A 54055-nucleotide genomic window follows, 5' to 3' on the forward strand; every position below is an offset into this window, starting at 1 on the left:
TGACGCCAAGCTGATCATGATCGACCCGAAGATGTTGGAATTGTCGATCTACGAGGGCATCCCGCACCTGCTGTGCCCTGTGGTCACTGACATGAAGGACGCCGCCAACGCGTTGCGTTGGAGCGTTGCCGAGATGGAGCGCCGCTACAAGTTGATGGCGAAGATGGGCGTACGTAACCTGTCGGGCTTCAACGCCAAGGTCAAGGAAGCCCAGGACGCCGGCACACCGCTGGCCGACCCGCTGTACAAGCGCGAAAGCATCCACGACGAAGCGCCGCTGCTGACCAAGCTGCCGACCATCGTGGTGGTGGTCGACGAATTTGCCGACATGATGATGATCGTCGGCAAGAAGGTCGAAGAACTCATCGCACGTATCGCCCAGAAAGCTCGGGCGGCCGGTATCCACTTGATCCTCGCGACCCAGCGTCCGTCGGTGGACGTGATCACCGGCCTGATCAAGGCCAACATCCCGACGCGCATGGCGTTCCAGGTGTCGAGCAAGATCGACTCGCGGACCATCATCGACCAGGGCGGCGCCGAGCAACTGCTGGGCCACGGTGACATGCTCTACATGCCGCCAGGCACCAGCCTGCCGATCCGGGTGCACGGCGCGTTTGTTTCCGACGATGAAGTACACCGCGTGGTGGAAGCCTGGAAACTGCGCGGCGCGCCGGAATACAACGACGACATCCTCGCAGGCGTTGAAGAAGCCGGCAGTGGCTTCGACGGCGGCAGCAGTGGCGACGATGATGCCGAGACCGACGCGCTGTACGACGAAGCCGTGGCCTTCGTGCTGGAAAGCCGTCGCGCGTCGATTTCTGCCGTGCAACGCAAACTCAAGATTGGCTACAACCGCGCCGCCCGCATGATCGAATCCATGGAAAATGCCGGCGTCGTCACCGCAATGAACACCAACGGCTCGCGCGAAGTCATTGCCCCCGGGCAGATGCGCGACTGACCCCGTGCCGCGTGGCAGCACGCGGCGCGCCCTGACTACTCAATGAGGACTCCCATGCGTCTTATCCGCATGCTGTTGTTGCCGGCACTGGCCCTGACCGCTGTTTCGGCTCACGCTGACCCGGCTTCCGTCGCCAGCCTGAAGAACCTGTTGGACAAATCCCAAACGCTGACTGCGCGCTTTTCCCAGCTGACCCTGGATGCCGGCGGCACCCAGTTGCAGGAAACTGCAGGCGAAATGGCCGTGCAGCGCCCGGGCCTGTTCTACTGGCATACGGAAGGCAAGGCTGAGCAGACCATCGTGTCCGATGGCCAGAAGGTCACCCTGTGGGACCCGGACCTGGAACAGGCGACCATCAAGAAGCTCGACCCGCGCCTGAACCAGACCCCGGCGCTGTTGCTGTCGGGCGATGTGTCGAAAATCAACGACAGCTTCGACATCACGTCCAAGCAAACCAGCAACGTCATTGAGTTCACCCTCAAGCCGAAATCCAAGGACACCCTGTTTGACACACTGTCCCTGTCGTTTGGCAACGGCGTGATCAATAACATGCGCCTGGTCGACAGCGTCGGCCAACGCACCGATATCCTGTTCTCCGGGGTCAAGGCCAACCAGCCGGTGCCGGCGTCCAAGTTCAAGTTCGACATCCCCAAGGGTGCCGATGTGATCCAGGAATAAATCCCCCAGAGGTTTCAAACGCTGCCCATGGACCTGTTTCGAAGTGACCCGATTGCCCAGCCCCTGGCCGCGCGCTTGCGCTCGACCAATCTGGATGAGTACGTCGGTCAGGAACACCTGCTCGCGCGCGGCAAGCCCCTGCGCGAAGCCTTGGAGCAGGGCGCACTGCATTCGATGATCTTCTGGGGGCCGCCGGGCGTGGGTAAAACCACCCTGGCGCGGCTGCTGGCGAAGGTCTCGGATGCACACTTCGAAACGGTCTCGGCGGTGCTCGCCGGGGTTAAGGAGATCCGCCAGGCGGTGGAAGTCGCCAAGCAGCAGGCCGGGCAATACGGCAAGCGCACCATCCTGTTTGTCGATGAAGTGCATCGCTTCAACAAATCGCAGCAGGATGCGTTCCTGCCCTATGTGGAAGACGGCACGCTGATCTTTATCGGTGCCACCACCGAGAACCCTTCTTTTGAATTGAACAACGCCTTGCTTTCGCGGGCGCGCGTCTATGTGCTGAAAAGCCTGGACGAGGCGGCGATGCGAAAGCTGTTGCAGCGTGCGTTAAGCGAAGACAAGGGCCTGGGCAAGCGCCAGCTGAGTCTCAGCGATGAAGGCTTCAAGATACTGATGAGCGCCGCCGACGGTGACGGGCGCCGCTTTCTCAACCTGCTGGAAAACGCCTCGGACCTCGCCGAAGACGGCAATGAAATTGGCGTCGACCTCCTGCAAAGCCTGCTCGGCGATACGCGTCGGCGCTTCGACAAGGGCGGCGAAGCCTTCTACGACCAGATATCGGCGCTGCACAAATCCGTACGCGGTTCCAACCCGGACGGCGCGCTGTACTGGTTCGCGCGCATGATCGACGGCGGCTGCGACCCGCTTTACCTTGCCCGCCGCGTGGTGCGCATGGCCAGCGAAGACATCGGCAACGCCGACCCGCGTGCGCTGAGCCTGTGCCTGGCGGCGTGGGAAGTTCAGGAGCGCCTGGGCAGCCCGGAAGGCGAATTGGCAGTGGCCCAGGCCATTACCTATTTGGCCTGCGCACCTAAAAGCAACGCGGTGTACATGGGCTTCAAGTCCGCGCTGCGCGCCGCGGCCGAACACGGTTCCCTGGAAGTGCCGCTGCACCTGCGCAACGCGCCGACCAAGCTGATGAAACAACTGGGTTACGGCGATGAATACCGTTATGCCCACGATGAACCGGACGCCTATGCTGCCGGTGAAGATTACTTCCCCGACGACCTTGAGCCACAACCGTTCTACCAGCCGGTGCCCCGTGGCCTGGAGCTGAAGATCGGTGAAAAGCTCAATCACCTCGCCCAACTCGATCGACTCAGCCCAAAACAGCGGAGAAAGTAGTGCTCAAGACGATTCTTGCCGTGTCCGCAGCCGGCATCGCTGGTACATTATTGCGTTTCGCCACTAGCACCTGGGTCAGCGCCAACTGGCCGAAGCATTTTTATGCGGCGACCCTGGCGGTCAACCTGGTGGGCTGTTTGATCATCGGGCTGTTGTACGGCTGGTTCCTGCTGCGCCCGGAAGTACCGATTGAAATTCGGGCTGGCTTGATTGTCGGCTTTGTAGGCGGTCTGACGACCTTTTCATCCTTTTCACTGGATACGCTGCGCCTGCTGGAAAGCGGGCAGGCCCTGGTCGCCTTCGGGTACCTGGGCATCAGCGTGTTCGGCGGGCTGCTCGCCACCTGGGCTGGCCTGTCCTTGACCAAACTTTGATAAACGAGAGACCGACATGCTCGATTCCAAACTGTTACGTAGCAACCTTCAGGACGTAGCGGACCGCCTGGCATCCCGTGGCTTTGCCTTGGATGTCGCGCGCATCGAAGCGCTGGAAGAACAGCGCAAGACCGTCCAGACCCGCACCGAAGCACTGCAGGCTGAGCGTAATTCGCGTTCCAAATCCATCGGTCAGGCCAAGCAGCGCGGCGAAGACATCGCGCCGCTGATGGCGGATGTCGAGCGCATGGGCACCGAGCTGTCCGACGGCAAAGTCGAGCTGGACAAGATTCAGACCGAGCTGGATTCGATCCTGCTGGGCATCCCTAACGTGCCGCATGAGTCTGTGCCGATTGGCGAAGACGAAGACGGCAACGTCGAAGTGCGCCGTTGGGGCACGCCAAAAGCCTTTGATTTCGAGATCAAGGACCACGTTGCCCTGGGCGAGTTGACCGGCGGCCTGGATTTTGAAACTGCCGCCAAGATGTCCGGCGCACGCTTTGCCTTGCTGCGCGGCCCGATCGCGCGCATGCACCGTGCCCTGGCGCAGTTCATGATCAACCTGCACACCGCCGAGCATGGTTACGAAGAAGCCTACACCCCTTACCTGGTGCAGGCGCCGGCGCTGATGGGCACCAGCCAGCTGCCGAAGTTCGAGGAAGAGCTGTTCAAGATCAGCCGCGACGGTGACGCCGATCTGTACCTGATCCCGACCGCCGAAGTGTCGCTGACCAACATCGTGGCGGGCGAGATCCTCGACGCCAAGCAACTGCCGTTGAAGTTCGTGGCTCACAGCCCGTGCTTCCGCAGCGAAGCCGGTGCATCGGGTCGTGACACTCGCGGCATGATCCGCCAGCACCAGTTCGACAAGGTCGAGATGGTGCAGGTCGTCGAGCCGTCGACGTCCATGGAAGCCCTGGAAGGCCTGACCGCCAACGCCGAACGCGTCCTGCAACTGCTGGAGCTGCCGTATCGCGTGCTGGCGCTGTGCACGGGCGACATGGGTTTCAGCGCCGTGAAGACCTACGACCTCGAAGTGTGGGTGCCGAGCCAGGATAAATACCGCGAGATTTCGTCGTGCTCCAACTGCGGTGATTTCCAGGCGCGTCGTATGCAAGCGCGTTTCCGTAACCCGGAAACCGGCAAGCCGGAGCTGGTCCACACCCTCAACGGTTCGGGCCTGGCCGTAGGCCGTACGCTGGTGGCGGTGCTGGAAAACTACCAACAGGCTGACGGTTCGATCCGCGTGCCTGAAGTGCTCAAGCCTTACATGGCTGGCGTCGAGGTCATCCGCTAAATGGAATTTCTGCCGCTGTTTCATAACCTGCGCGGCAGTCGTGTGTTGGTCGTCGGTGGTGGGGAGATTGCCTTGCGCAAATCCCGGCTGCTGGCCGACGCCGGTGCGGTGTTGCGGGTGGTTGCTCCCCAGATCGAAGACCAGTTGCGTGAGCTGGTGCAGGGCAGTGGCGGGGAACTGATGTTGCGCGGTTATCAGGAGGCCGACCTCGACGGTTGCACCCTGATCATCGCGGCAACGGACGACGAGCCGCTGAACGCGCAAGTGTCCAGCGATGCCAAGCGTCGTTGCGTGCCGGTCAATGTGGTGGATGCGCCGGCCTTGTGCAGCGTGATCTTTCCGGCGATTGTCGACCGTTCGCCTTTGGTGATCGCGGTGTCCAGCGGCGGCGATGCGCCGGTGCTAGCGCGCCTGATCCGCGCCAAGCTGGAAACCTGGATTCCTTCCACCTACGGTCAGTTGGCCGGGTTGGCGGCGCGTTTTCGTGCCCAGGTCAAAGGCTTGTACCCGGATGTGCAGCAACGTCGCGCGTTCTGGGAAGAGGTGTTTCAAGGCCCGATTGCCGATCGCCAGCTGGCCGGGCAGGGGGCTGAAGCCGAGCGTTTACTGATCGAAAAGGTCAACGGAGCGCCGCCTTATGCGCCGGGTGAGGTTTACCTGGTGGGCGCAGGACCGGGTGATCCTGACCTGCTGACCTTCCGCGCCCTGCGCCTGATGCAGCAAGCCGATGTGGTGCTGTACGACCGCTTGGTAGCGCCGGCAATTCTCGAGCTGTGCCGCCGTGATGCCGAGCGCGTGTACGTCGGCAAGCGTCGCGCCGACCATGCTGTGCCGCAAGATCAGATCAACCAGCAACTGGTTGACCTGGCCAAGCAAGGCAAACGCGTGCTGCGCCTCAAAGGTGGCGATCCATTCATCTTTGGGCGAGGTGGTGAAGAGATTGAGGAACTGGCAGCCCACGGCATCCCGTTCCAAGTGGTGCCGGGGATCACGGCGGCCAGCGGTTGCGCAGCGTATGCGGGTATTCCGCTGACCCACCGCGACTATGCGCAGTCAGTGCGATTTATCACCGGGCATTTGAAGAACGGGACGTCTGACCTGCCTTGGCAGGATCTGGTCGGGCCATCGCAAACCCTGGTGTTCTACATGGGCTTGATTGGTTTGCCGATCATCTGCGAACAGCTGATCAAGCATGGGCGGGCAGCGGATACCCCCGCAGCCTTGATCCAGCAGGGCACCACGTCCAACCAGCGTGTGTTTACTGGCACGCTGGCCGACTTGCCGCGCATGGTGGCGGAGCATGAAGTGCATGCGCCGACACTGGTGATCGTCGGTGAAGTGGTGATGTTGCGTGAGAAGCTGAAGTGGTTTGAAGGCGCCCAGGCACAGGTTTAAGCCTTAAAAGCATCGCGGGCAAGCCCGCTCCCACAGGGGATTGCATTCCAATGTGGGAGCGGGCTTGCCCGCGATGGTGCTTCAAAGCCAGCTCATAATTCGGATCAGTTCCGGACACCTTTGCCGCTCAAACGCAGCCGATCATGCTGTGCATCAAACACCTGCAACGGCCCCTTCGGCACAACCCCTGTCGGATTGATCGTCCGGTGGCTGGCGTAGTAATGCCCCTTGATATGCTCAAAATCCACCGTCTCAGCCACACCTGGCCACTGATACATCTCCCTCAGCCAATTCGACAGATTCGAATAATCCGCAATCCTGCGCAAATTGCATTTGAAGTGGCTGTAATAGACCGCATCAAAGCGAATCAGCGTGGTGAACAGGCGCACATCGGCTTCGGTCAGGTGCTCACCGGCCAGGTAGCGATGATTGCCTAGATGCTGTTCCAGGTGATCCAGTTCGGCAAACACATCATCAAACGCACTTTCATACGCCCGCTGCGAAGTGGCAAAGCCTGCGCGGTACACGCCGTTGTTCACGGCGGGATAAATGCGCTCGTTCAGCGCGTCAATGGCAGGGCGCAGCGCTTCGGGGTAAAAATCCAGGGTGTTGCCGGTCATCCCGTTGAACGCGCTGTTGAACATGCGGATGATTTCCGCCGATTCATTGTTCACGATGCGCTTCAGCTTTTTGTCCCACAGCACCGGCACGGTGACGCGCCCGGTGTAGTCGGCGGTGTCGGCCGTGTAGCGTTGGTGCATGAAGGCGAAATCGTCGAGCGCGTCGCCGGTCGAGCCGTGGGCCTTGTCGAACGTCCAGCCGTTTTCCAGCATCAACCAACTGACCACGGACACGTCGATCAAGCGTTCGAGGCCCTTGAGCTTGCGCAGGATCAGGGTGCGATGGGCCCACGGGCAGGCGAGGGACACGTAGAGGTGGTAGCGACCGGCCTCGGCCTTGAAGCCGCCTTCGCCGCTCGGGCCTGGCGAACCGTCGGCGGTCACCCAGTTGCGGCGTTGCGCCTGTTCCCGTTGGAATGCGCCGTCTGCGCTACTTTCGTACCACTGGTCTTTCCAGCGTCCTTCAATCAGCAAACCCATGACTGGCTCCTCTGCTATTAAGCGTTGGAGGCCAGTCTAAAGGGCTGAGTTCGATTTAAAAGCGCAAAGACTGCAGGTGAATGATCGATTAAATCGATTTATCCCGCGCGTCCCAGTATTGCTGGGCCACCACGAACGCCTGTTCACGTGAGTGACCCAAGCCGCGCAAGGCCAGGGCCATGGTGGCGATCAGGGCCAGTTGTGGGTAGCTGTCTTCGACATCCCCGCGCCACACGGCCTTCAGGTGTTCGGGTTCCAACGTGGCAGGTTTGACGTGGCGTTGGGCGGAGAGGGCGGGCCATTCCTCGTCCCAGCTTTCGCCACCGGTGGTGCCGTACAAATGGCTGGCCGAGTCGGGGTTGATCTCGATTTCGCCGCCATCGCCCTTCACGACAATCACATTGTCGCCGAGCAAGCCGCTGGCATCGCGGTGCACGCCCTGGTAGCCGGGGTGGAAAATGCTTTGCAGGCCAAGCCGCGCATTCAGCGGGTTGAGCAGGCGCGCCAGGGAATGGATCGGTGAGCGCAGGCCCAGGGTGTTGCGCAGGTCGATCATGCGCTGCAACTGCGGCGCCCAATCGCCCAGTGGGATAAATGCCAGGTTGCCTCGCTCATAGGCGGTCTCCACCTGCTGCCAGTTACGGCACAGCGGAATCTCCAACGCTTCCACTAATTGCTCGGTGTACAGCCGCCCCGCCGTATGCGCGCCGCCGCCGTGCATCAGGATGCGCACGCCATTTTGTGCCAGGCACTTGGCGGCAAGCAGGTACCACGGCAGGTGACGCTTCTTGCCGGCGTAGGTGGGCCAGTCGACATCCACGTTCAGCGCCGGGGCGTTGAGGCGTTCGCGCACGGCTTCGGTGAAGCCGGCGAGTTCTTCCGGGCTTTCTTCCTTGTGGCGCAACAGCATCAAGAAGGCGCCGAGCTGGGTGTCTTCGACTTTTTCGTCGAGCAGCATGCCCATGGCTTCGCGGGCTTCCTCGCGGGTGAGGTTGCGCGCGCCGCGCTTGCCTTTGCCCAGGATGCGCACGAACGGCGCAAACGGGTGCTCGGCAGGGGTTTCAAGGGTCAGCGGGGCAAAGTCGGTCATAAGCAATTCGTCGGCCTGGGCAGGCCCGCCAGCTTGGCGGCGAGTTTGGCGGGAGTGCCGTTGAACAGTTTGTTGAGGTGCAGGCTGTTGCCCTTTTCCGGGCCCAGCTTCAAGGCGGTGTACTTGATCAGCGGGCGGGTGGCGGGCGACAGCTGGAATTCGGCGTAGAACTGGCGCAGCAGCTGGAGGATTTCCCAATGGTCCGGGGTCAGCTCCAGCGTCTCAGTGGCGGCCAGGGCGATTGCCACCTCATCGGACCACTCGTTCAGGTCAACGAGGTAGCCGTCCTTGTCCAGTTCCAGGGTGCGTGCGCCGACGGTCAGGGTGTTCATAGCCAGGTGTTGACCTTGTCGTAGTCGATCGACAACTGCACGAAACCTGGGTAGTCCACGCTGTCGGCCCAGTCCGGCAGAGGCAAATGGCGCGCCTGCATGTCTTCGGCCAGCACAAAGACCTTCACGCCCTTGGTTTGCAGCGCCGGGTTGTGCAGCGCGTAGGCGCCATCGCCGCAGAGCAGGATGGCGTCCTTGGCGCCACAGATGCGCAGGCAGCTGTCGAGGCGGCTATCGGTAAACGGGGAGTGGGAAACCACATGCAGAGTCGACATCAGAGGGTCATCACCTGGTCGTAACGGTCAATCAACTGGGAGATCGCTTCGCTGTCCAGCGGCTGGGCGCTGGCGGGCGGCGCGAGGCCGCGCTCGGCCAGGCTATGGCGGCAGGCAAATACGTCATCGATGCCAAAAAGGCCCAATGCCTGCAAGTTGGCGCTGAGGTCTTTTTGCTGCACGGCCTTGGCATCCTGGTGCGGCGCCAGTTGGAACACGCCGTCATCAAGGAACAGCAGGCCGATCGGTAGATCGAAGGCGCCACCGGCCAGGACGATATCCAAGGCTTCCCGGGCACTCGGCCCGGACCATGGCGCCTGACGGCTGATCACCAACAAGGATTTGGACATGTCACGGCCCTCCAAAGCAGATCAGGCGGTCAGCGGCCTGGGCGGCGTCATGCAACTGACCCAGGCCCGACAGCGCCCACGGTGCATCCAGGTTCACCGCGCTGCGTTGATAGCGCGCGGCTTCCTCCTGGTTAAGCACGCCACGGCGCAAGGCGGCAGCGATGCACACCACACCGTCGAGTTGGTGCTGGCTGACAAACTCACGCCATTGGCGGGCAATGTCTTGCTCATCCTGGGGCGCAACGATGTTATTGGACGCGCTATACACGCCGTCCTGGTAGAAAAACAGCCGCACAATCTCATGCCCGCCGGCCAACGCCGCTTGGGCGAACAGCAGGGCACGGCGCGAAGAGGGCGCGTGGGCGGCGGAAAACAGTGCAATCGCGAACTTCATGGAACACTCTGCAAGCAAACGTGGGGCAATGATAAAGCCGCTGCCACGAAAAAGCCCGCCGTGATCAAAACGGTCACTGTTGGTGACCGTTCCGGCGATTGCCGGTAAGCGCAAGGCTGCCTAGTCTGTGTGCATTCAAAACAAAAATGGAGTGCCCATGTCAGGTCCCTTGGCGTCCCTCAAAGTGTTGGATTTTTCCACCTTGCTGCCGGGCCCGTTTGCATCGTTGATGCTGGCGGACATGGGCGCCGAGGTGCTGCGTATCGAATCGCCCACGCGCCCGGACCTGCTGCGGGTATTACCGCCCCATGATCAGGGTGTTTCGGCGAGCCATGCCTACCTCAATCGCAATAAGCGCAGCCTGGCGCTTGACCTCAAGCAGCCTGAAGCGCTGGAGATCGTGCGGGCGTTGGTCAAGGCGTACGACATCGTGCTCGAACAGTTCCGGCCAGGGGTGATGGAACGTCTGGGCTTGGGGTATGAGGCGTTGAAGGCGATCAACCCAAAGCTGATTTACGTGTCTATCACCGGTTACGGCCAGACCGGGCCCTATAAGGACCGCGCCGGGCACGATATCAATTACCTGGCACTGGCCGGCGTGGCCAGCTACACCGGTCGTGCCGACAGCGGGCCGCTGCCGTTGGGCGTGCAACTGGCGGACGTGGGAGGAGGGTCGCTGCATGCGGTGGTGGGGTTGTTAGCGGCTGTTATCGCCCGACAGCAGAGCGGGGTCGGCCAATACCTGGATGTGAGCATGACCGACTGCTCGTTCAGCCTGAATGCCATGGCCGGCGCGGGTTACCTGGCGTGTGGGGTGGAGCCGGAGTGGGAGAGCCATGTGCTTAACGGCGGGAGTTTCTACGACTATTACCGCTCGCGGGAGGGGCGCTGGATGGCGGTGGGCAGTTTGGAGCCAGGGTTCATGCAACAACTCTGTGACACGCTGGGACGGCCGGAGTTGGCGGCACAAGGCTTGTCGCCCAGGCCGGAGCAGCAAAAAGCCCTTAAGCAGGCGCTGAAAGTCGAGTTTGAAAAGCGTAGCTTCGAAGAGTTGTGTGAGTTGTTTGCTGGGGTCGACGCCTGTGTCGAACCGGTGCTCAGCCTGAGCGAGGCAGTGGAGCATCCGCAGTTAAAAGCGCGCGAACTGATCAGCCAGGTGCCTCGGGGTGACGGTTCGACCCAGGCGCAACTGGCCTGCCCGTTGAAGTTTTCCGAGGGGGTGCCAGCGCCTCGGCATATCGGAGCTGCAGTGGGGGCGCACAGTGATGAGGTATTGGCGGAGTTGGGGCTTAGTGCTCAGCGGATAAGCGAGCTGCGACAGGCTAAGGTGGTTGGGTAGCCTGAGCTGACGCTATCGCAGGCAAGCCAGCGCCCACATTTGATAGGCGGCGCGGTCAAAGTGTGGGAGCTGGCTTGCCTGCGATGAGGCCCTCACTCCACCCGAGTTTCCCCGGTAAACACCAACGTCTGCCGACACCGCCGACACAAATACCGCCGCCCCTGCGCCACCATACCATGTCGCTGCGACGAAAACGGAAAGTCGCTATCGGCACACGGGCATCGGTAAATATAGCGAGTCACCTGGCGACGCTTCACCTCATACGTGTGGCAACGGTCAGGCGGCAGTTCGTAAACCCCGCGCATGATCAATTGCCATTCCTCGCCATGGGGCTGAATGCGCTCGCCGAACAATTGGTGGGCGATCAGGTGCGCCACTTCGTGGGCCACGGTCTGTTTCAGGAAATGCTGGCTGTTTTCACGGTACAACTGTGGGTTGAAGCGCAGCAGGTTCTCGTGCAAATGCGCGACACCGGCCTTCTGGCCCCGCAGCTTGAGGCTGACCTGGGGGCGTTTGAAGCTTCGTTTGAAAAAGGATTCGGCTTGTTGGAAACAATCTTCGACGCGGGTATTGAGTTGCTCGGGCATGCTGTACATATCTCCAGAGACCCCCAGTATGCCGCAAAGCTGAGTGTTTCCGAATCTGTCAGGCGCCGAATGGTCATGCATAACGCACAAAGCCACCTTGCGGTGGCCTTTCCTACGGTTTAATCGGATCAGTTGGTATAGATCGGCCCTACGCCGAGGCCCCAGACAATCACGGTAAACGCCATGATCGCCACCAGTACCACTAGGCCTACGGCCAGCACCGAGCTGGAAAACAGGAAACCCTCATCCGGGTCGATGTTCATGAAGGTCGGCAGCCCCACGTACAGCAGGTACACCGTGTAGCAAATCGCCGCCGTGCCCACGACCATGCCCAGCCACATATGTGGGTAGAGCGCCGCCAGCCCGCCGATAAACAGCGGCGTGGCGGTGTAGGTGGCAAACGCCACGCAGCGCGCCATGCTGGGGTTGGCGTCGTAGGTACGCGCCATCCAGTGGATGAACGCGCCCATCACCGCCACACCGCCAAGCATGGCGGCGTAGGACATGAGCGTCATCCACAGGGCGCTTTCCTGGGTCAGCATCACTGGCGAGCGGTTGCCGATGACCCAGCCAACCTGGGTGGTACCGATAAAGGCTGATACGGCGGGGATCGCCGCGAGAATCAGTGTGTGAGTGAGGTACATGTGGCTGATGCTTTCTTCTTTATCGCCACGAATTTCCCGCCATTCCTGGTCGGGATGGGTAAAAAGCCCCACGACGTGATGGATCATGCCGGTCACTCCTGTCGTTATTGCCATCGCCCCCCATCGGAGCGCCCACGGGCCAAATGGCCTCAAAGGTCCCGGATAGCTGTGCGACCTCTAGTCGCAGTATAGGAAGAGATGCCCGGAATAACTGTAGGGCCTTTAGAGCAAATTGCGCTGTAAACATTGGGCTTAATCGCGGTGAGGTCTGTCAGGCGCCACTCGGTCGACTGTGGGAGCTGGCTTGCCTGCGATGGCGACCTGTCAGAAACCGATACGTTAACTGGCCCACCGCTATCGCAGGCAAGCCAGCTCCCACATTGGAACTCGGTCGCTCATAACGGTAAAATACCCGGCTTTTCGTCACACACCTCCAGCGGATCCAAGCGCCATGGGCACTCTTACGGTCAACCAGAACAAACTGCAAAAACGCCTGCGTCGCCTGGCCGGTGAAGCGGTCGCCGATTTCAACATGATCGAGGACGGCGACAAGGTCATGGTCTGCCTCTCCGGCGGCAAAGACAGCTACACCTTGCTTGATGTGCTGCTGCACCTGCAAAAGGTCGCGCCGATCACGTTTGAGATCGTTGCCGTCAACATGGACCAGAAACAACCGGGCTTCCCCGAGCATGTGCTGCCGGCCTACCTCAAGGCGTTGGGCGTCGATTACCACATCGTCGAAAAAGACACCTATTCGGTGGTCAAGGAACTGATCCCGGAAGGCAAGACCACCTGCTCGCTGTGCTCGCGCCTGCGCCGTGGCACGCTGTACACCTTCGCCGATGAGATCGGCGCGACCAAGATGGCCCTGGGTCATCATCGCGATGACATCGTCGAAACCTTCTTCCTCAATATGTTCTTCAATGGCTCGCTCAAAGCCATGCCACCCAAGCTGCGCGCCGATGACGGGCGCAACGTGGTAATCCGCCCGCTGGCGTATTGCAACGAGAAGGACATCCAGGCCTACTCCGACCTCAAGCAATTCCCGATCATCCCGTGCAACCTGTGTGGCTCCCAGGAAAACCTGCAGCGCCAGGTGGTCAAGGAGATGCTGCTGGACTGGGAGCGCAAGACGCCCGGTCGCACCGAAAGTATCTTCCGCAGCCTGCAGAACGTGCAGCCGTCGCAGTTGGCCGACCGCAGCCTGTTCGACTTCACCAGCCTGAAAATTGATGAGAGCGCCGCTTCGCGCTTCGTTAATGTTGTGAACCTCTGAGCCTGTTCAATGCTCTGACACACGGCGCTCGCGGGCGCCGTTTTCAATTCGAATCCCAGGAGAGGGCATGCGCGATTACAAGTGGCTGCACGAATATTGTCTGAACCGCTTCGGTTCGGCGGCCGAGCTGGAAGCCCACCTGCCTGTACCCAAGACCCCGGCGCAGTTACGCAAGATCAGTGATGACCGCTACCTGTCGACATTGGCGCTGCGGGTATTTCGCGCGGGTTTGAAGCACAGCGTGGTAGACGCCAAGTGGCCGGCGTTCGAGCAAGTGTTCTTCGGCTTCGATCCGGAAAAAGTCGTGCTGATGGGCGCCGAACACCTGGAGCGGTTGATGCAGGACACGCGAATCATCCGCCACCTGGGCAAGCTCAAGAGCGTGCCGCGCAATGCGCAGATGATCCTCGACATTGAGCAGGAGAAAGGCAGCTTTGGTGCGTTTGTCGCCGATTGGCCGGTGACCGATATCGTTGGGCTGTGGAAGTACCTGAGCAAGCACGGCCACCAACTGGGCGGGCTGTCAGCGCCGCGCTTTTTGCGCATGGTGGGCAAGGACACGTTTGTGCCGAGTTATGACGTGGTCGCGGCGTTGAACGCGCAGAAAATCGTCGACAAGGCGCCGACCAGCCTGCGCGACCTGGCGGCGGTGCAGGGGGCGTTCAACCAGTGGCATGCCGAGAGCGGGCGGCCGATGTGTCAGTTGTCGATGATGTTGGCCTATACGGTGAATCATTGAGACCGAGGTGAGGCCATCGCAGGCAAGCCAGCTCCCACAGGGGAATGCATTCCAAATGTGGGAGCTGGCTTGCCTGCGATAGCGGACGTCAGGCCGGCAAAGGACCTGCCGCCAACCGCCGATTCAACTGATGCCGCCACCGCACGTACAACAACGCCGTACAAAACACCGCCAGGCTCGCCAGCATCTCCAACACCCCGAACCACTGCCGGTTCGGGTCGTACGCCGCCAGCGCGCCTTTGATGAAATACAGGTTCACCACAAAACACATCCACGAATGCCCGCGCGCGCTGCCTTGCAGCATGCCGGGCGCCAGCACCAGCAGCGGCACCAGTTCGATCAGCAGGATCACCCACGGCCGCGCGCCGTGCAGGTCGGCGACGAACAGGTAGTAAACGCAGAGCAACCCCACCAAGCCCAAAAACGCCAACAGGCTCAGCGTGCGCGCCACCTTGACCCGTGGCGCCAGCCACGCCTGGGAGGGCAGGACCTTAGGCTTCCTGGCCACGGCCGTTCTCCAGCAACCTAGCGGTTTTAGCCAGGCGCAGGCCCAAGGCGCGGCACAGCGTGATTTCGTGTTGATCGAGCATGCGCTTGCCGTCAGGCCCGGCATGGTGGCTGGCGCCATACGGCGTGCCGCCGCCTTGGGTGTCGAGCAATGCCTGTTCGCTGTAGGGCAGGCCGGTGATCAACATGCCGTGGTGCAACAGCGGCAACAGCATCGACATCAGCGTGGTTTCCTGGCCGCCATGCAGGCTGGCGGTGGAGGTAAACACCCCGGCCGGCTTGCCGACGAGGGCGCCGGTGAGCCACAGGTTGCTGGTGCCGTCGATAAAGTACTTGAGCGGCGCGGCCATGTTGCCGAAGCGGGTCGGGCTGCCCAGGGCCAGGCCCGAGCAGTTTTTCAGGTCATCGAGGCTGGCATACAGTGCGCCTTCGTCCGGAATGCTCGGCGCGACGGCTTCGCACTCGGTGGAGATCGCCGGCACGGTGCGCAGTCGGGCCTCCATTGCGCCTTGTTCGATGCCCCGGGCAATGTGCCGGGCCATTTCGCTGACCGAGCCGTTACGGCTGTAGTACAAGACCAGCACATACGGGGCACTCACGGCAGGATCTCCAGCACGTTCTCTGGCGGACGGCCAATGATGGCTTTATTGGTGGTCTCGAGGATCGGGCGTTCCATCAGCTTCGGATGCTCGGCGATGGCGGCGATCAATTGCGCTTCGCTGAGGCTGGCGTCGGCCAGGTTGAGGGTCTTGTATTCGTCTTCGCCGGTGCGCAGCAGTTGGCGCGCGCTGATGCCCAGCTTGCCGAGCAATGCTTTCAGCTGCGCGGCGTTCAGCGGGGTTTCGAGGTAGCGCACCACGGTCGGGGTGAGGCCGCGGGCTTCGAGCAATTCCAGCGCACCGCGGGATTTCGAGCAGCGCGGGTTGTGATAAAGCGTCAGATCGGTCATGTGCGGGTCGCATCTTGCGTAAGGTGGCGGGTATTCTACCCGCGCTGCGGCCCGTCCTTAAACCGTAAGAGGCGATAGGTCGCAGTCAACGTTCATTTTTGCGAAGGATTACCCCATGACTAGGCGACTGATCGGTGCATTGGCGATCATCACAACCCTGCTGCTCAGCGGCTGCGGTAATGACTACGGCGTTGACCAGTATGGCCAGAAAGTGGCGGCCGAACGCTTGGACAAACAGTGGCTGGTGGTCAATTACTGGGCCGAATGGTGTGGCCCGTGCCGCACGGAAATTCCTGAACTCAATGCCTTGGCCGAACAGCTGAAGGCTCAGAACGTGGGGGTGTTCGGGGTCAATTTCGACAACGTGCAGGGTGAAGAGCTGAAAGCCGCCAGTGACAAGCTGGGCATCAAGTTCACCGTGCTGGCGCAGAACCCGGAGGGGATTTTTGATATCCCGCGCAGCGAGGCGTTGCCGGTGACCTACATCATTGATGACAAGGGCAAGGTGCGCGAGCAGCTGATGGGTGAGCAGACGGCGGAAGGGGTGTTGGCTAAGCTCAAGGCTTTACGCGGCTGATTTGGTAGGCGCTGGCTTGCCTGCGATACAGGCGACTCAATGTGTCTGTGGTACCGAGTCGATGTGATCGCAGGCAAGCCAGCTCCCACAGAAAAGCCAATCCGCAGTGAAATCAGCCTTCTTCCAGCCACAGGCGAATCGGCTTGCCCTCGGCCGGCCAGAAGCGCGTTTGTTCAATCGGTGAGATATCCCAGCGCTGCACCCCCTGCAGGGCCTGGAAGAAGCGGTGTTCCTGCTCCATCAAGGCTTCGGCGCACAGCTTGCGGGTGCTGCCGATCTTGCCGAAGCTGATCTTGTCGCCTTCGACGGTGTACGGCGCAAACCAGTGGTTGCAACCGCCATTGCCGTAGGCGCGGCCATCGGTGCCGAGGGTGACGGTCAGGTGCGCGTAATCCATCAACGGCCGCTCACCAATCCATTCCACCACGTAGCTATGATCCCGCTTGAGCTTGACCGCGTCCCCGGCGCAACCCGTCAGGGCCGCCCCGAGGGCGGCGAGCAAGAGCAGGCCTCTCATTGCGCGGCCTTTTGGCATTTCGGGCAGCGGTGCTTGTCGCCTTCGCTGGCCCAGCCCAACTCGGCAATGCGCGCGTTGGCGGCCGGTTGCAGGGGTTCTTTGGTCAGCTTGGTTTCCACCGCAAACTCGAACTCCAGCACCGCATCGCAGCTGTCGCAGTTGACCTTCCAGGTGTGAATCTCCAACTCGCCGAATTTCGGCCCCTGGGCCATGGCGACCCATTGGCCGGCCGGGCGGATGGAGTAGCGTGCGTCACCTTCGACGGTAAGGCGCATCGACAGGGTTTTACTGCCACGCAGGGTGACGATCAGCACGTCGCCATGCTTGATCGAACCACCGTTGCCAGTCACCTGGTAACGGCCCGGCACCAGGGCGCGGCATTCGATCAGGGTGTGTTGCGGGCTCAGCAAGCTGAAGCGGAAATCGTGTTCGGCCATGGATCCTCCAAATAGGCGCGGCATCCTATCACGGGTGCTGGCCTATCATGAGCCTGGTATGTGACCGCTGATCATCCTTCGACAAGGTTCTGCGCCCGGCCATCGGCCCATGCGGCAATGTTGGCCAAGGTGGTGCCGGCGATGGCCGCCAGGGCTTCGCGGGTGAGAAACGCCTGGTGCGCGGTGATGATCACATTGGGAAAGGTCAGCAGGCGTGCGAGTACGTCGTCCTGCAAGGGCAGGTCGGAGCGGTCCTCGAAAAACAGCTGCGCTTCTTCCTCATACACATCCAGCCCGAGGTAGCCGAGTTGGCCCTCCTTGAGTGCCTCGATCAGCGCCGGGGTGTCGACCAACCCGCCACGACCGGTGTTGATCAGCATCGCACCCGGCTGCATCTGGGCCAGGGAGCTGGCGTTGATCAAGTGTTTGCTGTCGGCGGTCAGCGGGCAGTGCAGGCTGATGATCTGCGCATGGGCCAGCAACTCAGGCAGGCTCACGTAGCGCGCCCCCAAGGCCAGGACCTGCGGGTTGGGGAAGGGGTCGTAGGCGAGCAGTTGGCAACTGAAGCCGGCCATGATCTTGGCAAAGGTCGCGCCGATCTGCCCGGTGCCGACCACGCCGACGGTCTTGCCCACCAGGTCGAAACCGGTGAGGCCATGCAGGCTGAAATCGCCGTCGCGGGTGCGATTGTAGGCGCGGTGCAGGCGGCGGTTGAGGGCGAGGATCAGTGCGACCGCATGTTCGGCCACCGCGTGGGGCGAATAGGCCGGCACGCGCACGATGGTCAGGCCCAGGCGCTTGGCGGCGGCCAGGTCAACATGGTTGTAGCCCGCCGAGCGCAGGGCGATCAGCCGCGTGCCGCCCTTGGCCAAGTGCTCCAGCACCGGGGCGCTGAGGTCGTCATTGATAAAGGCGCACACCACTTCGTGATGCTCGGCCAGGGCCACGGTGTCGAGGTTGAGCCGTGCAGGCTGGAATTGCAGCTCCAGGCCGGGTGGCAGCGGTTCGCCGAGAAAACTGTCGCGGTCGTAGGTCTGGCTACTGAAAAGAATGACGCGCATTGGAATGCTCTCTGCACTAACTGACTGACTGAATAAATACATAAACCCTGTGGGAGCTGGCTTGCCTGCGATTACGGCCTGTCAGGCGACGGGGGTTTGGAAAGACCCAAAAGTAAGCGGCCAGCGTGGTTGACGGGGCGCCTGAGATTAAGATCAAAAGCAGATCCAAAGCGGAGCATTAGGCATTGACCCTTGCTTCACTCGCCAGCCGGGCAATCGCCATGTCCAGTTCGTCCAGCGCGTGCAGGGCCTTGGCGTCGTCCTGTTTGAGCAGGGTCTCGGCGCGGTGGCAGGCGGCACGCAGTTGCGGTACGCCGCAGTAACGGGTTGCGCCGTGCAGGCGGTGCACACGTTCGATCAGGGCGTTGTTGTCATTGGCTTCGCGGGCGATGGTGATGGCCAGGCGGTCGGCTTCCAGGGAGGCCAGCAACATGGCGAGCATGTCCGCCGCCAGGTCAGCCTTGCCGGCGGCCAGGCGCAGGCCCTCTTCATGGTCGAGCACCGGCAATTTCACGCCAGGGCCGAGGCCGTCCGTTGGGCGTTCCGGGCCTTGGTTACGCAGGGCCAGGCCGGTCCATTTCAACACCACTTGGGCCAGTTGCCGTTCGCTGATGGGTTTGGTCAGGTAGTCGTCCATGCCGCTTTGCAGCAAGGCGCGCTTTTCGTTGGCCATGGCGTGGGCGGTGAGGGCGACCACCGGCAATGGCGTGCCGCTGCGCTCGCTTTCCCACTGGCGGATCGCCTCGGTGCTTTGGCGGCCGTCCATGCCAGGCATTTGCACGTCCATCAGCACCAGGTCGAAAGTGTCCTGTTTCACGGCGTCGACGGCCGCATACCCGCTTTCCACTGCACGCACCCGCGCGCCCATGTCTTCCAGCAGGGTTTGGACCAGCAGCAGGTTCGCCGGGTTGTCATCCACGCACAATACGCGCGGCGCCCGGCTGGACAGCGGCTCGCCCGGTTCGCTGCGCGATGGTCGCGGGCTGATCAGGTCGGACAGCGCGCGGCGCAGCTTGCGCGTACACGCCGGCTTGGCCTGCAATTGGCTATTGGGGTTGGGTACGGACTGGTTGAACAGCATCTGTTCAGTGGTGGGGCACAGCACCAGCACCTTGCAGCCCAGGTGCTCAAGGTCCCATAGATGCTGGTTGAGGCGCTCGGGCGGGATGTCATTGGCGGTTACGCCAAGTACCGCCAGGTCAATCGCCTGATCGGTCTGATGGGCACTGGTGATGCCGTTGGTCAGGCTTTCCAGACTGTTGAACGGGGTAACTTCCAGGCCGCAGTCTTCCAACTGATGTTGCAGCGCCTGGCGCGCCAGTTCATGGTTTTCCAGCACCGCCACGCGACGGCCGAGCAGCGGCGCGCAAGGCAAATCCTCGACATCGTCACGGGTCTTGGGCAGGTTCAGGCTGATCCAGAACTCCGAACCTTCGCCCGGCGTACTGTCGACGCCGATTTCACCGCCCATCTGCTCGATCAGGCGCTTGGAAATCACCAGGCCCAACCCGGTGCCGCCGGGCTGGCGCGACAGTGAGTTATCGGCCTGGCTGAACGCCTGGAACAACGCGCGCACGTCCTGGCTGGACAGGCCGATGCCGGTGTCCTGCACGCTGATGCGCAGTTGCACGCTGTCTTCCTGCTCGTCCTCGATCATCGCCCTGGCCACGATGGTGCCTTCACGGGTGAACTTGATCGCGTTGCTGATCAGGTTGGTCAGGATCTGCTTCAGGCGCAGCGGGTCGCCGACCAGCGCCAGCGGCGTGTCGCGGTAGACGAGGCTGACCAGCTCCAGCTGTTTGGCATGGGCGGCGGGAGCGAGGATGGTCAGGGTGTCCTGCAGCAAATCGCGCAGGTTGAACGGGATGCTGTCGAGCACCAGCTTGCCGGCTTCGATTTTCGAAAAATCGAGGATCTCGTTGATGATGCCCAGCAGGTTGTCGGCGGACTTTTCGATGGTGCCCAGGTAATCGAGCTGGCGTGGGGTCAGTTCGCTTTTTTGCAGCAGGTGAGTAAAGCCGAGGATACCGTTGAGCGGCGTGCGGATCTCATGGCTCATGTTGGCCAGGAACTCCGACTTGATGCGGCTGGCCTCCAGGGCTTCCTTACGCGCCAGGTCCAGCTCGATGTTCTGGATCTCGATGGTTTCCAGGTTCTGGCGCACGTCTTCGGTGGCCTGGTCGATGCTGTGTTGCAGTTCTTCCTGGGCGTTCTGCAGGGTCTCGGCCATGCGGTTGATGCCCGACGCGAGCTGGTCCAGCTCCTGGCTGCCCAACGCAGGCAAGCGGGTTTGCAGGTTGCCGTCCTTGAGTTGGGCCACCGCCTGCTTGATCTGGCCGATTGGCGAGTTGATCGTGCGGCTGATGCGCAAAGCCAATGCCGCGGTGCAGATCAAGCCGATGGCGATCAGCAGCAGGCTGGCGAACAGGCTGCGGTAGCCGCGCAGCAACATGCCGTTGTGGGAGAGTTCCACCTCGACCCAGCCCAGCAGGCGGTCGGCTTCATCCGGGATCAGGTCGCCCGCAAGGTTGCGATGACGACCAAACACCGGCAGCAGGTAGCGGGTGGCGTCATTGCCGGTGCGCTGCAACAAATGGGAACTGTTGCCGATGGGCGCCTGGTTGAGCATGGTCGGGCCCGCATGGGCCAGGGAGATGCGGTCCGGACTGAGGAACGCCACGGTGCGCACGTCCGGCTGCTCCAGGGATTGAGTGGCGATGCGCTCCAGCAGGTCGGTGTTGCGGGCGCTCAGGGCCGGCGCCACCAGCGGAGCCAATTGCTCCGCGATCATTTCGCCGCGTTGCAGCAATTGGGTCTGCAGTTCCGAGAGCTGCATCCAGGTGAAGTAGCCCCCCAGCAACGAGGCCATCAGGCTGGTCGGTAATAAGGTCAGCAACAGTACGCGGCCTTTTATCCCCATTCTTGTCAGCACGCTACTCTCCTGCTACCACATTGATATCTATGATCGGCACGGGCATCCGGCCCGCGCCACCTGCGCAGTGTAGCCATTTGCGCGGCGTGGAATCTTGCAAATTAATGACATACGGCAATCTTGAAGTCATTTGGCGCCCGGTGGCGATTGCCTGCGGCAAGGCAATCTTGAATAATCGGCCATTGAGAATGACTTGCAGATACTAATGAATCCCGCATCAATCGGCCTGCCCAGTATCCTGACCATCGAAGATGACCCCCGTGCTGGGCGCCTAGGTCCATGAGTACCTGGGGCGCTGTGGGTTCCAGGTGACCTGGTGCCAGAACGGCCAGCAGGGCCTGCAGATGGCGCGGGACAGTGAGCAAGACCTGGCGCAACTGCGCGAGCGGTTGGGGCGTGAGATCGACGCCATGCAGCGCCTAGTCGAAGACAGCCTGCAACTGGCCTGGCTGGACACCGAGCGCGGGCCGCTGCCCCAGGAGGATATCCAGCTTCAGGCGTTATGGGACATGTTGCGCGAAAACGCGTGTTTTGAAAGCGATTGGCCGGCGTCGCGCCTGCCTTGCCTGCTAGGTACGGAGTGCTGGGTACGGGGCAACCTGAATGCGTTGGCCCAGGCCCTGGAAAACATCCTGCGCAACGCTATTCGCCATTCGCCTGTGGGCGGCGTGGTCAGCCTGGATGGCCGGCGTGAAGGGGATTATTGGCATGTGTGGCTGGAGGATCAGGGCGGCGGGATCGATGACGGGGACCTGGAACGGATCTTCGCGCCCTTTACCCGCCTGGACGGTTCACGCCCCGGCGATGGTGGCTTCGGCCTGGGCTTGAGCATTGCCCGCAACGCCGTGCAACGCCAGGACGGCAGCCTGTGGGCGTAAAACACCGGGCAAGGGCTGCGCGTGCATTTGCGCTTGCGGGCCTGCTAAGCGCGGCGTTGTTTGCGCTTTTTCCACTGATGGGCAACCCACCAGCGCCAATAGCCCATGGTCAGGCAGTAGGCGAGGGCGCCCAGCACCAGTCCCAATACCACTGAACCGAGCAGGAACGGCTGCCACAACGTACTCAGTTGCCCGCTGATCCATTCCCAGGTCAGGTCATCGGGCAGGCTGCGGGGTGGCACGTTCATCAGCCAGGCGCCGGTCATGTAGGTGCAGATAAACACCACCGGCATGGTGATCGGGTTGGTCAGCCACACCAGGCTGACCGCGATGGGCATGTTGCCGCGCACGGTAATCGCCAGGACGGCCGCCAGCAGCATCTGCAAGGGAATCGGGATAAAGGCCGCGAACAAACCTACGGCCATCGCGCGCGCGACCGAGTGCCGGTTGAGGTGCCAGAGGTTCGGGTCATGCAGCAATGTGCCGAGAAACTGTAATGACTTGTGTTCCCTGATACTGCTGGGGTCAGGCATGTACCGTTTGAATAAGCGCCGTGGCATAAGGGGTCCAGGTCAGTTCGAGGGGCAAGTATGCCCGCATTCTATAAACAGAAAATTCAGACTTTGTGACAAAACATCATAGGCAATGTCGGACGCCCGGCTAAGACTGAGTGGATCACTTGAAAGGGATGATTCATGAGGACAGGGATGTTCGCGTTGGCGCTGGGGTTACTGGCCCTGCGTTTTTTACCGGCATTGCCGCCTGCGGGATGGCTGATCGCCTTGCTGGTGCTGGCGTTGATGCTGTTGCCGTTTCGCACTTACCCACTGGCGTTTTTCCTGCTGGGGCTGAGCTGGGCATGCATCAGTGCGCAGTGGGCGCTGGATGATCGCCTCAAGCCGACCCTGGACGGCCAGACACGTTGGGTGGAGGGGCGAGTCATTGGGCTGCCGCAGCAGACGGGCGAAGGGGTGCGTTTCGAATTGGCCGACAGCCGGTCGCGAAATGCCCGGTTGCCCAAACGCATCCGAGTGTCCTGGCGTGGCGGGCCGCCTGTGCACAGCGGTGAGCGCTGGCGCCTGGCAATCACCCTGAAGCGGCCGGCCGGTCTGCTGAATTTTCACGGATTTGACCAGGAAGCCTGGCTGCTCGCCCAACGTATTGGCGCCACCGGCACGGTGAAGGACGGCGAACGTCTGGCTGCGGCGCGCAGCGCCTGGCGGGATGGCGTGCGCCAGCGCTTGATGGCGGTGGATGCCTTTGGTCGGGAAGCAGGCCTGATCGCCCTGGTGCTGGGAGACGGCTCTGGATTGGCCGCCGCTGATTGGCAGGTGCTACAGGACACCGGCACTGTGCATCTGCTGGTTATATCCGGCCAGCACATCGGCATGCTGGCGGGCTTGATCTACGGGTTGATCGCCGGGTTGGCACGTTATGGGCTCTGGCCCCGAACCTGGCCGTGGCTGCCGTGGGCGTGTGGCCTGGCGTTCACGGCCGCGCTGAGTTACGGCTTGCTGGCCGGGTTTGGCGTGCCGGTGCAGCGCGCCTGTGTGATGGTGGGGCTGGTGTTGTTATGGCGGCTGCGCTTCCGACACCTGGGGCTGTGGTGGCCGTTGCTGTTGGCACTCGATGGGGTGTTGGTCCTGGAGCCGTTGGCCAGTTTACAGTCGGGGTTCTGGTTGTCGTTTGCGGCGGTGGCAGTGCTGATCCTGGCGTTTGGTGGGCGGCTGGGGGCGTGGAGCGTGTGGCAGGCGTGGACCCGCCCCCAGTGGTTGATTGCCGTTGGATTGTTACCTGTCTTGCTGGTGCTGGGGTTGCCCATCAGCCTGAGTGCGCCGCTGGCCAATCTGGTTGCCGTGCCCTGGATCAGCCTGGTGGTGTTACCGCTGGCGTTGCTGGGGACAGCGTTGCTGCCGCTGCCGTTTATAGGGGAGGGAGTGCTATGGCTGGCGGGCGGTGCGTTGGATGGGTTGTTCAAGGGCTTGGCATGGCTTGCCGGACAACTGCCTGCCTGGATTCCGGCCGAGGTACCGCAGCGGTATTGGCTGCTGAGCCTGCTCGGTGCGCTGCTATTGCTATTACCCAAGGGCGTGCCATTTCGTGTGCTGGGCTTGCCGATGCTGTTGCTGGCGGTGTTTCCCCCGCGTGAACTGGTGCCCCATGGGCAAGTGGAGGTGGTGCAGTTGGACGTCGGCCAGGGGCAGTCGCTGATCTTGCGTACTCGCCATCACACCTTGCTCTACGACGCCGGCCCGCGCTCCGGAACCTTTGACCTGGGTGCGCGGGTGGTATTGCCGTCGCTGCAAAAACTCGGGGTAAAGGCGTTAGACATGATGTTGATCAGCCATGCCGATGCGGATCATGCCGGCGGCGCGGGGGCGATTGCCAAGGGGATGCCAATCAAACGCGTGGTGGGCGGGGAAACCGAGGGCCTGCCGGCGTTTCTCGGTACGCAGTCGTGCAACAGTGGCGAGCGATGGACCTGGGACGGTGTGACGTTCGAGCTGTGGCAGTGGCCGGACGCTATCAGTGGCAACCCGAAGTCCTGCGTGTTGCAGGTGCAGGCCAATGGTGAGCGCTTACTGTTGACCGGCGATATCGACCGCGCGGCGGAACAGGCAATGCTCGCCTCACCTCTGGCAGTGCCCACCGATTGGTTGCAGGCGCCACACCATGGCAGTCGCAGTTCTTCGTCCTGGGCGTTTGTGGAACACCTTGCCCCTCGTTCGGTGCTCATTTCACGAGGGCGCAGCAATGCGTTCGGCCATCCGCATCCGCAGGTGATGGCACGCTACCAGCGGTTGGGCAGCCAGGTCTATGACAGCGCCGAGCAGGGCGCCGTGCGCCTGCAACTGGGGGCATTTGCACCACCGGTTGTTGCGCGCAGTCAACGCAGGTTCTGGCGTGAACGGTTACCTTAGGCGCTTGTGGCCGCAGCCGATGGGGTCTGTGGTCGACGAACCTATATGGTAAAGTGGCGCACTTTTTCGAGGGGACATTCACTGTGTGGGAATTGGTCAAATCCGGCGGCTGGATGATGTTGCCGATCATCATGAGTTCTATCGCCGCACTCGGCATCGTCGCCGAACGCCTGTGGACCCTGCGCGCCAGTCGCGTCACCCCCGAGCACCTATTGGGGCAGGTCTGGGCCTGGATCAAGAACAAGCAACTGGACAAGGAAAAACTCAAGGAACTGCGCGCCAACTCCCCGTTGGGTGAAATCCTTGCCGCCGGCCTGGCCAACTCCAAGCATGGTCGCGAGATCATGAAAGAGTGCATCGAGGAGGCTGCCGCCCGTGTCATTCATGAACTGGAGCGCTACATCAATGCCCTCGGCACCATCGCTGCCATGGCGCCGTTGCTCGGTTTGCTGGGGACGGTGCTGGGCATGATCGATATTTTCAGCTCGTTCATGGGCTCCGGCATGACCACCAACGCGGCCGTATTGGCCGGTGGTATCTCCAAGGCGCTGATCACCACGGCAGCGGGCCTGATGGTCGGTATTCCTTCGGTATTCTTCCACCGTTTCCTGCAACGGCGCATCGATGAGCTGGTGGTCGGCATGGAGCAGGAAGCCATCAAGCTGGTGGAAGTCGTGCAGGGTGACCGTGACGTTGATCTGGTTGGGGGCAAAGCGTGAAATTTCGCCGCAAGCAACGGGAAAATGTCGATATCAACCTCGCGTCGCTGATCGACGTGGTGTTTATCCTGCTGCTGTTTTTTGTCGTCACCACCACCTTTACCCGGCAAACCGAGCTGCGCGTTGACCTGCCGGAAGCCGTGAGCGGTTCGCCGGCCGAAGACCAGGAGGTCAAGCAACTGGACATCGCCATCAGCGCCGACGGGGTGTTTTCAGTGAATAACCAGTTGCTCGAAAAGAACGATCTCAACAGCCTGATGGAGGCCTTGCAGAAAGAGTCCGGCGGCGATACCAAGCTGCCGCTGTCGATCAGTGCCGATGGCAAGACCCAGCACCAGGCCGTGATCACTGCCATGGATGCCGCCGGCAAGCTCGGTTTCAGCCACCTGCGCATGACCACCGTTGAGGCAGCGAGCCAACCCTGATGGCCATGTCCGATCGTTTGCTTAAGGCCTGGTACGAGGGCCATCCGGCGCTCACGTTGCTGCGGCCGCTGGAATCCTTGTACCGCCGAGTGGTGCAGCGCAAGCGCGCACGTTTCCTCGCGGGTGAGGGTGAGATCTATCAGTCGCCGGTGCCCGTGGTGGTGGTCGGTAATATCACCGTGGGTGGCACCGGCAAGACCCCGTTGATCCTGTGGTTGATAGAGCACTGCCGACGCAGCGGCTTGCGCGTGGGGGTGGTCAGCAGGGGGTATGGGGCCAAGCCGCCGCAGTTGCCATGGCGGGTTGAAGCCAACCACAGTGCCGAAGTGGCGGGTGACGAACCCTTATTGATCGTGCAGCGCTGCGGCGTACCGTTAGTGATCGACCCCGATCGCAGCCGTGCGGTCAAGGCGCTGCTGGTCAGTGAAACCCTGGACCTGATCCTCTCCGACGATGGCCTGCAGCATTACCGCCTGGCCCGCGACCTTGAATTGGTGCTGATCGACGCCGCCCGTGGCCTGGGCAATCGCCGTTGCCTGCCGGCGGGGCCGTTGCGCGAACCCGTGGAGCGGCTGCAGAGTGTCGATGCGCTGTTGTATAACGGCGCCGCAAGCGACCGAGACGATGGTTTTGCCTTTCGCTTACAGCCTTCCGCACTGGTCAATCTGAAGACCGGCGAGCGCCAGCCGGTCGATCACTTTGCGGCGGGCCAGCAGGTGCATGCGGTCGCCGGTATCGGCAACCCGCAGCGTTTCTTCAACACCCTCGAAACGCTACACTGGCAGCCGATACCCCATGCGTTTGCCGACCACGCGCCGTACAGCGCCGAAGTCCTGAATTTTTCACCGTCATTGCCGCTGGTCATGACCGAAAAGGACGCGGTGAAGTGCCGCGCCTTTGCCCAGCCCGACTGGTGGTACCTTGCGGTGGATGCGCTGCCGTCGCCGGCGTTTGTCGCCTGGTTCGACACGCAGCTGATGCGCCTGTTGCCTGCCCGTCTCTTGCCTTAAATCGCTTCTTTCCAGGAAACACTCATGGACACCAAACTGCTCGATATCCTCGCTTGCCCGATCTGCAAAGGCCCGCTCAAGCTCAGCGCCGATAAAACCGAGCTGATCAGCAAAGGCGCCGGCCTGGCTTACCCGATCCGTGATGGCATCCCGGTAATGCTGGAAAGCGAAGCCCGCACCCTGACCACCGATGAGCGCTTGGATAAATGACCACAGCCTTTACCGTTGTCATTCCCTCCCGCTACGCGTCGACCCGCTTGCCGGGCAAGCCGCTGCAACTAATCGGCGACAAGCCGATGATCCAGTTGGTGTGGGAACAGGCCTGTAAAAGCAGCGCCGAGCGCGTGGTGGTGGCCACCGATGATCCACGCATCATCGAAGCCTGCAAAGGCTTCGGCGCTGAGGCCGTGCTGACTCGCGAAGACCATAACTCCGGCACCGACCGCCTGGCCGAAGTGGCCACGAAACTCGGCCTGGCACCTGATGCCATCGTGGTCAACGTGCAAGGTGACGAGCCGTTGATTCCGCCGAGCGTGATCGACCAAGTGGCCGCCAACCTGGCCGCCCATGGCGAGGCGCGCATGGCGACCCTGGCCGAACCGATTGAAGACATCGACACCTTGTTCAATCCGAACGTGGTGAAAGTGGTCAGCGACATCAATGGCCTGGCGCTGACGTTCAGCCGTTCGACCTTGCCGTGGGCGCGCGATGCTTTCGCCAAGCACCCCGACGTATTGCCGGAAGGCGTGCCGTATCGCCGTCATATCGGCATCTATGCCTACCGTGCCGGTTTCCTGCATGACTTCGTCAGTTGGGGCCCGTGCTGGCTGGAAAACACCGAATCGCTGGAGCAGCTGCGTGCCTTGTGGCACGGCGTGCGCATTCATGTGGGCGATGCGCTGGAAGCGCCGCCGGCGGGTGTCGACACTCCGGAAGACCTTGAGCGCGTCCGTCGCCTGCTGGGGGCCTGATGGAGGTCTTGTTTGTCTGCCTGGGCAATATCTGTCGCTCGCCCACCGCAGAAGGCGTGCTGCGCCATAAATTGCGCGAAGCGGGTTTGGCAGGGCAGGTCGAGGTCGCGTCCGCCGGTACGGGTGAATGGCATATTGGCAACCCACCGGATAAGCGCAGCCAACGTGCGGCGCTGGTGCGCGGCTATGACTTGTCGGCCCAGCGGGCCCAGCAGGTCTCCCGCGCCGACTTTGCGCGCTATGACCTGATCCTGGCCATGGACCACAGCAACCTGCGCAACCTCAAGGCCATGCAGCCGGGCCAGGGCACAGCGGAGCTGGACCTGTTCCTGCGCCGCTACGACGGCGAAGTGGACGAAGTGCCAGACCCTTATTACGAAGGTGAACAAGGCTTCGAGCGGGTCCTGGACCTGATCGAACGCGCCTGTGATTTATTGGTGATCGAATTGAAGGGGCGGTTATGACCTTGCAGGTGCTCTCACAGGTATCGCTCAAGCCCTTCAATAGCTTTGGCATCGACGTACGCGCCCAGTTGTTCGCCGAGGCTCACAGCGACGATGACGTCCGCGAGGCCCTGGCTTATTCAGCCGCACATGCGGTGCCACTGCTGGTGATCGGTGGTGGCAGCAACTTGCTGCTGACCCAGGACATTCCTGCGCTGGTCTTGCGCATGGCGACCCAAGGCATCCGCGTGGTCCACGATGACGGCACGCAGGTGGTGGTCGAGGCGCAAGCGGGCGAAGCCTGGCACCCCTTCGTGCTATGGACCCTGGAACAGGGTTTCTGCGGCCTGGAAAATCTCAGCCTCATCCCCGGTACTGTTGGCGCAGCACCGATGCAGAACATCGGCGCCTACGGCGTGGAGATCAAGGACGTATTCGCCGGGCTGACCGCCCTGGATCGCCACACCGGCGAACTGCGCGAATTCAGCCTGGAAGAATGCAACTTTGCCTACCGTGACAGCCTGTTCAAGCACGAAACCGGCCGCTGGCTGATCCTGCGGGTGCGCTTTGCCCTGAGCCGCACCAGCCACCTGAAACTTGACTACGGCCCGGTGCAGCAGCGCCTGGCGGGGCAGGGGATCACTGAAGCGACGCCGAGTGACGTCAGCCGTGCGATCTGCAGCATCCGCCGCGAAAAACTGCCGGACCCGGCAGAGCTTGGCAATGCGGGAAGCTTCTTCAAGAACCCATTGGTGTCCCAGGTGTTGGCAGCTGAGCTGCAGGCGCTGTACCCGGACCTGGTGGCTTATCCGCAGCCCGATGGGCAGATGAAGCTCGCGGCCGGTTGGCTGATCGACAAGGCTGGCTGGAAAGGCTTTCGTGAGGGGGATGCAGGTGTGCACAAACTGCAGGCGCTGGTGTTGGTCAACTATGGCGGTGCCTCGGGGCACGATATTGCCAACCTGGCTCAGCGGATCCAGCAGGATATTGCGCAGCGTTTCAAGGTTGATCTGGAGATGGAACCCAACAAATACTGAAACCGGCTCTTAACAGCCTAAAAACAAAAATGCCCCGTATCTTTCGATACGGGGCATTTTTATTGCGTTAACTAATCAATCGTCGCGGCTCATGATGCCGAAGATCTGCAACAGGCTGATAAACAGGTTGTAGATCGACACATACAGGCTCACGGTCGCCATGATGTAGTTACGCTCACCGCCGTGGATGATGGCGCTGGTCTGGAACAGGATGCACACCGAGGAGAACAGCACAAAACCCGCGCTGATCGCCAGTTGCAGGCCACTGATCTGGAAGAACATACCTGCAACCACAGCCGCCAGCAGCACAAAGAAGCCTGCGGTGATGAAGCCACCCAGGAAGCTCATGTCCTTACGGGTGATCAGCACGTAGGCCGACAGACCACCAAACACCAGGGCCGTCATGGCAAACGCCGAGCTGACCACTTCCGCACCGCCGGCCATGCCGAGGTAACGGTTGAGGATCGGGCCGAGGATAAAGCCCATGAAACCGGTCAAGGCAAACGCCGACACCAAGCCCCAGGCCGAGTCGCGCAGCTTGTTGGTCAGGAAGAACAGCCCGTAGAAGCCGATCAGCACGACAAAGATGTTCGGGTAGCCGACGCGCATCTGCTGAGCCACAAACGCCATTACGCCGCTGAATGCGAGGGTAAGGGCGAGCAAGCCATAGGTGTTGCGCAACACGCGGCTGACTTCAAGCTGCTCAGCCTGCGCGTTGCCATTCACTGCGTAATTCTGTTCGCGCATGGCGACACTCCTTCGGTTTTGAAACGTTCAGTCGCAAAGATCATAACAGACGCTCTGTAACAAGCGATGCCGAGAGTTTGACAGTGTGTTTCATTCGGGTATTATGGCGCCCGCTGAGACAGGATGGGCTACTATAATCCTGTGATGCACAAGGGAAATTGGCAGAGTGGTTGAATGCACCGGTCTTGAAAACCGGCGGACGTTAATAGCGTCTCCAGGGTTCGAATCCCTGGTTTCCCGCCAAGATTCACACGAAAGCCTCGCGAAAGCGGGGCTTTTGTGTTTCTGGGGTTTGGTAAAGCTATCAGCGTACAGGCTGATAGTTTCCGCATCCTTTCAGGCGGTTTCCGCAACTCGTTGCAAATTGCGGTCAGCGAGTCGGCTTCACGATCTCCCCAACGCGTCGATATACGGTCTCGGTTATCCGCTTATCTGTGTGTCCCAGGAGCCGGCTTGCATCTCCTAGGTCGAGGATCTCGCTTGCGGCCTTGGGGCGGATGTCGCGGAACTGGAACTTTCGAATGCTGGCTGCCAACACTCATCAATACAGGTCGACGTGGGCGTGTGCCGAACGGTGCGCAGGATCGCCAAGCACTGTACGAAAGAGCTCTGAAGGTGCTGCCATGACGCCCGTGAATTGCCTGGCGTCGATCCTGCTGGCGATGGTGGTCAGCGCTGGTGGAACTTGGCGCGTACAGGATTGGCGTTATAGGGAAAAGCTGGCTGGCATTGGCGAGGCCCAAGCGCTTGCTATCACCGAGGCTGGCAATGTGGCCCGGAAAGAAGAACAGCGCCGTCAGGCTCAAGTTAATAAGGAAGCAAGCGATGCGCGAGAACAGAACAACGTCAGGTGATTTTCGCGCTCACCACCCTCTGTCGGGGGACACGCGCATCCGAAGAGAGTTACCGCAGTCAGTAGGCAGGTTGCAGCAGCGCGAACAAGAGCAAAGGACATGAGGGTGGGCTTCCTTGCGAGTAAAAATTTGCTCACCAACACCGGCAATGTGCCACTTTTTCAGGCTTTAGAGAGCGTCCCTGACAACCCAAACTACTAGAGTCGCTATGGGGCGTGATATCGTTTTGCCTCTATTGGTGGAGGCAGCAGATGAACGTCAAAAACTGGCAGGGATGGGAGCCTGAGTGGTTAAAGCTCATGGAACACTATAAGAGCGCACCTGTTGTCCCCGGGGCATATATTATTTGCGCAGACAGGGCGCTCAATCGCGCGATAGGCGTGGATGAGAACGGAATATTGACCATTGGAGAGTCAGATAATCTTAGGCGCCGCCTCTCTGCATTTGTTCGATGCGCAAAAAATCCTGGAGCAGCCGGGCATATGGCTGGCTGGCGTTTCAACTATGCGGCGTTTGAGAAAGTCTTCCCTCTAGAAACGCTTTGGGTGAGTTGGTATCCGACTTCTGATAAAGCGGCTGCGTACGCGAAGGAAGGGGAAATGCTGGCGTTGTATCTGGCTGAACATTACGAGCTGCCTCCGCTGAATTACAAGTTCAATTGGCCAAGGATTGAAGAGTAACGGCACTCGCTTTGCTCACTAGCCCGGTGGTCGGCTGTCGGTATGCCGCAGTAAGCGACTGGCTCCGTGCAAACCCAGAATTTTGCTGGCTGTTATCGGACGAATACCGTGGTAGCGATTGGGTATAGGTTGATGTATTACTACGCAAACTAATTTGAAGGATCAAAGCAATGCGTTTTTTGATTGGCTCATTGATGTTGCTCACCTCTGCTGTAGCGCTCGGCGATGAAGCCCAAATGAAGCAGTGGGAAAAGATGGATCGCTGCTCGAATGCGGCCTTTATCGCGGTACAGATCCTGGAGGAAAGCGCGGACACCTCCAAGCAGGCGCTGGCGCTACATGGAGCGGTAGAAGGGCTCAAAACCAACACAACGTTGAAAGAAGCTACACCCACTGGAAATGAAGTCAGGGGTGCCTACAACTTTGCTCTCCGGATTTCTTACGGGATGCCTCGGCCCTTCGCGAAGCGTGAGCATGATTGGCTCATTGCCCAAGCTGCGACTTCGTGCACTTTATGGGTTCCAAGCGTTAGCGCCCAGTAATCATAGCGAGTGGATGGCTGGCGCTTCCTTGAGTCAGCATCGAGGGTGTGCGTCATTGGTAATACCTACGCTGCACCCCTGGAGCCTGCTGGATGAATCCTCAAAGCCCACCTCGCCATGTCGCAACGACTCAAGTCGCGCCAGGCACTCAAGCCCCTGTCGTCCACCCACCTATTTGGCATAGTGGTCCGGATTTACCGATCATTGGCAGCACGGGTTCGGGCACTTTGGGTTTCTGCTTTGCGCTGCTTATGTTGTTGCCGGCTTTTGGCCTGGCGATATTGCTTCTTCTCGGACTTGGCGCGATGCAGGATGTGCCGTCCAGCGATGAGTCGAGTTTTACGACGTCGTCGCTCATCCTGTTCCTGCTTGGTTTTGTTGTGCTCATGGGGCTGGTCTTCGGGTGGTTTTTCTCTGCGCCTAGCGTGCAAGCCTTCACGTTTGACGAAGGTCAGCAACTGCTTACCCTCACGGTCACCTGTCGCGGCCGTAAACCCTCCGAATTGCGCGTGCCGTTTAGCGACATCCTTTATATCTGCCCCTACCAGCTCGCCATGTTTGATCGCGATGGCCATTTTAGCGTTGTGTATAAGGGGCCGAAGGACAAAGTGTTCGAATACCGATTTGCTGAGGGTACTTCTCTGGAAGAAATCGAATTTCATTCGGCGTGGTTGCGAGGAATAATTGGCGAACGGATGCATGAACTACTGAATCTGGACAAATGAACGAAGCACGTGGGTAATTCACTCCACCTGACCACACATTTGCATTCGACTTGACCAGTCATTTGCATCGGGTTTGACCAGTACACTGGGTGGCCCTAACTGGCAGAAATCGGCCAGAAGCAGCCTTTCATGATCGGCTGTTAGCCACCTGTAACCTCGCGCTGCACCCGGATCGCGACCCATCGTCCGGCTTTGCGAAATGTCAGGCAAGCCATACCATACCTTCACGTCATCAAAGGCTAATGGAATGGCACTACAACTCAGACAAGCACGTGTTACCGATCTTCCGGCCATCTACAGAGGCGAGGAGAGCTATATCCGCTGTTGGGAGCCCGAGCATGAAGCATCGTGGCGAGCCCAACTGGAACGGCACCTGACGCGTTGGGTAGAGAATTTTGAACGTCTGAACGTCGCGTTCATGGGTAATGCCTTCGCAGGTTACTCACTCTGGATACCTGAGCAGAGTTACGCAGAACTTTGCACTATCCATGTAAGTCCAGAACATCGGCGTAGCGGGGTGGGAATGGCCCTCTTGGAAGCCTATGCACTGGACGCGGCACGGCACGGATTTACGCAGTTGCGGTTGAGTGTGCGACCTGATAACCCCGCGAAGAGGATGTACGAGAAGGCAGGGTTTTTATGCACCGGTACCGGTGCCCATGATTACCTGACGTATAAGCGCCAAGCGTGAGGGGTGTTCGGTGCGGGTCCGCTTCTGGCCCAAAACAGTCACGATGTATTTCGTAAATCGTTGGGCAATGCTGTGGCTTGCCTTCATTCGACAGGATGCTTGGGAGGGCAAAAACGGTTCCCAAACTCAAAACGCCCCCCCCTGCAGAATGCGGTCTGTAGACTGACCGGTTGCCATGAGTAATGGAACGCCGACGGCCTTCAGGGCGTCGGCCCGCTTGAATTTGCCTATCGGTCTTGAAAACCGGCGGATGTTAATAGCGTCTCCAGGGTTCGAATCCCTGGTTTCCCGCCAAGATTCAAACGAAAGCCTCGCGAAAGCGGGGCTTTTGTGTTTCTGGGGTTTGGTGGCGGAACACGGTTTTTCGTAGGCGTTCCGAAACGTTGCCTATTTGAAAGGCTTGGCGATTGCACCTATTGCATGAGTCGCCTCATCTTGCCCTGCGATCCGAACACGGCACAATGAGGGTGCATGCTCAGCTTGGACCCACCGCAATTGTCCCGTTAAATCTGTGGCTTTTCTGACGAGCTTTTACTCGTCATCTCTTTGTTTTTTTACTATTATCACTCACCTGCGCACTCAAGGAAGAGAGGCTGAGCGCCTTGAGTCTGGTAGAAAATTTATACTCGATCATCGAGTGAGTTATTACTTTTACCCAGAACCTAACGACTCAGCCAACCATAATTACGTCTTGGTGAAACCGATGTATAAACTGTGTGGCATCGCTGTAGTGGTAGGACTTGCCCTCTCTGGATGCGCTACGAAAACGCCAGAAAAATCTAACGTGACTCCACCTCCTGCCGTCGTCCAGGAAGCCCCCCCTGAAGTCGCGCCTTCGACACCACCTAATTGGACTGTGCGATATGAGGCTGCACCTGCGGGCGCCAGTGCTGACTCCCACGTCCCTGCCTCTGCGGAAGCTGCTCAGTCAGAATCAGAAACAGACTTAAATCAAAATCGCGCAGAGCAATGCCGTAAAGAACTGGACGTTTTGAAGGTTTACAACAAAGCGTCTTACGTTAAATACGAGGCGGAGTACCAAGCCATTGCTGCCAAGACCGCTAAATATATGGAAATCAAAGACTCATTAGGTCCTGACTTGAACTACATGGTTATGCCCGCTTATCAATTTCAAATTCGTGAGTTCTGCTTCCGCGTTAAGACCCGTCTATCGGAACTTGTGCTTCGCCAAGCCAAATAGCCTCGTGCATGATGGTCAGCAAGCGGTTCTTCACCCGTAAGGCTGAAAAGCCCTTTGATTTATCCAAGACCATAAAAGCCAATGCCCCGACTCGTCGGGGCATTGGCTCTTTACCGACGCGGGTTGCGAGACCCTACGCTACGGTGTACTTCATATCTTCACTCACTCGCAACCCGCAGCCTCTTCACCCGATACATCTCCCCATCCGCATGACTCAACAGCGTATCCGCATCCTCTCCATCCTCCGGATAAAACGCCACGCCGACGCTGCAAGACGGCATTTTCACTCCGCCAAACTCGGCTCCCAGTGGCTCAGCCATGACCGCAAGTATCTGCGCCACCTTCCCGGCAACCGCATCCGGCGACTGGATATCCGTGATCAGTACCGTGAATTCATCACCGCCCATCCGGGCCACTAGATCTCCTTCGCGCGCACAGCGCTCTAGCCGTCGTGCAATCACACAGAGCACGCGATCGCCCATGGCATGACCATGCACATCGTTGATGCACTTGAAGTCGTTGATGTCCAGAAACAGCAACGCCAAGCTCCGGTCATGGCTCTGTGCACTTTGCAGCGCACTGTCGAGCCGATCGTTGAACAGCGATCGGTTGGTGAGGGCCGTCAGCGGGTCATGATGGGCGAGGAAGCGTAACTCTTCCTCGGCCTGGGTGAGCGCCGTTACGTCCCGCGCGACACCGATCCGCGCACCGACTTCTTTGGACCAGAAGGCCGCCCACAAAATGTGTACGACGCTGCCATCCTTGCGCAGATAACGGTTGCGGAAGTCGACGTGGGCTTGGCCATTCATGACCCGAACTATTGAAGCGCGGGTGCGCGCGAGGTCTTCAGGGTGCATGTAGTGGATGATCAGGGTGCCGATCAGCTCTTCGGCGCGGTAGCCGAGCAGTGACTCACAGGCGTCGCTCACGAAGACAATCTGGTTGTCGCTGTCGACGACGAATACCGTATCCAGCATCAAGTGGATCAGTTTTGGATAGAGCGCTTGTAGGTCAACGGGCATGGGGCATTGGGCGTCCGGTTCAGATGGCCTGATCATAGCCCGATCATGACGGGCGGCGGCGGGGAGTCCTGCGAGTTTTTAATACCGTTCATACTCGTCGAACCCCGGTTATTCAAAACAGGTGCTCACACATATGATCAGGCCCAGCGCCTCACTTGTTCGCTAAGCTGACCCGCCAAACGGCGTCTGCATTTATTGGCGCCTACTGCAAGCACGAGCCATGGCTCATCAATGGCGCTTGTTCTTATGCTTGTGCTTATTGTTGCCTTTGTGCTTTTTCCCGTCAGATCGATGATTGCTCTCATCATCCGCCAGGTTGTTGCCGAGCGCGCCACCTGCAGCGCCACCGAGACCCGCTCCGATAGTCGAACCAGTTGTGCCGCCCAGACGATTGCCTATAAGTGACCCACCCGCAGAGCCAACTCCGCCGCCTATCGCAGCTTCTGTCCTCTTACCCTTCTGGGCACCGACTGCTCCACCGGCGGCCCCCCCTAAGCCTGCGCCTACCGCTGCACCCGTTGAGCCGCCAAGCTGTTGGCCGACGATATTGCCAAGTGCACCACCAACGCCACCTCCAAGAGCGGCTGTACCATCACCGGCGGCTATCGCTCCTTGCGATATCAGAACACCCAACACCAGGGCGGGTAGTGTCATTTTCATTTTGTGAACCTCTATGGGCTGTCAGCAGGCGTTAATCTTTAAAGCACGCTTGGGATTAAAACAAAAGCTCGAAGTTCTGCGCGGGCGGCATATGGCAAGCATGCTGGCCCCCGACTCGCGAAATTAAATCTGACATTGAAACGCAGATGCCGACCTCACGAGCATAGACGGTGGAAGGCACTGAAAGTAGCGCCTGATAGCAACTCTCGCCGTCTCGCTATTCCACACTCACCATTTTTCGGTAAACCAGTATCTGGCGAGTTTCACTTGGTTTCTGAGGCCTGTCTGACCTTTGACACATACGTCCTCCAGTTCCTCGGCTGATTTTGGAGGCGCCTTCTTAAGGCTGGGCTTCAGGCCGTCCTTAAAGGTCGGTCCAAATTCTGGGCTGGCCTCTGAAAGGAATCGGATCGCCTTCGCGTAATCGTCTTCAAGGTCTTGCGGGAGAGTGCCACATGCGGCTTTTGTATGCTGGTAGACCTGCCCCCACATGAATCCCGATTTATCAGGCGTGCTCAGCTCCGAGTAAGTGTCTGCGGCAACACAGGTGCAGGAGAAAACCAGCGAGATTGCAGCCATGCAAATGTGCTTCTGGTTAATCCGCAAGCGCTTTCCATTGTCGTCACTCATTTACCTTTCCTGGTCCCGAAAAAACGAACGGCAAGCTTATACAAACACCGAGAAATAAACAGGCCGTTGCGGCGGTTCCACGGCCAAGGTTGTTACTGATGCCCGCCGAAACGTATGATCAGGCCGAGCGCCTCATCTGGTCGCTAAGCCTCACCTTCTATAAAGGACATGAGCATGGAAAAGCACTTCGGTAATTCAGGCCTGTTCAAGGCTGCTTCGTCTCACTGCAACGAAACTCTGGGCAGCGGCATTGCCCGCTGGGAGTTGAAGAATATTGCGTTGAATACGAAGGAGTTTTTGATATGTCCAAAGAACTACTCGGAGTTTCTGCTCTAGGGTTGATGATCATCGGTGAGTTTTGTGCAATCTACAGTGAGGTGGTGACCGCCAAGTTGGCTCAAGCGGGCGACGGCTCATGGCACGCTTTCATCATGCCTGTTGTGTTGATGTGCTTTGCCGGGCTTTGTCTGCTGGGGGCTTATTGGCTGGGGTATCTTGCGGTCGGTGACATCTGGGTGGTGACGGTTGTGTCCGTTACCTCCTTATTGCTGCTGGAGCCTATCGTGATCTGGGCGCTGTTTCAGGAGTTCCCCGGTCGAGGCGCATTGATCGGGTTTTGCCTGGGCGCCTTAGGTATGTTGTCCACGATCTTGCTATAGCTGCACGCTCTGGCCCGGCAATCGACTGTCGGGCCAGATGATGGCTTATAGCTGGCAATACCTCTCACTGCCGCAACTGCAGCTGAATGTGAAGGCAGTCACACGCCGCTCAACAAAAAAGCTGAGCCACCGAAAGCAGGCAAATCACCTGAACAACCATTTGAGCTCGAATTGGATGTTTCATTGCCGTCTCCCTCATGTACAGCTGCTGGTGAGTATGCCGGGGCGATATAGAAAAACGCGCCAAGCCGTTCAAAGGTTGAAATGCCACCCTGGATCGCCAACAACACACGCAGCTGTTGCAAACAGTATAGAGCCTAAAAAAAATTCTTCACGTTTGAGCCCGTTCACCGGCCGGACGGTATCTGCTTACAACTATCTAGCCACGGCCATTGCACTTTTTTTGATTTCTTAGCTCTATCCTTGTCCCAGCCCCGCCGATTCCCGCGTGGGCAGATGAGCCAGATCGGGTGCCGATGGATCGCACGTTTCCTCGTTTCAATATTCGACGGCTACGCCAGCCCATGCTGCTGGCTGCCGTGCTGATGCTCTGCGCCAGCGCTTGCAGCCAGCAACAGGGTCGGGATATCGCCAAGCAGTTCAGCAATGGCAAACCTGATGAATTCTTCCAGACCAGTGTCGATCGCATGGCAACACTGGGCATGCGCGACAATTTGCAAAGCCTGTATTTGCTCATGAACAAGCTCTATCTGCGTAATCCCAGCCAGTGGCGTCAGTCGGGTTACCCGGATGCGGTGACCGCTGCGCGGGAGATTCGCCAGGCCATCGAGCAACGCCGATCCCTTCCAGCGCTGGGGGAGCGCCGTGACTTGGCGGCGCTGAGCTATTCCTTGAGCCCAGAATTCAAAGGCGACCGCGTCGGCGCTTTTATCTATGCCATCGGCAGCATGATCGTGACTGCTCACGGTGGGCGCACGGAGTTTTACATCACCGATGCGATCAACCCTGAATTCGTCAGCAATGCTGCGCGCAATATCGAGAAGGCCACCTGGCTGCTGAGCAAGCGCCAGGATGCGAATGGGGTGTTGCTGCTGTTTTCCAACGAGATATCGGAGGAGGGCAGCAACCTGAGTTTCGCGGTGGAGTTCGGCAAGATTGTCGCTCGCCTCGATCTGCTGACCCAGATGCTCGATGAGCGCTACCGGCGCATAGGTGTCAACTACGCGCAGAGCTTGTTGCTGATGAATTTTCTGCCGGTGCAGTAATCGTGCGGTAGCCGCCTGCCTGAAACCAATCGGCGAGGGCGTCTGCCCCCATTGGCTTGGAGATCAAGAAACCCTGGGCCTCCGAGCATCCCCATTGAGTGATCAATTCGAGGGTATCCGCGTTTTCCACGCCCTCTGCGACTACCTTGTAGCTGAGTCCCCTTGCCAATTCGATCAGGGTTTTGACCAGACGCGCATCTTTTTCATGGGTTTTTATGTTGCTGATCAATGACTGATCCAGCTTGACCGAATCAATGGGCAATTGGCGCAAGTACGTCCAATTGCTATAGCCCGTGCCGAAGTCATCAATAGCAACGCCTATGCCGTATCCGCGGGCTCGTTCAAGTTGCCGGCTGACCGTGTCTGCATCAGTCATCAACGCGCTTTCGGTAAACTCCAGCTCGAACGTGGCAGGGTCGAGTTGGAGCCTGTGGATGTCATCGATCATCTTGTCGATAAATCGCGGTGTTTCCAGGTCGCCCGCGGTGACGTTCATGGCGATGCGAATCACCAGCCCTTGCTGTTTCCAGGACAGTGCCTGATGGAGGACTGCGTCGAGTACCCAAAAACTGATCGAATGCATCAGCGCGGTTGTTTCCGCCAAGGGAATAAATTCCGAAGGGGAGATCGCGCCGAATAGCGGATGCTCCCAACGCAGCAATGCCTCGACACTGCTGCATTCACCCTGCGGCAGTTGGATCTTCGGCTGGAATACCAGGCTTAATTGATGACGGGCACGCATAGCGTCCGGCAACGAACTCAAGAGCATAAAAGCACGCTGCTGCGCCGCATCGATGTGCGGTTGATAAAGCGACCACCCCAGGTTTCTGTCCCTGGCGTCGTCCGCTGCGGCAACGACGAGCCTGATCCAATCCTGCGGCTCGCCACTGGTGACTGCCAGGACACCAATACCGGCATGCATGAGAATCGGGATCCCGTGGCACTCGACGGGTGTATGAAAATCTTCAAGAATCCTGGCGCACACATCCTCCAGAGGCACGCTGCCTTTTGACAAAAAGCCGAAGCGCGTCGGGCTGATTTTATATAACAGGCATTGGCTGGGCAGCAGCGCGTGCAAACGTGCTTTGATCGCCAGGATCAGGTCCTGGACGAAATTGTAGCCGAGCGCTTTGACCACGTTGTTCAAGAAGGCCGGGGAGACAATATCAACGGCAAAAACGTGAAAATGCTCGGACGTCGCCGCTGCCTGGCGGATGTCTTCCTCAAACCGCAGGCGGTTGAACAGCCCGGTAGGCTGGTCGATGTAAATGCGAGCACGCGCGCCAGTGATGTGCATCATCACCAGCTCAGCGAAATACACCAGCATGGAAAAATCACGCTCGCTCATTGGCTCGCGGGGCACGGTATCGATGATACACAGACTGCCCAGCGAGAAGCCGTCAGCCGTCATCAGTGGCGCACTGGCGTAATACCGAATGTAGGGCGTGCCGGTGACCATCGGATTGTTTATAAAGCGCTCGTCGTTGTGCGAGTCGAGAATCTCAAGCGGTACCCGGTCGAACAGCGAATAGGCGCAAAATGAAATTTCGCGCGCGGTTTGCTCTTCTTCAATGCCGATGCGTGCTTTGAACCACTGCTGATGCTCATCGATGATTGAAATCAGCGCGATGGGCGCACCGAAATAGTTCGAGGTCATCGCGACCAGTTTTTCGAAGGCGTCGTCGTGTTCGGCATCGCGAGCGCACAAGGCTGCGACGCGCTGCAAGCGTTGTACTTCATAGTCTGAAGTCGGAGTTGCTTCGTCCATGTTGACCCCTGCGTATACGTAGACTTGCCTGAAACCTATCAGCTACGGTGTCCTACCGGATTACCTATTTATCTATCAAGACAATAGCAAATCATTGTGCAGGGTTGCAGCCTTGTGCCGGCGGTGGAAGCGGGCGCTTGCCTCGTCGACACCGCTCGGAGCAATAGCGCACCTCGTCCCAGCATTATCTTGCGGCTTACGACGCGCTTGAAAGCGGCGCCTTGACGACGCCATCCCGTCAATCGTCCAGGCTGAACGTCAACCATGCGGCGTGTTCAGCCTGACGGTTGATTTCCACGATCACACCCTTCACAACGCTGCCATCAGGCAGCCTGACTTCCACGTGGTTAGCGTGTCCTGGCCACTGTACGGGCTGATCGACTTCCAGGCGTGCGATGGTCGGCGTGCCGCTTTCCGAAAGGCGCACGGTCACATTTTCGTTCAAGCACTCGTCTGGCTCCACGCCCAAGTGGCGAGAAGCCAACAACACACTGGCAGTGCCCTGATAAGTTTGAGACATGAGATTGCTTCCTTTAATTAGCGGGCGGATTCAGGCGGTAGACCTCCTGCCTGACCCAGAGGTTTCCACGGAGTGATTGCCGGTTATGCAAGGCCTTAGAGAAAACCGGATGGCCGGCCCTATCTGCCAGTAGGGAGTTTCCGTTTTGCATGTAGGAGGCGGCCTATCTTGCACCCCGTGGCTTGAAACACCTGTCTGCCGGCAATAGCCTCGGATTTTTCTGAAAGTGAAGCCTTCACGATGGGTAAGCGAAAAACGGTTTGGCCGACTGAACGCGAAATACGCCTGCGCTTTATCCTCTTCGCGGTAATCGACGCGGCAAGCGCTCAGGGTGTTTCCTCCGAGTTGTTGCTGCCAGCGCACAAATTGCTGCGTGAATCGCCCACTGAGGCGCAGGTATTGAGAACGTTGGGCGAAATTCTCGACACTGATGAAATGGTTGGGTTCAGGTTTGCTCCAGGATCAGAAGCAGAGGAACTGATGCGGACGTTAGGCGAACCTGGCGGCTGAGTTCTTTGCGTCCGAAATGACAGTATCTGCGAACCAGCTACAGTTGATGCTGTTTTGTGAAGGGGCTGGTGCGTTAATAGGGAGTGACCTGGCGGGCGTCTCAGTCTTCCCACCACGTGCCCCCGAATTCCAAGGACTTGCCCGATGCTGTTGCGCCACCCTCCGTTCCTGTTTGCCGCCCTGACGTTAAGCTCACTGGTGCACGCCGAAGACCTGCAATTGGCCCCGGTCGAAGTCACCGGCAGCGAAGCCAGCGCCGGTGAAATGGCGCAGGCGCAGCTCAGAAACGTCCCCGGCGGCACTAACTACATCGACATGAACAGCGTGCAGCAGGGGCGGGTGAGCACCAACGAAGACGTGTTCAAGTACCAGGCCGGGGTGTACGCCAAGGCAGCGAACAATGAAGGGGTGAAACTCTCGATTCGCGGTTCTGGCCTGAACCGCAGCCCCGGTTCCCATGCCTCCGGCTTGTATGAAATGTTCGACGGACTGCCACTGACCGGGCCTGGTGGCACCCCCTATGAGCTGAAAGACCCCTTGTGGCAAAGCCGCGTCGAAGTGCTGCGCGGCGCCAATGGTTTTGACCAGGGCGCCCTGGCCCTCGGTGGCGCGGTCAACTACGTGACCCGCACGGGCTACGATGCGCCTAAGTTGCAGGTGCGATACGAGGCGGGCAGCAAGGGCTACGCGCAGCGTGAGATCAGTTCCGGCCAGGTGTTGGGGGATGCCGACTACTACATCAGCCTCACCGACTCCGCGTCTGACGGCTACCAGCGCCAGAGCGCCGCCACCGGCAAGGGCGTGGCCGCTAACTTCGGCTACCGCTTCAACCCGGACCTGGAAACCCGCTTTTATTTCCGCTACCGCGAAACCAACAACGACACCCCCGGCAAGCTCACGCGCGCGCAAATCAGCCATGACCCGCGGGCGGCCAACAGCCTCAACGCCGCCCGCGACTCCAAGCGCCTGCAACCGGGCTCCACCTGGATCGCCAACAAGACCACCTTGCAGTTGGACGACAATTCCCGGGTCGAAGTCGGGCTGGCCTACCACGACTACCCGATGGACCTGCGCGAAGGCACCAACCGCCTTAAAGTCGCCTACACCGATGTCAGCGGCACCCTCAACTACATCCGCCAGGACACGCTGTTCGGCCACGACAGCAAAACCACGCTGGGCCTGCGCACTACCCAAGCGATGCCTAACAACGGCGCTGCGGAATATGTGCGCACGCCCGCCGGCAATACCGCTGGCTACGCCCCGGGCACCAAGACCCGCGACTACAGCTATCTGGGTTCCGACACCGTGCTGCATATCGGCAACGACCTGGAGCTGGTCCCTGACCTGTGGCTGACGACCGGCCTGGCCGCGATCTACACCCGGCGCGAAACCCAGGTCACCTATCCCGAAGGCCAGGCGCCGCTCAGCCAGCACGACTGGGACTACGCGCCGCGCATCGGCCTGCGTTATGACTTCAATCCGCAACTGCAGGTGTACGGCAACCTGAGCCGCTCGGTCGAGCCGCCGCACGCGTGGTCGATGATCTGGGGCTCCAACAAATACTTCACGAGTGGGCCGGCCAAAGGTTTGGCGCGCGAAGGGGTGAGCCTGGAAAACCAGACCGCCACCACCCTGGAAATCGGCGGGCGTGGCGAAGCGTGGCTCGGCCAATGGGACCTGGCGCTGTACCGCTCTGAAGTGCGCCACGAACTGCTCACCGTGGAAACCCAGGCGCAAACGTCCACCAGCAATGCCATTATCGCCGAAGCCAATGCCAGCCCCACTGTGCACCAAGGCCTGGAAGTGAGCCTGCTCAGCCCCTTGTGGGACGGCGGCTGCAACGGCCAGCTCTCCCTGCGCCAGGCCTATACCTTCAGCGACTTCCACTACCGCGACGACGACCGTTTCGGCGACAACACCTTGCCCGGTATCCCCAAGCACTACTACCAGGCGCAAGTGCGCTACAGCCACCCGACGGGTTTCTTTACCAGCCTCAATAGCGAATATTCCTCGCGCGTGGCGGTCGACTACGCCAACTCCTATTACGCTGCGTCCTACACCATCCTCGGCGCCACCTTTGGCTACGACGCGCCAAAGCAAGACTGGCAAGCCTGGGTCGACCTGCGCAACCTCACCAACCGCCGTTACGCCAATACGGTCACGCCGGGCTATGACGACAAGGGCCAGGATGTAGCGCGTTCGACGCCAGCGGATGGCCGCGGCATCTACACCGGCGTCTCCTGGAGCTGGCGCTGACAGGCAAGCCAGCTCCCACATTTGATCGGGGCTACTTTCAGAGAGGGACAGGCCCTTGCTCCTACACCGATTTACTGGCATTGTTTGCGCAATTGGTAACACTTCCCATTTGAGATCTTTTTGCGCATGCATGACATTCCCGCCGCGCTGGGCGACTCCGTCCGGCAGCAGACTCTCACGGCGATGTACAGCGAGCACCACGGCTGGTTGCACGGCTGGCTGCGCAAGAAACTCGGTTGCTCCCAGCATGCCGCCGACCTGGCGCATGACGCGTTCATCCGCGTACTGATGCTGGCCGAACCGCAAACTATCAAGGAACCCCGCGCCTTCCTGGCCACCACGGCAGGGCGGTTGTTGATCGACGGCGCTCGTCGTCGCCGTATCGAAAAAGCCTACATGGAGGCGTTGGTGATCCAGTGCGAAGACGCCGGCATGCCCGACCCAGCCGCGATTCATGTGGCGCTGCAAGCCCTGGAACGCATCGCCGAGATGCTCACTGGCCTGCCTGCCAAAGTCCGCGAAGCCTTCCTGTTGAGTCGCCTGGATGGGCTGACCTACAGCGAAATCGCCACGCGCCTGGACGTCTCTTCCAGCACCGTCAAAAACTACATCTCCAGCGCCCTGGTGCATTGCTACCACAGCCTGCACCCGACAGACCCGCTGGTATGAGCACCGAGCAGATCATCCAGCAAGCGGCGCAGTGGCTGACCCGCCTGCACGACGAGGACGTCAGCGACGCCGACCGTCACGCGTTTAATGCCTGGTGCCAGGCCGACCCGCGTCACGCCGTGGCCATTGAACGCATGCGCGCCTTGTGGGGCAGCCTCGACACCTTGCCCGCCAAGCCCGCCCGTGTTGCCCTGAACCGCGCGTTTACCCCGCAACGTCCGCGTGGTGCGCAGGTGGCGGGCTTGCTCGGCGTGGTCTTGTGCAGCTGGCTGGGCTTGCAACACGTGCCGGTCTGGATGGCCGACCAGCGCACCGCCGTCGGCGAGCGCCGGCAGATTGCCCTCGAAGACGGCAGCCAGTTGCAGCTCAACAGCAACTCGGCAGTCGACGTGAAATTCGACGGGCATCAACGCGTGATCGAGCTGTTGCAAGGTGAACTCTGGGTCGAAGTGGCCAAGGATGCGCAACGGCCTTTTGTGGTGCGCACCGACCAAGGCACGGCCACCGCATTGGGTACACGTTATCTGGTCAAGCGGGCGGCAGACGGCACCACGGTCGTCACGGTGATCGAGTCCAGCGTAGCGGTCAAAGGTGAAGCCAGCGAGGGGGTCAAGGTCACGGCCGGCCAGCGTTCGGTCCTTGACCACGGCCGCGCCCAGCCGCCGCAAGCCATCGCCGATGCCGACCCGGACGCTTGGACCCGCGGCCTGCTCAAAGTCAACGACCAACCCCTGAGCGAGGTGCTGCAAACCCTCGCCAGCTATCGCCACGGGATGCTGCGCTTCGACCCTCAGGCCCTGCAGAACCTGCGGGTATCGGGGGTCTTCAAGCTGGATGACACGGCGGCGGCGCTGTCGTCACTGGCGGATAACCTGCCGATCCAAGTGGAGTACTTCACCGACCTGCTGGTGGTGGTCAAGCCGCGCTAGCCTTCGTTCTGGCGCAGGCGCTTGTACAAGGTATTGCGGCTCACGCCCAGCTCGCGCGCCAGGTGGGAAATATTCCCGCCGGCAGCCTTCAAGCGCTGGTTCAGGTCGATGCTGTCGTCCAGCTCGTCACTGGCGGACCGCGGCGCCGCCATGTCTAAATCCACAAAAAAATCATCCGGCAGGTGTTCCGGGCGGATCGGCTGCTCCTCGGCCATGGCTAGCGCCACCTGCAACACGCTGCTGACCTGGCGCAAGTTCCCCGGCCAAGGGTGCTGATCGAACAGCGCCAGCACTTCGGCGCTGAGGCCCGCCCATTGGGTCGGCTCGCGGTGTTGCTGCCACAGTTGCTGGAACAGCGCCTGCTTGTCCGTACGCTCGCGCAACGGCGGCAGCTCCAGCGTCAGGCCGCCGATACGGTAGTACAAATCCTCACGAAACCGCCCGGCCTGCACCAGCTCGCGTAACGTGCGGTTGGTGGCCGAAATGATGCGTAAATCCACCGGGAACAACTCGCTGCTGCCCACCGGCTGCACGCAACGCTCCTGCAATACCCGCAGCAGGCGGGCCTGTGTCGGCAGCGGCATATCACCGATTTCATCCAGGAACAGCGTGCCCTTGTCGGCCTTGCGGATCAGGCCGATGCTGCCTTTTTGATTGGCGCCGGTGAACGCGCCTTTTTCGTAGCCGAACAGTTCCGACTCCACCAGCTCTGCCGGAATCGCGGCACAGTTCACCGCAATAAACGCTTTCTGGCTGCGTGAGCTCGCCTGGTGCAGGGCTTTGACGAACACTTCCTTGCCCACGCCGGTTTCACCGTGGATCAGCAGGGGGATGTCCTTCTCCAGTAAGCGCTCGGCCTGACGCACGGCTTTCTCCACGCGCACATCGCCAAAATGCAGGGTCTTGAGGCCAATCGACGTGGGTTTGGCCGGCACCGGCTCCGTGAATACGCGGGCCTGCACCGGCATCTGCTGAGGCCGCTTCAACACGCACTGGAACCGGTTGCGTCCCGCCGCTTGCAGCGAGAAGGGCAACCCCTCCGGCTGGTTCAACAACTCCAGCAACGACACCTTGAACAAACTGTCGATCATCACCCGCGACAAACTGATGCCCAACAGGTTGTCGGCGCGACGGTTGGCCGACAGCACTTGGCCGCTCTCATCAAAAATCAGCAGACCGGCCCACTGGCTATCCAGATTGCTCAAGCCAGTGTTAAAGGTCAGTTGGAAATGTTCACCGCGAAACAGGTTGAGGATGAGCCGGTTCTCCACGGTCTGGCTCATCATCTTGACCATGCCCAGGGTGTGGGAGGGCGGCAGGTAGCTGTCGCTGGACACATCCAGCACCGCGATGATCTCGCGCTGGGCATCAAAGATCGGCGCCGCTGAGCCCGTCATGAAGCGGTTGGCCTTGAGAAAGTGCTCATCGTGTTCGATATGCACCGCCTGGGCACAGGCCAGCGCGGTGCCGATAGCGTTGGTGCCGCTGGAACGCTCTATCCAACTGGCGCCGGGGTTGAAGCCCCGAGCCAGCTTGGGCTCGATAAAACGCTGGGTGCCCCAGCTGGTCAGCACCTGGCCCTGGTTGTCAGCCAACATGATCAGGCAATTGGAGTTGCTGAGGATGTTCTCGTAGTAGGGCAGCACTTCCTGATGGGTGGTTTGCACCAGCGAGTGCTGGCTTTCGAGCAATTGGCTGATGCCCTCGGCGGGCAGTTGGTCGAAGCTGGGCGTGCTCTGGTGGTCCAGGCCGAAGGCGCGGCAACGGCGCCAGGATTCCTGGATAAGGGTGTCGTGAGCCAAGGGTTCGGCCATGGGGGCGACCTTCGTTTTTATTGTTATTGGGCTTGCACAATCTACAGGTTGGAACGGTATCCACATCAAATGTGGGAGCGGGCTTGCCCGCGATTGCGGTATATCAGCTTGCTCATCAAGTGGCTGACCCACCGCCATCGCGGGCAAGCCCGCTCCCGCACTAGTCCTACAATATTCGATAAATCGAGTTCAAACAGTGTTGTTCAGTACTGTTCATTGTCAACCCCTGACTGTTCAGTTGTTCAGCCTGCGTTGTTCATTTCTGTTCACACCTGAACATCCCATTTAAGCCATTTCCTTGCACATCAAGCACTTGCCGTTTTGGCACGAAACTAGCTGTCACATCTGGCCAGATTCATTCCAATAATAAAAAGGTCGTGTCATGTCATTGACCCTGGAAAATGTCTCCCGTGTTGTCGAAGGTCAAACCTGGATCGACGACGCCAACCTGCGTTTCGAAGCCGGTTCCTTTAACGTCCTGCTCGGTCGCACCCTGTCCGGCAAGACCAGCCTGATGCGCCTGATGGCCGGCTTGGACAAGCCCAGTAGTGGCCGCATCCTGATGAACGGTGTGGATGTCACGCAAAAGCCGGTGCGCCTGCGCAACGTGTCGATGGTGTATCAGCAGTTCATCAACTACCCGACCATGACCGTGTTCGAGAACATCGCCTCACCGTTGCGCCAGGCCGGTGTGTCCGACGAGGTGATCCAGGGCAAGGTGCTGGAAACCGCGAAGATGCTGCGCATCGAGAAATTCCTCCAGCGCCACCCGCTTGAACTCTCCGGTGGCCAGCAGCAACGCACGGCCATGGCCCGCGCGTTGGTCAAGGACGCCGAATTGATCCTGTTCGATGAGCCCTTGGTGAACCTGGACTACAAACTGCGCGAAGAGCTGCGTCAGGAAATGCGCGAACTGTTCGCAGCACGTCACACCATCGCCATCTACGCCACCACCGAGCCCAATGAAGCGTTGGCCCTCGGTGGCACCACCACCATTCTTCACGAAGGCCGGGTGGTCCAGAGCGGTAAAGCCGCCGAGGTGTATCACCAGCCGCAGACCGTGCTGGCCGCTGAGCTGTTTTCCGAACCGCCGATCAACCTGATGCCAGGGCGTATCAGCGGCAACGAAGTGAGCTTCGCCAATTTCGTGCACTTCCCGCTGAACGTCGACCTGCGCCCCATCGGTGAAGGCGAGTTCCGTTTTGGCGTACGCCCCAGCCATATCAGCCTGGTACCGAGCAACGACGACGATCTGGAGCTGGCGGTGACCGTGGAAGTCGCGGAGATCAGCGGCTCGGAAACCTTCCTGCACGTACGCAGCGAGCATTTCCTGTTGGTGCTGCACCTGTCGGGGGTGCACGAATACGACGTCGACGCGCCGATTCGTGTGTACATCCCCACCCATAAACTGTTTGTGTTCGATGGCCAGGGCCGTTTGGTCCAGGCCCCCGGACGCCGTGTCGCGAGGGTTGCCTGATGGCCGAGATCCACTTGCAGAACCTGGCGCATAGCTACAGCCCTACGCCGAGTGGTCCTGAGGACTACGCGATTAGGGAAATGAACCACGTGTGGGAGCAGGGGGGAGCCTACGCCTTGCTCGGGCCGTCGGGCTGCGGCAAGTCGACGTTGCTCAATATCATCTCCGGCCTGCTCAGCCCGTCTGAAGGCCAGGTGCTGTTCGACAGCAAGGTGGTCAACGACCTCACCCCGGAAAAACGCAACATCGCCCAGGTGTTCCAGTTCCCGGTGGTGTACGACACCATGACGGTGTTCGATAACCTGGCATTTCCCCTGCGCAACCAGGGCATGGCCGAAGCGAAAATTCACAGCAAGGTGCAGGAAATTGCTGAAGTCCTTGACCTGCAAAGCCTGCTGAGCAAAAAAGCCCGCAACCTCACCGCCGACGAAAAGCAGAAAGTCTCCATGGGCCGTGGCCTGGTGCGCGACGACGTGTCGGCGATCCTGTTTGACGAACCGCTGACGGTGATCGACCCGCACCTCAAGTGGAAACTGCGGCGCAAGCTCAAGCAGATCCACGAGCAATTCAACATCACCATGGTCTACGTGACCCACGACCAGTTGGAGGCCTCGACCTTCGCCGACAAAATCGCGGTGATGTACGGCGGCCAGATCGTGCAGTTCGGCACGCCCCGTGACTTGTTCGAACGGCCGAGCCACACCTTTGTCGGCTATTTCATCGGCAGCCCTGGGATGAATCTGATCGAGGTGCAGGCCGAAGCGGGCGGGGTACGGTTTGCTGGCACGCACCTGCCATTGTCCGAGGCCTTGCAGCAACGTATTGCCAGCACCGATTACAAGAAATTGCAGGTGGGGATCCGTCCGGAATTTATCCACGTGTGGGACGAGCACAACCCTGACGCCCTGCAGGCCGATGTAACACACCTTGAAGACCTTGGCACCTACAAGATCGTCACCCTCAACCTCGACGGCGCCACGCTCAAGGTGCGCCTGGCCGAAGACAAACCGGTGCCCGAAGGCAAGGCCTCCATCAGTTTCCCGGCGCAATGGCTGATGGTGTATGCCGACGATTACCTGCTGGAGGTGCTGCCATGAACAAGGTGCAGAACAACAAGGCCTGGTGGCTGGTGTTGCCGGTGTTCCTGCTGGTAGCGTTCAGTGCGGTGATCCCGATGATGACCGTGGTCAACTATTCGGTGCAGGACATCTTTGACCAATCCAGCCGCTACTTCGTCGGCGCCGACTGGTACAAGCAAGTGCTGCTCGACCCGCGTCTGCATGACTCGCTGCTGCGCCAGTTCATCTACTCGGCCTGCGTGCTGCTGATCGAAATCCCGCTGGGCATCGCCATCGCCCTGACCATGCCGACCAAGGGCCGCTGGTCGTCACTGGTGTTGATCATCCTCGCCATTCCGCTGCTGATTCCATGGAACGTGGTGGGCACCATCTGGCAGATTTTCGGGCGCGCCGACATCGGCCTGTTGGGTTACAGCCTCAACGCCCTGGGGATCAGCTACAACTACGCGGCCAACACGGCGGATGCCTGGGTCACCGTGCTGGTGATGGACGTGTGGCACTGGACTTCACTGGTAGCGCTGCTCTGTTATTCGGGACTGCGTGCCATTCCGGATGTGTACTACCAGGCTGCGCGGATTGATCGGGCATCCGCCTGGGCAGTTTTCCGACATATCCAGTTGCCGAAGATGAAGAGCGTGCTGCTGATCGCGGTGATGCTGCGGTTTATGGACAGCTTCATGATCTACACCGAACCCTTCGTCCTCACGGGCGGCGGACCGGGTAACGCCACCACCTTCCTCAGTCAGACACTGACCCAGATGGCTGTAGGCCAATTCGACTTGGGCCCGGCGGCGGCATTCTCGCTGGTGTATTTCCTGATCATCCTGTTGGTGTCCTGGCTGTTCTACACCGCCATGACCCACTCCGACGCCAACCGCTGAGGCCGCCAACATGAGCAAGCGCAAGCTGATTCCATTGCTGATCTACATCCTGTTCCTTCTGGTGCCGATCTACTGGCTGCTGAACATGTCCTTCAAGAGCAACACCGAAATCCTCGGTGGGCTGACGTTGTTTCCGCAGGACTTCACCCTGGCCAATTACAAGGTGATCTTCACCGACCCGAGTTGGTACACCGGCTACCTCAACTCGCTGTACTACGTGAGCCTGAACACGGTGATCTCCTTGAGCGTGGCGCTGCCGGCGGCCTATGCGTTTTCGCGCTACCGTTTTCTTGGCGACAAGCACCTGTTTTTCTGGCTACTGACCAACCGTATGGCACCGCCGGCGGTGTTTTTGCTGCCGTTCTTCCAGCTGTATTCGTCGATCGGTCTGTTTGACACGCACATTGCCGTCGCCTTGGCGCACTGCTTGTTCAACGTGCCGTTGGCGGTGTGGATCCTCGAAGGCTTTATGTCCGGCGTGCCCAAGGAAATCGACGAAACCGCCTACATCGATGGCTACTCGTTTCCTAAGTTTTTCGTGAAGATTTTTATCCCATTGATTGGCTCGGGCATTGGGGTGACCGCGTTTTTCTGCTTCATGTTTTCCTGGGTCGAACTGCTGCTGGCGCGCACCCTGACCTCGGTCAACGCCAAGCCTATTGCGGCGGTGATGACGCGCACGGTCTCGGCGTCGGGTATCGATTGGGGCGTACTGGCGGCGGCGGGGGTGTTGACTATCCTTCCCGGCATGCTGGTGATCTGGTTTGTTCGCAACCACGTGGCCAAGGGCTTTGCCCTGGGCCGGGTCTGAGGAGTCGATGATGGAATGGATGGCCTGGACCACCCCCACGGCGCTGTTCTTTGGCGGCATAGCCCTGATCCTGGCGGGCATGACCACTTGGGAACTGCGCTCGCCGAGTATCCCTCGGCGGGGTTTTCTGCCGATCAGCACCACCCGTGGTGATCGCTTGTTTATCGGTCTTCTCGGTAGCGCCTACCTGCATTTGCTGGTCATCGGCGTTACCGACTGGAGCATCTGGGTGGCGTCCGCGCTCTCCCTGGTATGGCTGTTGAGTGTGATGCGTTGGGGCTGAAGCCCTTGTGAATAAACCACCTGGAGGTCTCTATGTTGAATAAAAACAATAAGCTGCGACATAGCATTTCATTGGCCGCCGTACTGGCCCTCAGCGGTTTGAGCGCCTCGGCCTGGGCCGATGCGTATGAAGATGCCGCAAAAAAATGGATCGGCAGCGAGTTCAAGCCGTCGACGCTCACCGAAGCCCAACAGCTCGAAGAGTTGAAGTGGTTCATCAAAGCCGCCGAACCCTTCCGTGGGATGAAGATCAACGTGGTGTCGGAGACCCTCACCACCCACGAGTACGAGTCCAAGGTGCTGGCCAAGGCCTTCACCGAGATCACCGGGATCAAGCTGACCCACGACCTGCTGCAGGAAGGCGACGTGGTGGAGAAGCTGCAAACCCAGATGCAGTCCGACAAAAACATCTATGACGGCTGGGTCAACGACTCCGACCTGATCGGTACACACTTTCGCTATGGCAAGACCGAATCGATCACCGACCTGATGGCCAATGAAGGCAAGAACTTCACCTCGCCGACCCTGGATATCAAGGACTTCATCGGCATCTCCTTCACCACCGCGCCGGACGGCAAGATCTACCAATTGCCCGACCAACAGTTTGCCAACCTCTACTGGTTCCGCGCCGACTGGTTCGAGCGCCCCGAGCTGAAAGCCAAGTTCAAGGAAAAATACGGCTACGACCTCGGTGTGCCGGTGAACTGGTCGGCCTATGAAGACATCGCCAAATTCTTCAGCGAAGACGTCAAGGAAATCGACGGCAAGCGCATTTATGGGCATATGGACTACGGCAAGAAGGACCCGTCCCTGGGCTGGCGCTTCACCGATGCCTGGTTCTCCATGGCCGGTGGCGGCGACAAGGGCCTGCCCAACGGCTTGCCGGTGGACGAGTGGGGCATTCGCGTGGAGGACTGCCACCCGGTGGGCTCCAGCGTCACCCGTGGCGGCGACACCAACGGCCCGGCCGCGGTATTTGCCACACAGAAATACGTGGACTGGATGAAAGCCTACGCGCCACCGGAAGCGGCGGGCATGACCTTCTCGGAATCCGGCCCGGTGCCGTCCCAAGGCAACATCGCCCAGCAGATATTCTGGTACACCGCGTTTACCGCCGACATGGTCAAACCGGGCTTGCCGGTGGTGAATGCCGACGGCACGCCGAAATGGCGCATGGCGCCGTCACCTGTCGGACCGTACTGGGAAAAGGGCATGAAGAAGGGCTATCAGGACGTAGGTTCCTGGACCTTCCTCAAGTCGACGCCGGAGAAACAGAAACTCGCGGCCTGGCTTTACGCGCAGTTCGTGACCTCGAAGACCGTCTCGCTGAAGAAAACCATCGTTGGCCTGACGCCGATTCGTGAGTCCGACATCAACTCCCAGGCCATGACCGACATGGCGCCGAAACTGGGTGGTTTGGTGGAGTTCTACCGCAGCCCGGCCCGTACCGAATGGTCGCCAACCGGCACCAACGTGCCGGACTACCCGCGCCTGGCGCAACTGTGGTGGAGCAACATCGCCGCGGCCGCCAGCGGCGAGAAAACCCCGCAGCAGGCCCTCGACAACCTGGCCAAGGAGCAGGATGCGATCATGACGCGCCTGGAGCGCTCCAAGGTGCAACCGGTGTGCGGCCCGAAAATGAACCCCGAGCGTGACGCGCAGTACTGGTTCGACCAGCCGGGCGCGCCAAAACCGAAACTGGCGAATGAGAAGCCGAAAGGCGAGACCGTGAGCTACAGCGACCTGCTCAAGTCGTGGGAGGCGGCGCGTAAGTAATAACGCCAGTGCAGAAGGGTAAAACGACACGCTTGCGTGTCGTTTTACTGTCCGCAGTTTGCCCGCATCAGGCTTTGTTGAATT

At 60.0% G+C, this 54055-nt stretch carries 61 protein-coding genes, 1 tRNA gene and 3 pseudogenes (2 of these 65 only partly in view); 39 read left to right on the top strand and 26 right to left on the bottom strand.

Annotation, left to right across the window (positions count from 1 at the left end; genetic code table 11):
- The 6 genes in view from BFP95_RS27770 to cysG are tightly spaced (at most 54 nt apart) and all read left to right on the top strand, a layout consistent with a single transcriptional unit that may run on beyond the window.
- Positions 1-958: the 3' portion of a DNA translocase FtsK gene (locus tag BFP95_RS27770; protein ID WP_049712682.1), read on the top strand. The gene continues 1448 nt to the left of window position 1, outside the view; 958 of the gene's 2406 nt are visible here — the last part of the coding sequence; the start codon falls outside the window, past its left edge; it ends in the stop codon at positions 956-958.
- A gap of 54 nt (positions 959-1012) precedes the next feature.
- The gene (gene lolA / locus BFP95_RS27775) at positions 1013-1636 is read left to right on the top strand and encodes an outer membrane lipoprotein chaperone LolA (protein WP_016975527.1); all 624 of its coding nucleotides are present in this window, start codon (positions 1013-1015) and stop codon (positions 1634-1636) included.
- Positions 1637-1663: 27 nt separating this feature from the next.
- Positions 1664-2986 (top strand): replication-associated recombination protein A, encoded by a 1323-nt coding sequence (locus tag BFP95_RS27780; protein ID WP_049712683.1) that lies wholly within the window; start codon positions 1664-1666, stop codon positions 2984-2986.
- Positions 2986-3360: a fluoride efflux transporter CrcB gene (crcB, locus tag BFP95_RS27785; protein ID WP_065872076.1), complete on the top strand. Its 375-nt coding sequence runs from the start codon at positions 2986-2988 to the stop codon at positions 3358-3360. The genes BFP95_RS27780 and crcB overlap by 1 nt, the downstream gene beginning before the upstream one ends.
- Before the next feature lie 16 nt (positions 3361-3376).
- Positions 3377-4657, top strand: coding sequence for a serine--tRNA ligase (serS, locus tag BFP95_RS27790; RefSeq protein WP_065910999.1), 1281 nt, complete (start codon positions 3377-3379; stop codon positions 4655-4657).
- Positions 4658-6052 (top strand): siroheme synthase CysG, encoded by a 1395-nt coding sequence (cysG, locus tag BFP95_RS27795; protein ID WP_065881894.1) that lies wholly within the window; start codon positions 4658-4660, stop codon positions 6050-6052.
- Between the two features lie 104 nt (positions 6053-6156).
- On the opposite strand, the gene BFP95_RS27800 is transcribed toward cysG, so the two are convergent.
- The 6 genes from BFP95_RS27800 to tusD all read right to left on the bottom strand — a co-directional run bounded on the left by BFP95_RS27800 (position 6157) and on the right by tusD (position 9593).
- Complete coding sequence (locus BFP95_RS27800; RefSeq protein ID WP_065911000.1) at positions 6157-7152, bottom strand: glutathione S-transferase family protein; 996 nt, start codon at positions 7150-7152, stop codon at positions 6157-6159.
- A gap of 88 nt (positions 7153-7240) precedes the next feature.
- Entirely contained in the window at positions 7241-8224 is a 984-nt protein-coding gene (locus tag BFP95_RS27805; protein WP_175406000.1) for a glycosyl transferase family protein, read from the bottom strand.
- 14 nt (positions 8225-8238) lie between these two features.
- Positions 8239-8574 carry a TusE/DsrC/DsvC family sulfur relay protein gene (locus tag BFP95_RS27810; protein WP_065872081.1) on the bottom strand — a complete coding sequence of 112 codons (336 nt, stop codon included), beginning with the start codon at positions 8572-8574 and terminating at the stop codon, positions 8239-8241.
- A complete protein-coding gene (gene tusB / locus BFP95_RS27815; RefSeq protein ID WP_065881903.1) occupies positions 8571-8849 on the bottom strand; it encodes a sulfurtransferase complex subunit TusB in 279 nt (92 codons plus the stop codon). The genes BFP95_RS27810 and tusB overlap by 4 nt, the downstream gene beginning before the upstream one ends.
- Complete coding sequence (tusC, locus tag BFP95_RS27820; RefSeq protein WP_065872083.1) at positions 8849-9199, bottom strand: sulfurtransferase complex subunit TusC; 351 nt, start codon at positions 9197-9199, stop codon at positions 8849-8851. The genes tusB and tusC overlap by 1 nt, the downstream gene beginning before the upstream one ends.
- Position 9200: 1 nt before the next feature.
- On the bottom strand, positions 9201-9593 hold the full coding sequence (gene tusD / locus BFP95_RS27825; RefSeq protein ID WP_065911001.1) for a sulfurtransferase complex subunit TusD: 393 nt from the start codon (positions 9591-9593) through the stop codon (positions 9201-9203).
- Positions 9594-9750: 157 nt separating this feature from the next.
- Between tusD and BFP95_RS27830 the strand changes: the two genes are divergently transcribed.
- Positions 9751-10932 (top strand): CaiB/BaiF CoA transferase family protein, encoded by a 1182-nt coding sequence (locus BFP95_RS27830; protein WP_065911002.1) that lies wholly within the window; start codon positions 9751-9753, stop codon positions 10930-10932.
- Between the two features lie 92 nt (positions 10933-11024).
- On the opposite strand, the gene BFP95_RS27835 is transcribed toward BFP95_RS27830, so the two are convergent.
- A complete protein-coding gene (locus BFP95_RS27835; RefSeq protein WP_065872224.1) occupies positions 11025-11519 on the bottom strand; it encodes a SprT family zinc-dependent metalloprotease in 495 nt (164 codons plus the stop codon).
- A 128-nt stretch (positions 11520-11647) separates the two neighbouring features.
- On the bottom strand, positions 11648-12250 hold the full coding sequence (locus tag BFP95_RS27840; RefSeq protein ID WP_065872086.1) for a Yip1 family protein: 603 nt from the start codon (positions 12248-12250) through the stop codon (positions 11648-11650).
- 364 nt (positions 12251-12614) lie between these two features.
- On the opposite strand from BFP95_RS27840, the gene ttcA reads away from it, so the two are divergent.
- Together ttcA and BFP95_RS27850 are read left to right on the top strand one after the other, a co-directional pair.
- Positions 12615-13439 (top strand): tRNA 2-thiocytidine(32) synthetase TtcA, encoded by an 825-nt coding sequence (gene ttcA, locus BFP95_RS27845; protein ID WP_065890778.1) that lies wholly within the window; start codon positions 12615-12617, stop codon positions 13437-13439.
- A gap of 67 nt (positions 13440-13506) precedes the next feature.
- Complete coding sequence (locus BFP95_RS27850; protein ID WP_065872088.1) at positions 13507-14178, top strand: DNA-3-methyladenine glycosylase I; 672 nt, start codon at positions 13507-13509, stop codon at positions 14176-14178.
- Between the two features lie 88 nt (positions 14179-14266).
- Here the strand turns inward: BFP95_RS27850 and BFP95_RS27855 are convergent, their stop codons facing one another.
- The 3 genes from BFP95_RS27855 to arsC are packed head-to-tail and all read right to left on the bottom strand — an operon-like array spanning position 14267 to position 15634.
- On the bottom strand, positions 14267-14686 hold the full coding sequence (locus BFP95_RS27855; RefSeq protein WP_065881909.1) for a DUF2069 domain-containing protein: 420 nt from the start codon (positions 14684-14686) through the stop codon (positions 14267-14269).
- Positions 14670-15284, bottom strand: coding sequence for an NAD(P)H:quinone oxidoreductase (wrbA, locus tag BFP95_RS27860; protein ID WP_065872090.1), 615 nt, complete (start codon positions 15282-15284; stop codon positions 14670-14672). The genes BFP95_RS27855 and wrbA overlap by 17 nt, the downstream gene beginning before the upstream one ends.
- Positions 15281-15634: an arsenate reductase (glutaredoxin) gene (gene arsC / locus BFP95_RS27865; protein ID WP_065881911.1), complete on the bottom strand. Its 354-nt coding sequence runs from the start codon at positions 15632-15634 to the stop codon at positions 15281-15283. The genes wrbA and arsC overlap by 4 nt, the downstream gene beginning before the upstream one ends.
- A 115-nt stretch (positions 15635-15749) precedes the next feature.
- On the opposite strand from arsC, the gene BFP95_RS27870 reads away from it, so the two are divergent.
- Entirely contained in the window at positions 15750-16211 is a 462-nt protein-coding gene (locus BFP95_RS27870; RefSeq protein WP_049712698.1) for a TlpA disulfide reductase family protein, read from the top strand.
- 112 nt (positions 16212-16323) lie between these two features.
- On the opposite strand, the gene BFP95_RS27875 is transcribed toward BFP95_RS27870, so the two are convergent.
- From BFP95_RS27875 to BFP95_RS27890, 4 genes are all read right to left on the bottom strand, one after another.
- Positions 16324-16728 (bottom strand): META domain-containing protein, encoded by a 405-nt coding sequence (locus tag BFP95_RS27875; RefSeq protein ID WP_065911003.1) that lies wholly within the window; start codon positions 16726-16728, stop codon positions 16324-16326.
- Entirely contained in the window at positions 16725-17165 is a 441-nt protein-coding gene (locus BFP95_RS27880; RefSeq protein WP_065872093.1) for a hypothetical protein, read from the bottom strand. Before BFP95_RS27880 ends, BFP95_RS27875 begins: the two co-directional genes overlap by 4 nt.
- Positions 17166-17236: 71 nt before the next feature.
- Positions 17237-18226, bottom strand: coding sequence for a 2-hydroxyacid dehydrogenase (locus BFP95_RS27885; protein ID WP_065911004.1), 990 nt, complete (start codon positions 18224-18226; stop codon positions 17237-17239).
- 178 nt (positions 18227-18404) lie between these two features.
- On the bottom strand, positions 18405-21158 hold the full coding sequence (locus tag BFP95_RS27890) for a response regulator (protein WP_065881915.1): 2754 nt from the start codon (positions 21156-21158) through the stop codon (positions 18405-18407).
- Positions 21159-21496: 338 nt separating this feature from the next.
- On the opposite strand from BFP95_RS27890, the pseudogene BFP95_RS27895 reads away from it, so the two are divergent.
- Positions 21497-22036 (top strand): annotated as a pseudogene (locus tag BFP95_RS27895) (ATP-binding protein); the annotation flags it as partial.
- 44 nt (positions 22037-22080) lie between these two features.
- Here BFP95_RS27895 and BFP95_RS27900 read toward each other — a convergent pair.
- Complete coding sequence (locus BFP95_RS27900) at positions 22081-22596, bottom strand: DUF2062 domain-containing protein (protein WP_012724913.1); 516 nt, start codon at positions 22594-22596, stop codon at positions 22081-22083.
- 135 nt (positions 22597-22731) lie between these two features.
- On the opposite strand from BFP95_RS27900, the gene BFP95_RS27905 reads away from it, so the two are divergent.
- The 8 genes from BFP95_RS27905 (at position 22732) to murB (ending at position 29562) form a co-directional block, all read left to right on the top strand.
- Positions 22732-24957, top strand: a complete 2226-nt coding sequence (locus BFP95_RS27905; RefSeq protein ID WP_256534335.1) for a DNA internalization-related competence protein ComEC/Rec2 — start codon at positions 22732-22734, stop codon at positions 24955-24957.
- Between the two features lie 83 nt (positions 24958-25040).
- Complete coding sequence (locus BFP95_RS27910; protein ID WP_033896796.1) at positions 25041-25676, top strand: MotA/TolQ/ExbB proton channel family protein; 636 nt, start codon at positions 25041-25043, stop codon at positions 25674-25676.
- Positions 25673-26101: an ExbD/TolR family protein gene (locus BFP95_RS27915; RefSeq protein WP_065872098.1), complete on the top strand. Its 429-nt coding sequence runs from the start codon at positions 25673-25675 to the stop codon at positions 26099-26101. The genes BFP95_RS27910 and BFP95_RS27915 overlap by 4 nt, the downstream gene beginning before the upstream one ends.
- A complete protein-coding gene (gene lpxK / locus BFP95_RS27920) occupies positions 26101-27111 on the top strand; it encodes a tetraacyldisaccharide 4'-kinase (protein ID WP_065911005.1) in 1011 nt (336 codons plus the stop codon). Before BFP95_RS27915 ends, lpxK begins: the two co-directional genes overlap by 1 nt.
- A 24-nt stretch (positions 27112-27135) precedes the next feature.
- Positions 27136-27321 (top strand): Trm112 family protein, encoded by a 186-nt coding sequence (locus BFP95_RS27925; protein ID WP_003174668.1) that lies wholly within the window; start codon positions 27136-27138, stop codon positions 27319-27321.
- The gene (gene kdsB, locus BFP95_RS27930; protein ID WP_065881922.1) at positions 27318-28082 is read left to right on the top strand and encodes a 3-deoxy-manno-octulosonate cytidylyltransferase; all 765 of its coding nucleotides are present in this window, start codon (positions 27318-27320) and stop codon (positions 28080-28082) included. Before BFP95_RS27925 ends, kdsB begins: the two co-directional genes overlap by 4 nt.
- On the top strand, positions 28082-28546 hold the full coding sequence (locus BFP95_RS27935; RefSeq protein WP_065872101.1) for a low molecular weight protein-tyrosine-phosphatase: 465 nt from the start codon (positions 28082-28084) through the stop codon (positions 28544-28546). The genes kdsB and BFP95_RS27935 overlap by 1 nt, the downstream gene beginning before the upstream one ends.
- Entirely contained in the window at positions 28543-29562 is a 1020-nt protein-coding gene (gene murB, locus BFP95_RS27940) for a UDP-N-acetylmuramate dehydrogenase (RefSeq protein ID WP_065890784.1), read from the top strand. Before BFP95_RS27935 ends, murB begins: the two co-directional genes overlap by 4 nt.
- Positions 29563-29637: 75 nt before the next feature.
- Here the strand turns inward: murB and BFP95_RS27945 are convergent, their stop codons facing one another.
- The gene (locus tag BFP95_RS27945) at positions 29638-30309 is read right to left on the bottom strand and encodes a Bax inhibitor-1/YccA family protein (protein ID WP_003174664.1); all 672 of its coding nucleotides are present in this window, start codon (positions 30307-30309) and stop codon (positions 29638-29640) included.
- Between the two features lie 152 nt (positions 30310-30461).
- Between BFP95_RS27945 and BFP95_RS27950 the strand changes: the two genes are divergently transcribed.
- Positions 30462-30552 (top strand) — tRNA-Ser (locus tag BFP95_RS27950).
- Positions 30553-30679: 127 nt separating this feature from the next.
- On the opposite strand, the pseudogene BFP95_RS30170 reads toward BFP95_RS27950, so the two are convergent.
- Positions 30680-30844, bottom strand: a pseudogene (locus tag BFP95_RS30170) (integrase); the annotation flags it as partial.
- 88 nt (positions 30845-30932) lie between these two features.
- Here BFP95_RS30170 and BFP95_RS27955 point away from each other — a divergent pair.
- From BFP95_RS27955 to BFP95_RS30175, 6 genes are all read left to right on the top strand, one after another.
- The gene (locus tag BFP95_RS27955; RefSeq protein ID WP_256533060.1) at positions 30933-31163 is read left to right on the top strand and encodes a hypothetical protein; all 231 of its coding nucleotides are present in this window, start codon (positions 30933-30935) and stop codon (positions 31161-31163) included.
- 251 nt (positions 31164-31414) lie between these two features.
- Positions 31415-31843 carry a hypothetical protein gene (locus BFP95_RS27960; protein WP_065911006.1) on the top strand — a complete coding sequence of 143 codons (429 nt, stop codon included), beginning with the start codon at positions 31415-31417 and terminating at the stop codon, positions 31841-31843.
- Positions 31844-32013: 170 nt separating this feature from the next.
- Positions 32014-32385, top strand: coding sequence for a hypothetical protein (locus tag BFP95_RS27965; RefSeq protein WP_225930638.1), 372 nt, complete (start codon positions 32014-32016; stop codon positions 32383-32385).
- A gap of 92 nt (positions 32386-32477) precedes the next feature.
- Complete coding sequence (locus BFP95_RS27970) at positions 32478-33110, top strand: hypothetical protein (protein WP_065911007.1); 633 nt, start codon at positions 32478-32480, stop codon at positions 33108-33110.
- Positions 33111-33357: 247 nt separating this feature from the next.
- On the top strand, positions 33358-33801 hold the full coding sequence (locus BFP95_RS27975; RefSeq protein ID WP_065890785.1) for a GNAT family N-acetyltransferase: 444 nt from the start codon (positions 33358-33360) through the stop codon (positions 33799-33801).
- Positions 33802-34504: 703 nt separating this feature from the next.
- On the top strand, positions 34505-35002 hold the full coding sequence (locus BFP95_RS30175; RefSeq protein ID WP_256532868.1) for a hypothetical protein: 498 nt from the start codon (positions 34505-34507) through the stop codon (positions 35000-35002).
- Between the two features lie 158 nt (positions 35003-35160).
- Here the strand turns inward: BFP95_RS30175 and BFP95_RS27985 are convergent, their stop codons facing one another.
- The 3 genes from BFP95_RS27985 to BFP95_RS27995 all read right to left on the bottom strand — a co-directional run bounded on the left by BFP95_RS27985 (position 35161) and on the right by BFP95_RS27995 (position 37314).
- Entirely contained in the window at positions 35161-36024 is an 864-nt protein-coding gene (locus BFP95_RS27985) for a sensor domain-containing diguanylate cyclase (protein ID WP_065872228.1), read from the bottom strand.
- A 228-nt stretch (positions 36025-36252) separates the two neighbouring features.
- Positions 36253-36684, bottom strand: coding sequence for a glycine zipper domain-containing protein (locus BFP95_RS27990; protein ID WP_065872107.1), 432 nt, complete (start codon positions 36682-36684; stop codon positions 36253-36255).
- 228 nt (positions 36685-36912) lie between these two features.
- Positions 36913-37314, bottom strand: a complete 402-nt coding sequence (locus BFP95_RS27995; protein ID WP_065872108.1) for a hypothetical protein — start codon at positions 37312-37314, stop codon at positions 36913-36915.
- Between the two features lie 174 nt (positions 37315-37488).
- Between BFP95_RS27995 and BFP95_RS29875 the strand changes: the two genes are divergently transcribed.
- The 3 genes from BFP95_RS29875 to BFP95_RS28005 all read left to right on the top strand — a co-directional run bounded on the left by BFP95_RS29875 (position 37489) and on the right by BFP95_RS28005 (position 39199).
- Positions 37489-37650 (top strand): hypothetical protein, encoded by a 162-nt coding sequence (locus BFP95_RS29875; protein WP_175405998.1) that lies wholly within the window; start codon positions 37489-37491, stop codon positions 37648-37650.
- 5 nt (positions 37651-37655) lie between these two features.
- On the top strand, positions 37656-37973 hold the full coding sequence (locus BFP95_RS28000) for a hypothetical protein (protein WP_065882052.1): 318 nt from the start codon (positions 37656-37658) through the stop codon (positions 37971-37973).
- Between the two features lie 476 nt (positions 37974-38449).
- On the top strand, positions 38450-39199 hold the full coding sequence (locus tag BFP95_RS28005) for a hypothetical protein (protein WP_065911008.1): 750 nt from the start codon (positions 38450-38452) through the stop codon (positions 39197-39199).
- Here the strand turns inward: BFP95_RS28005 and BFP95_RS28010 are convergent.
- From BFP95_RS28010 to BFP95_RS28015, 3 genes and pseudogenes are all read right to left on the bottom strand, one after another.
- Complete coding sequence (locus BFP95_RS28010) at positions 39150-40967, bottom strand: sensor domain-containing phosphodiesterase (RefSeq protein ID WP_065911009.1); 1818 nt, start codon at positions 40965-40967, stop codon at positions 39150-39152. The two genes, BFP95_RS28005 and BFP95_RS28010, sit on opposite strands and share 50 nt — an antisense overlap.
- Before the next feature lie 91 nt (positions 40968-41058).
- Positions 41059-41151 (bottom strand): annotated as a pseudogene (locus BFP95_RS30510) (DUF2256 domain-containing protein); the annotation flags it as partial.
- 54 nt (positions 41152-41205) lie between these two features.
- The gene (locus BFP95_RS28015) at positions 41206-41487 is read right to left on the bottom strand and encodes a hypothetical protein (RefSeq protein ID WP_065872111.1); all 282 of its coding nucleotides are present in this window, start codon (positions 41485-41487) and stop codon (positions 41206-41208) included.
- Between the two features lie 240 nt (positions 41488-41727).
- Between BFP95_RS28015 and BFP95_RS28020 the strand changes: the two genes are divergently transcribed.
- From BFP95_RS28020 to BFP95_RS28035, 4 genes are all read left to right on the top strand, one after another.
- On the top strand, positions 41728-41997 hold the full coding sequence (locus tag BFP95_RS28020; protein WP_065872112.1) for a hypothetical protein: 270 nt from the start codon (positions 41728-41730) through the stop codon (positions 41995-41997).
- Between the two features lie 144 nt (positions 41998-42141).
- Positions 42142-44253, top strand: a complete 2112-nt coding sequence (locus tag BFP95_RS28025; protein ID WP_065872113.1) for a TonB-dependent receptor family protein — start codon at positions 42142-42144, stop codon at positions 44251-44253.
- Positions 44254-44379: 126 nt separating this feature from the next.
- Positions 44380-44922 (top strand): sigma-70 family RNA polymerase sigma factor, encoded by a 543-nt coding sequence (locus tag BFP95_RS28030; protein ID WP_065872114.1) that lies wholly within the window; start codon positions 44380-44382, stop codon positions 44920-44922.
- Positions 44919-45851, top strand: a complete 933-nt coding sequence (locus BFP95_RS28035) for a FecR family protein (RefSeq protein ID WP_065872115.1) — start codon at positions 44919-44921, stop codon at positions 45849-45851. The genes BFP95_RS28030 and BFP95_RS28035 overlap by 4 nt, the downstream gene beginning before the upstream one ends.
- Here the strand turns inward: BFP95_RS28035 and BFP95_RS28040 are convergent.
- The gene (locus BFP95_RS28040) at positions 45848-47665 is read right to left on the bottom strand and encodes a sigma-54-dependent Fis family transcriptional regulator (RefSeq protein WP_065911010.1); all 1818 of its coding nucleotides are present in this window, start codon (positions 47663-47665) and stop codon (positions 45848-45850) included. The two genes, BFP95_RS28035 and BFP95_RS28040, sit on opposite strands and share 4 nt — an antisense overlap.
- A gap of 382 nt (positions 47666-48047) precedes the next feature.
- Between BFP95_RS28040 and BFP95_RS28045 the strand changes: the two genes are divergently transcribed.
- From BFP95_RS28045 to BFP95_RS28070, 6 genes are read left to right on the top strand one after another with little or no spacing between them, the layout of a single operon-like run.
- On the top strand, positions 48048-49142 hold the full coding sequence (locus BFP95_RS28045; RefSeq protein WP_065881935.1) for an ABC transporter ATP-binding protein: 1095 nt from the start codon (positions 48048-48050) through the stop codon (positions 49140-49142).
- Positions 49142-50239 (top strand): ABC transporter ATP-binding protein, encoded by a 1098-nt coding sequence (locus BFP95_RS28050; RefSeq protein ID WP_065881937.1) that lies wholly within the window; start codon positions 49142-49144, stop codon positions 50237-50239. The genes BFP95_RS28045 and BFP95_RS28050 overlap by 1 nt, the downstream gene beginning before the upstream one ends.
- Positions 50236-51102: a carbohydrate ABC transporter permease gene (locus tag BFP95_RS28055; protein WP_017735078.1), complete on the top strand. Its 867-nt coding sequence runs from the start codon at positions 50236-50238 to the stop codon at positions 51100-51102. The genes BFP95_RS28050 and BFP95_RS28055 overlap by 4 nt, the downstream gene beginning before the upstream one ends.
- 10 nt (positions 51103-51112) lie before the next feature.
- Positions 51113-51913, top strand: a complete 801-nt coding sequence (locus BFP95_RS28060) for a carbohydrate ABC transporter permease (protein ID WP_003232361.1) — start codon at positions 51113-51115, stop codon at positions 51911-51913.
- Positions 51914-51923: 10 nt separating this feature from the next.
- Positions 51924-52196 carry a DUF2160 domain-containing protein gene (locus BFP95_RS28065; protein ID WP_003232363.1) on the top strand — a complete coding sequence of 91 codons (273 nt, stop codon included), beginning with the start codon at positions 51924-51926 and terminating at the stop codon, positions 52194-52196.
- A 32-nt stretch (positions 52197-52228) separates the two neighbouring features.
- A complete protein-coding gene (locus tag BFP95_RS28070; RefSeq protein ID WP_065872119.1) occupies positions 52229-53971 on the top strand; it encodes an ABC transporter substrate-binding protein in 1743 nt (580 codons plus the stop codon).
- A 44-nt stretch (positions 53972-54015) separates the two neighbouring features.
- Here the strand turns inward: BFP95_RS28070 and BFP95_RS28075 are convergent, their stop codons facing one another.
- Positions 54016-54055 carry the 3' end of an alpha/beta fold hydrolase gene (locus tag BFP95_RS28075; protein WP_175403062.1) on the bottom strand. The gene runs 800 nt beyond the window's last position, so only the last 40 of its 840 coding nucleotides appear in the window; its start codon lies beyond the right edge, outside the window; its stop codon occupies positions 54016-54018.

This window comes from Pseudomonas sp. 58 R 12, assembly GCF_900005865.1.
Classification (GTDB): domain Bacteria; phylum Pseudomonadota; class Gammaproteobacteria; order Pseudomonadales; family Pseudomonadaceae; genus Aquipseudomonas; species Aquipseudomonas tritici.

Coding starts and splice junctions, on each gene's coding strand:
- lolA (WP_016975527.1), top strand. CDS start 1,013: ATGCGTCTTATCCGCATGCTGTTGTTGCCGGCACTGGCCCTGACCGCT.
- BFP95_RS27780 (WP_049712683.1), top strand. CDS start 1,664: ATGGACCTGTTTCGAAGTGACCCGATTGCCCAGCCCCTGGCCGCGCGC.
- serS (WP_065910999.1), top strand. CDS start 3,377: ATGCTCGATTCCAAACTGTTACGTAGCAACCTTCAGGACGTAGCGGAC.
- cysG (WP_065881894.1), top strand. CDS start 4,658: ATGGAATTTCTGCCGCTGTTTCATAACCTGCGCGGCAGTCGTGTGTTG.
- BFP95_RS27800 (WP_065911000.1), bottom strand. CDS start 7,152: ATGGGTTTGCTGATTGAAGGACGCTGGAAAGACCAGTGGTACGAAAGT.
- BFP95_RS27810 (WP_065872081.1), bottom strand. CDS start 8,574: ATGAACACCCTGACCGTCGGCGCACGCACCCTGGAACTGGACAAGGAC.
- tusB (WP_065881903.1), bottom strand. CDS start 8,849: ATGTCGACTCTGCATGTGGTTTCCCACTCCCCGTTTACCGATAGCCGC.
- tusC (WP_065872083.1), bottom strand. CDS start 9,199: ATGTCCAAATCCTTGTTGGTGATCAGCCGTCAGGCGCCATGGTCCGGG.
- tusD (WP_065911001.1), bottom strand. CDS start 9,593: ATGAAGTTCGCGATTGCACTGTTTTCCGCCGCCCACGCGCCCTCTTCG.
- BFP95_RS27830 (WP_065911002.1), top strand. CDS start 9,751: ATGTCAGGTCCCTTGGCGTCCCTCAAAGTGTTGGATTTTTCCACCTTG.
- BFP95_RS27835 (WP_065872224.1), bottom strand. CDS start 11,519: ATGCCCGAGCAACTCAATACCCGCGTCGAAGATTGTTTCCAACAAGCC.
- BFP95_RS27840 (WP_065872086.1), bottom strand. CDS start 12,250: ATGATCCATCACGTCGTGGGGCTTTTTACCCATCCCGACCAGGAATGG.
- ttcA (WP_065890778.1), top strand. CDS start 12,615: ATGGGCACTCTTACGGTCAACCAGAACAAACTGCAAAAACGCCTGCGT.
- BFP95_RS27850 (WP_065872088.1), top strand. CDS start 13,507: ATGCGCGATTACAAGTGGCTGCACGAATATTGTCTGAACCGCTTCGGT.
- arsC (WP_065881911.1), bottom strand. CDS start 15,634: ATGACCGATCTGACGCTTTATCACAACCCGCGCTGCTCGAAATCCCGC.
- BFP95_RS27870 (WP_049712698.1), top strand. CDS start 15,750: ATGACTAGGCGACTGATCGGTGCATTGGCGATCATCACAACCCTGCTG.
- BFP95_RS27875 (WP_065911003.1), bottom strand. CDS start 16,728: ATGAGAGGCCTGCTCTTGCTCGCCGCCCTCGGGGCGGCCCTGACGGGT.
- BFP95_RS27880 (WP_065872093.1), bottom strand. CDS start 17,165: ATGGCCGAACACGATTTCCGCTTCAGCTTGCTGAGCCCGCAACACACC.
- BFP95_RS27885 (WP_065911004.1), bottom strand. CDS start 18,226: ATGCGCGTCATTCTTTTCAGTAGCCAGACCTACGACCGCGACAGTTTT.
- BFP95_RS27900 (WP_012724913.1), bottom strand. CDS start 22,596: ATGCCACGGCGCTTATTCAAACGGTACATGCCTGACCCCAGCAGTATC.
- BFP95_RS27905 (WP_256534335.1), top strand. CDS start 22,732: ATGAGGACAGGGATGTTCGCGTTGGCGCTGGGGTTACTGGCCCTGCGT.
- lpxK (WP_065911005.1), top strand. CDS start 26,101: ATGGCCATGTCCGATCGTTTGCTTAAGGCCTGGTACGAGGGCCATCCG.
- BFP95_RS27925 (WP_003174668.1), top strand. CDS start 27,136: ATGGACACCAAACTGCTCGATATCCTCGCTTGCCCGATCTGCAAAGGC.
- kdsB (WP_065881922.1), top strand. CDS start 27,318: ATGACCACAGCCTTTACCGTTGTCATTCCCTCCCGCTACGCGTCGACC.
- BFP95_RS27935 (WP_065872101.1), top strand. CDS start 28,082: ATGGAGGTCTTGTTTGTCTGCCTGGGCAATATCTGTCGCTCGCCCACC.
- murB (WP_065890784.1), top strand. CDS start 28,543: ATGACCTTGCAGGTGCTCTCACAGGTATCGCTCAAGCCCTTCAATAGC.
- BFP95_RS27945 (WP_003174664.1), bottom strand. CDS start 30,309: ATGCGCGAACAGAATTACGCAGTGAATGGCAACGCGCAGGCTGAGCAG.
- BFP95_RS27955 (WP_256533060.1), top strand. CDS start 30,933: ATGACGCCCGTGAATTGCCTGGCGTCGATCCTGCTGGCGATGGTGGTC.
- BFP95_RS27960 (WP_065911006.1), top strand. CDS start 31,415: ATGAACGTCAAAAACTGGCAGGGATGGGAGCCTGAGTGGTTAAAGCTC.
- BFP95_RS27965 (WP_225930638.1), top strand. CDS start 32,014: ATGCGTTTTTTGATTGGCTCATTGATGTTGCTCACCTCTGCTGTAGCG.
- BFP95_RS27970 (WP_065911007.1), top strand. CDS start 32,478: ATGAATCCTCAAAGCCCACCTCGCCATGTCGCAACGACTCAAGTCGCG.
- BFP95_RS27975 (WP_065890785.1), top strand. CDS start 33,358: ATGGCACTACAACTCAGACAAGCACGTGTTACCGATCTTCCGGCCATC.
- BFP95_RS30175 (WP_256532868.1), top strand. CDS start 34,505: ATGTATAAACTGTGTGGCATCGCTGTAGTGGTAGGACTTGCCCTCTCT.
- BFP95_RS27985 (WP_065872228.1), bottom strand. CDS start 36,024: ATGCCCGTTGACCTACAAGCGCTCTATCCAAAACTGATCCACTTGATG.
- BFP95_RS27990 (WP_065872107.1), bottom strand. CDS start 36,684: ATGAAAATGACACTACCCGCCCTGGTGTTGGGTGTTCTGATATCGCAA.
- BFP95_RS27995 (WP_065872108.1), bottom strand. CDS start 37,314: ATGAGTGACGACAATGGAAAGCGCTTGCGGATTAACCAGAAGCACATT.
- BFP95_RS29875 (WP_175405998.1), top strand. CDS start 37,489: ATGGAAAAGCACTTCGGTAATTCAGGCCTGTTCAAGGCTGCTTCGTCT.
- BFP95_RS28000 (WP_065882052.1), top strand. CDS start 37,656: ATGATCATCGGTGAGTTTTGTGCAATCTACAGTGAGGTGGTGACCGCC.
- BFP95_RS28005 (WP_065911008.1), top strand. CDS start 38,450: ATGGATCGCACGTTTCCTCGTTTCAATATTCGACGGCTACGCCAGCCC.
- BFP95_RS28010 (WP_065911009.1), bottom strand. CDS start 40,967: ATGGACGAAGCAACTCCGACTTCAGACTATGAAGTACAACGCTTGCAG.
- BFP95_RS28015 (WP_065872111.1), bottom strand. CDS start 41,487: ATGTCTCAAACTTATCAGGGCACTGCCAGTGTGTTGTTGGCTTCTCGC.
- BFP95_RS28020 (WP_065872112.1), top strand. CDS start 41,728: ATGGGTAAGCGAAAAACGGTTTGGCCGACTGAACGCGAAATACGCCTG.
- BFP95_RS28025 (WP_065872113.1), top strand. CDS start 42,142: ATGCTGTTGCGCCACCCTCCGTTCCTGTTTGCCGCCCTGACGTTAAGC.
- BFP95_RS28030 (WP_065872114.1), top strand. CDS start 44,380: ATGCATGACATTCCCGCCGCGCTGGGCGACTCCGTCCGGCAGCAGACT.
- BFP95_RS28035 (WP_065872115.1), top strand. CDS start 44,919: ATGAGCACCGAGCAGATCATCCAGCAAGCGGCGCAGTGGCTGACCCGC.
- BFP95_RS28040 (WP_065911010.1), bottom strand. CDS start 47,665: ATGGCCGAACCCTTGGCTCACGACACCCTTATCCAGGAATCCTGGCGC.
- BFP95_RS28045 (WP_065881935.1), top strand. CDS start 48,048: ATGTCATTGACCCTGGAAAATGTCTCCCGTGTTGTCGAAGGTCAAACC.
- BFP95_RS28050 (WP_065881937.1), top strand. CDS start 49,142: ATGGCCGAGATCCACTTGCAGAACCTGGCGCATAGCTACAGCCCTACG.
- BFP95_RS28055 (WP_017735078.1), top strand. CDS start 50,236: ATGAACAAGGTGCAGAACAACAAGGCCTGGTGGCTGGTGTTGCCGGTG.
- BFP95_RS28060 (WP_003232361.1), top strand. CDS start 51,113: ATGAGCAAGCGCAAGCTGATTCCATTGCTGATCTACATCCTGTTCCTT.
- BFP95_RS28065 (WP_003232363.1), top strand. CDS start 51,924: ATGGAATGGATGGCCTGGACCACCCCCACGGCGCTGTTCTTTGGCGGC.
- BFP95_RS28070 (WP_065872119.1), top strand. CDS start 52,229: ATGTTGAATAAAAACAATAAGCTGCGACATAGCATTTCATTGGCCGCC.